This window comes from Chimaeribacter coloradensis, from assembly GCF_002858715.1.
In the GTDB taxonomy this organism is placed as follows: domain Bacteria; phylum Pseudomonadota; class Gammaproteobacteria; order Enterobacterales; family Enterobacteriaceae; genus Chimaeribacter; species Chimaeribacter coloradensis.
Genome location: NZ_PJZH01000015.1, coordinates 1 through 57,366 on the forward strand (window position 1 = coordinate 1; position 57,366 = coordinate 57,366).

At 59.0% G+C, this 57,366-nt stretch carries 51 protein-coding genes, 2 tRNA genes, 1 pseudogene and 1 other annotated feature (1 of these 55 only partly in view); of the genes and pseudogenes, 30 read left to right on the top strand and 24 right to left on the bottom strand.

Annotated features, from left to right (window positions below; translation table 11 throughout):
- Position 1: 1 nt before the first annotated feature.
- The 4 genes from CYR32_RS14215 to CYR32_RS14230 form a co-directional block, all read right to left on the bottom strand.
- A tRNA-Tyr gene (locus CYR32_RS14215) sits at positions 2–86 on the bottom strand.
- Between the two features lie 103 nt (positions 87–189).
- A tRNA-Tyr gene (locus tag CYR32_RS14220) sits at positions 190–274 on the bottom strand.
- 155 nt (positions 275–429) lie between these two features.
- On the bottom strand, positions 430–1,278 hold the full coding sequence (gene purU / locus CYR32_RS14225; protein ID WP_101825550.1) for a formyltetrahydrofolate deformylase: 849 nt from the start codon (positions 1,276–1,278) through the stop codon (positions 430–432).
- A gap of 63 nt (positions 1,279–1,341) precedes the next feature.
- Complete coding sequence (locus tag CYR32_RS14230; RefSeq protein WP_101825552.1) at positions 1,342–1,806, bottom strand: YchJ family protein; 465 nt, start codon at positions 1,804–1,806, stop codon at positions 1,342–1,344.
- A 379-nt stretch (positions 1,807–2,185) separates the two neighbouring features.
- Between CYR32_RS14230 and rssB the strand changes: the two genes are divergently transcribed.
- The 4 genes from rssB to CYR32_RS14250 all read left to right on the top strand — a co-directional run bounded on the left by rssB (position 2,186) and on the right by CYR32_RS14250 (position 6,746).
- Entirely contained in the window at positions 2,186–3,199 is a 1,014-nt protein-coding gene (rssB, locus tag CYR32_RS14235; protein WP_101825554.1) for a two-component system response regulator RssB, read from the top strand.
- A 213-nt stretch (positions 3,200–3,412) separates the two neighbouring features.
- Entirely contained in the window at positions 3,413–4,348 is a 936-nt protein-coding gene (gene galU / locus CYR32_RS14240; RefSeq protein ID WP_101825556.1) for a UTP--glucose-1-phosphate uridylyltransferase GalU, read from the top strand.
- Positions 4,349–4,388: 40 nt separating this feature from the next.
- A complete protein-coding gene (locus CYR32_RS14245) occupies positions 4,389–5,732 on the top strand; it encodes a UDP-glucose dehydrogenase family protein (RefSeq protein ID WP_101825558.1) in 1,344 nt (447 codons plus the stop codon).
- 9 nt (positions 5,733–5,741) lie between these two features.
- Positions 5,742–6,746, top strand: a complete 1,005-nt coding sequence (locus CYR32_RS14250; RefSeq protein ID WP_101825560.1) for an NAD-dependent epimerase — start codon at positions 5,742–5,744, stop codon at positions 6,744–6,746.
- A 161-nt stretch (positions 6,747–6,907) separates the two neighbouring features.
- Here CYR32_RS14250 and hns read toward each other — a convergent pair whose 3' ends face one another.
- Entirely contained in the window at positions 6,908–7,315 is a 408-nt protein-coding gene (hns, locus tag CYR32_RS14255; RefSeq protein ID WP_072930803.1) for a histone-like nucleoid-structuring protein H-NS, read from the bottom strand.
- 476 nt (positions 7,316–7,791) lie between these two features.
- On the opposite strand from hns, the gene CYR32_RS14260 reads away from it, so the two are divergent.
- Entirely contained in the window at positions 7,792–8,388 is a 597-nt protein-coding gene (locus CYR32_RS14260) for a thymidine kinase (RefSeq protein ID WP_101825562.1), read from the top strand.
- 98 nt (positions 8,389–8,486) lie between these two features.
- Here CYR32_RS14260 and adhE read toward each other — a convergent pair whose 3' ends face one another.
- On the bottom strand, positions 8,487–11,168 hold the full coding sequence (adhE, locus tag CYR32_RS14265) for a bifunctional acetaldehyde-CoA/alcohol dehydrogenase (protein WP_101825564.1): 2,682 nt from the start codon (positions 11,166–11,168) through the stop codon (positions 8,487–8,489).
- Positions 11,169–11,688: 520 nt separating this feature from the next.
- Here adhE and CYR32_RS14270 point away from each other — a divergent pair.
- The 7 genes from CYR32_RS14270 (at position 11,689) to oppF (ending at position 20,423) form a co-directional block, all read left to right on the top strand.
- A complete protein-coding gene (locus CYR32_RS14270; protein WP_072930797.1) occupies positions 11,689–12,333 on the top strand; it encodes a YchE family NAAT transporter in 645 nt (214 codons plus the stop codon).
- A 716-nt stretch (positions 12,334–13,049) separates the two neighbouring features.
- The gene (locus tag CYR32_RS14275) at positions 13,050–14,651 is read left to right on the top strand and encodes an ABC transporter substrate-binding protein (RefSeq protein ID WP_101825566.1); all 1,602 of its coding nucleotides are present in this window, start codon (positions 13,050–13,052) and stop codon (positions 14,649–14,651) included.
- A 166-nt stretch (positions 14,652–14,817) separates the two neighbouring features.
- Positions 14,818–16,464 (top strand): oligopeptide ABC transporter substrate-binding protein OppA, encoded by a 1,647-nt coding sequence (gene oppA, locus CYR32_RS14280; protein WP_101825568.1) that lies wholly within the window; start codon positions 14,818–14,820, stop codon positions 16,462–16,464.
- A 109-nt stretch (positions 16,465–16,573) separates the two neighbouring features.
- Complete coding sequence (oppB, locus tag CYR32_RS14285; protein ID WP_101825569.1) at positions 16,574–17,494, top strand: oligopeptide ABC transporter permease OppB; 921 nt, start codon at positions 16,574–16,576, stop codon at positions 17,492–17,494.
- 15 nt (positions 17,495–17,509) lie between these two features.
- Complete coding sequence (oppC, locus tag CYR32_RS14290) at positions 17,510–18,418, top strand: oligopeptide ABC transporter permease OppC (RefSeq protein ID WP_101825570.1); 909 nt, start codon at positions 17,510–17,512, stop codon at positions 18,416–18,418.
- Positions 18,419–18,429: 11 nt separating this feature from the next.
- Entirely contained in the window at positions 18,430–19,425 is a 996-nt protein-coding gene (gene oppD, locus CYR32_RS14295; RefSeq protein WP_101825572.1) for an ABC transporter ATP-binding protein, read from the top strand.
- The gene (gene oppF, locus CYR32_RS14300) at positions 19,422–20,423 is read left to right on the top strand and encodes a murein tripeptide/oligopeptide ABC transporter ATP binding protein OppF (protein ID WP_101825574.1); all 1,002 of its coding nucleotides are present in this window, start codon (positions 19,422–19,424) and stop codon (positions 20,421–20,423) included. The genes oppD and oppF overlap by 4 nt, the downstream gene beginning before the upstream one ends.
- A 336-nt stretch (positions 20,424–20,759) precedes the next feature.
- Here oppF and CYR32_RS14305 read toward each other — a convergent pair whose 3' ends face one another.
- Positions 20,760–21,089, bottom strand: coding sequence for an HI1450 family dsDNA-mimic protein (locus tag CYR32_RS14305; protein ID WP_206602461.1), 330 nt, complete (start codon positions 21,087–21,089; stop codon positions 20,760–20,762).
- Between the two features lie 128 nt (positions 21,090–21,217).
- On the bottom strand, positions 21,218–22,678 hold the full coding sequence (gene cls, locus CYR32_RS14310; protein WP_101825577.1) for a cardiolipin synthase: 1,461 nt from the start codon (positions 22,676–22,678) through the stop codon (positions 21,218–21,220).
- Positions 22,679–22,945: 267 nt separating this feature from the next.
- On the opposite strand from cls, the gene CYR32_RS21450 reads away from it, so the two are divergent.
- Entirely contained in the window at positions 22,946–23,119 is a 174-nt protein-coding gene (locus CYR32_RS21450) for a YciY family protein (RefSeq protein WP_146000703.1), read from the top strand.
- Between the two features lie 59 nt (positions 23,120–23,178).
- On the opposite strand, the gene CYR32_RS14315 is transcribed toward CYR32_RS21450, so the two are convergent.
- Positions 23,179–23,475 carry a YciI family protein gene (locus tag CYR32_RS14315; protein ID WP_101825579.1) on the bottom strand — a complete coding sequence of 99 codons (297 nt, stop codon included), beginning with the start codon at positions 23,473–23,475 and terminating at the stop codon, positions 23,179–23,181.
- A 282-nt stretch (positions 23,476–23,757) separates the two neighbouring features.
- Between CYR32_RS14315 and CYR32_RS14320 the strand changes: the two genes are divergently transcribed.
- On the top strand, positions 23,758–24,507 hold the full coding sequence (locus CYR32_RS14320) for an energy transducer TonB (protein ID WP_101825581.1): 750 nt from the start codon (positions 23,758–23,760) through the stop codon (positions 24,505–24,507).
- A gap of 59 nt (positions 24,508–24,566) precedes the next feature.
- On the opposite strand, the gene yciA is transcribed toward CYR32_RS14320, so the two are convergent.
- The 4 genes from yciA to CYR32_RS14340 all read right to left on the bottom strand — a co-directional run bounded on the left by yciA (position 24,567) and on the right by CYR32_RS14340 (position 26,946).
- Complete coding sequence (gene yciA, locus CYR32_RS14325; RefSeq protein WP_101825583.1) at positions 24,567–24,995, bottom strand: acyl-CoA thioester hydrolase YciA; 429 nt, start codon at positions 24,993–24,995, stop codon at positions 24,567–24,569.
- Positions 24,996–25,052: 57 nt separating this feature from the next.
- On the bottom strand, positions 25,053–25,610 hold the full coding sequence (locus tag CYR32_RS14330) for a septation protein A (RefSeq protein ID WP_101825584.1): 558 nt from the start codon (positions 25,608–25,610) through the stop codon (positions 25,053–25,055).
- 135 nt (positions 25,611–25,745) lie between these two features.
- Complete coding sequence (locus CYR32_RS14335; RefSeq protein ID WP_101825586.1) at positions 25,746–26,498, bottom strand: YciC family protein; 753 nt, start codon at positions 26,496–26,498, stop codon at positions 25,746–25,748.
- A gap of 52 nt (positions 26,499–26,550) precedes the next feature.
- Positions 26,551–26,946, bottom strand: coding sequence for a YkgJ family cysteine cluster protein (locus CYR32_RS14340; protein WP_101825588.1), 396 nt, complete (start codon positions 26,944–26,946; stop codon positions 26,551–26,553).
- A gap of 286 nt (positions 26,947–27,232) precedes the next feature.
- On the opposite strand from CYR32_RS14340, the gene ompW reads away from it, so the two are divergent.
- The gene (gene ompW, locus CYR32_RS14345) at positions 27,233–27,865 is read left to right on the top strand and encodes an outer membrane protein OmpW (protein WP_101825590.1); all 633 of its coding nucleotides are present in this window, start codon (positions 27,233–27,235) and stop codon (positions 27,863–27,865) included.
- Positions 27,866–27,925: 60 nt separating this feature from the next.
- On the opposite strand, the gene CYR32_RS14350 is transcribed toward ompW, so the two are convergent.
- From CYR32_RS14350 to CYR32_RS14380, 6 genes and pseudogenes are all read right to left on the bottom strand, one after another.
- Complete coding sequence (locus CYR32_RS14350) at positions 27,926–28,240, bottom strand: BON domain-containing protein (protein ID WP_101825592.1); 315 nt, start codon at positions 28,238–28,240, stop codon at positions 27,926–27,928.
- Positions 28,241–28,406: 166 nt separating this feature from the next.
- Positions 28,407–29,213 (bottom strand): tryptophan synthase subunit alpha, encoded by an 807-nt coding sequence (gene trpA, locus CYR32_RS14355; protein ID WP_101825594.1) that lies wholly within the window; start codon positions 29,211–29,213, stop codon positions 28,407–28,409.
- Positions 29,213–30,406 (bottom strand): tryptophan synthase subunit beta, encoded by a 1,194-nt coding sequence (trpB, locus tag CYR32_RS14360; RefSeq protein ID WP_165698249.1) that lies wholly within the window; start codon positions 30,404–30,406, stop codon positions 29,213–29,215. Before trpB ends, trpA begins: the two co-directional genes overlap by 1 nt.
- A gap of 38 nt (positions 30,407–30,444) precedes the next feature.
- A complete protein-coding gene (gene trpCF / locus CYR32_RS14365; RefSeq protein WP_101825598.1) occupies positions 30,445–31,803 on the bottom strand; it encodes a bifunctional indole-3-glycerol-phosphate synthase TrpC/phosphoribosylanthranilate isomerase TrpF in 1,359 nt (452 codons plus the stop codon).
- 3 nt (positions 31,804–31,806) lie between these two features.
- Positions 31,807–33,422 (bottom strand): annotated as a pseudogene (gene trpD / locus CYR32_RS21890) (bifunctional anthranilate synthase glutamate amidotransferase component TrpG/anthranilate phosphoribosyltransferase TrpD).
- Entirely contained in the window at positions 33,422–34,984 is a 1,563-nt protein-coding gene (locus tag CYR32_RS14380) for an anthranilate synthase component 1 (protein WP_101825678.1), read from the bottom strand. Before CYR32_RS14380 ends, trpD begins: the two are co-directional and overlap by 1 nt.
- Before the next feature lie 28 nt (positions 34,985–35,012).
- Positions 35,013–35,114: a sequence feature (Trp leader region), on the bottom strand.
- 219 nt (positions 35,115–35,333) lie between these two features.
- On the opposite strand from CYR32_RS14380, the gene rnm reads away from it, so the two are divergent.
- From rnm to cobT, 5 genes are all read left to right on the top strand, one after another.
- Positions 35,334–36,200 (top strand): RNase RNM, encoded by an 867-nt coding sequence (rnm, locus tag CYR32_RS14385; protein WP_146000704.1) that lies wholly within the window; start codon positions 35,334–35,336, stop codon positions 36,198–36,200.
- A gap of 52 nt (positions 36,201–36,252) precedes the next feature.
- Positions 36,253–36,873 carry an L-threonylcarbamoyladenylate synthase gene (locus CYR32_RS14390; RefSeq protein WP_101825605.1) on the top strand — a complete coding sequence of 207 codons (621 nt, stop codon included), beginning with the start codon at positions 36,253–36,255 and terminating at the stop codon, positions 36,871–36,873.
- A 663-nt stretch (positions 36,874–37,536) separates the two neighbouring features.
- Positions 37,537–38,409: a 23S rRNA pseudouridine(2605) synthase RluB gene (rluB, locus tag CYR32_RS14395; RefSeq protein WP_101825607.1), complete on the top strand. Its 873-nt coding sequence runs from the start codon at positions 37,537–37,539 to the stop codon at positions 38,407–38,409.
- A gap of 506 nt (positions 38,410–38,915) precedes the next feature.
- The gene (gene cobS, locus CYR32_RS14400) at positions 38,916–39,656 is read left to right on the top strand and encodes an adenosylcobinamide-GDP ribazoletransferase (protein WP_241523827.1); all 741 of its coding nucleotides are present in this window, start codon (positions 38,916–38,918) and stop codon (positions 39,654–39,656) included.
- 124 nt (positions 39,657–39,780) lie between these two features.
- Positions 39,781–40,827 (top strand): nicotinate-nucleotide--dimethylbenzimidazole phosphoribosyltransferase, encoded by a 1,047-nt coding sequence (cobT, locus tag CYR32_RS14405; protein WP_101825611.1) that lies wholly within the window; start codon positions 39,781–39,783, stop codon positions 40,825–40,827.
- Positions 40,828–40,844: 17 nt separating this feature from the next.
- On the opposite strand, the gene cobO is transcribed toward cobT, so the two are convergent.
- Together cobO and CYR32_RS14415 are read right to left on the bottom strand one after the other, a co-directional pair.
- Entirely contained in the window at positions 40,845–41,432 is a 588-nt protein-coding gene (cobO, locus tag CYR32_RS14410) for a cob(I)yrinic acid a,c-diamide adenosyltransferase (protein WP_101825613.1), read from the bottom strand.
- A 5-nt stretch (positions 41,433–41,437) separates the two neighbouring features.
- Positions 41,438–42,199, bottom strand: a complete 762-nt coding sequence (locus tag CYR32_RS14415; RefSeq protein ID WP_101825615.1) for a YciK family oxidoreductase — start codon at positions 42,197–42,199, stop codon at positions 41,438–41,440.
- A 339-nt stretch (positions 42,200–42,538) separates the two neighbouring features.
- Between CYR32_RS14415 and sohB the strand changes: the two genes are divergently transcribed.
- Complete coding sequence (sohB, locus tag CYR32_RS14420; RefSeq protein WP_101825617.1) at positions 42,539–43,585, top strand: protease SohB; 1,047 nt, start codon at positions 42,539–42,541, stop codon at positions 43,583–43,585.
- 57 nt (positions 43,586–43,642) lie between these two features.
- On the opposite strand, the gene CYR32_RS14425 is transcribed toward sohB, so the two are convergent.
- Entirely contained in the window at positions 43,643–43,894 is a 252-nt protein-coding gene (locus CYR32_RS14425) for a YciN family protein (RefSeq protein WP_101825619.1), read from the bottom strand.
- Between the two features lie 442 nt (positions 43,895–44,336).
- Between CYR32_RS14425 and topA the strand changes: the two genes are divergently transcribed.
- From topA to acnA, 3 genes are all read left to right on the top strand, one after another.
- Positions 44,337–46,934: a type I DNA topoisomerase gene (topA, locus tag CYR32_RS14430; protein ID WP_101825621.1), complete on the top strand. Its 2,598-nt coding sequence runs from the start codon at positions 44,337–44,339 to the stop codon at positions 46,932–46,934.
- Between the two features lie 335 nt (positions 46,935–47,269).
- Entirely contained in the window at positions 47,270–48,244 is a 975-nt protein-coding gene (gene cysB / locus CYR32_RS14435; protein WP_101825622.1) for an HTH-type transcriptional regulator CysB, read from the top strand.
- Between the two features lie 249 nt (positions 48,245–48,493).
- Complete coding sequence (gene acnA, locus CYR32_RS14440; RefSeq protein WP_101825624.1) at positions 48,494–51,166, top strand: aconitate hydratase AcnA; 2,673 nt, start codon at positions 48,494–48,496, stop codon at positions 51,164–51,166.
- Between the two features lie 80 nt (positions 51,167–51,246).
- Here acnA and ribA read toward each other — a convergent pair whose 3' ends face one another.
- Entirely contained in the window at positions 51,247–51,843 is a 597-nt protein-coding gene (gene ribA / locus CYR32_RS14445) for a GTP cyclohydrolase II (protein WP_101825680.1), read from the bottom strand.
- 319 nt (positions 51,844–52,162) lie between these two features.
- Here ribA and pgpB point away from each other — a divergent pair, with 319 nt between their 5' ends.
- From pgpB to yciH, 5 genes are all read left to right on the top strand, one after another.
- Entirely contained in the window at positions 52,163–52,984 is an 822-nt protein-coding gene (pgpB, locus tag CYR32_RS14450; RefSeq protein WP_101825683.1) for a phosphatidylglycerophosphatase B, read from the top strand.
- Positions 52,985–53,194: 210 nt separating this feature from the next.
- Entirely contained in the window at positions 53,195–53,503 is a 309-nt protein-coding gene (locus CYR32_RS14455; RefSeq protein WP_101825626.1) for a LapA family protein, read from the top strand.
- Positions 53,504–53,509: 6 nt separating this feature from the next.
- The gene (gene lapB, locus CYR32_RS14460; protein WP_101825628.1) at positions 53,510–54,679 is read left to right on the top strand and encodes a lipopolysaccharide assembly protein LapB; all 1,170 of its coding nucleotides are present in this window, start codon (positions 53,510–53,512) and stop codon (positions 54,677–54,679) included.
- 121 nt (positions 54,680–54,800) lie between these two features.
- Positions 54,801–55,529, top strand: coding sequence for an orotidine-5'-phosphate decarboxylase (gene pyrF / locus CYR32_RS14465; protein ID WP_101825630.1), 729 nt, complete (start codon positions 54,801–54,803; stop codon positions 55,527–55,529).
- A gap of 10 nt (positions 55,530–55,539) precedes the next feature.
- Positions 55,540–55,866 carry a stress response translation initiation inhibitor YciH gene (yciH, locus tag CYR32_RS14470; RefSeq protein ID WP_101825632.1) on the top strand — a complete coding sequence of 109 codons (327 nt, stop codon included), beginning with the start codon at positions 55,540–55,542 and terminating at the stop codon, positions 55,864–55,866.
- A gap of 286 nt (positions 55,867–56,152) precedes the next feature.
- Here the strand turns inward: yciH and osmB are convergent, their stop codons facing one another.
- Positions 56,153–56,371, bottom strand: a complete 219-nt coding sequence (gene osmB, locus CYR32_RS14475; RefSeq protein WP_072933019.1) for an osmotically-inducible lipoprotein OsmB — start codon at positions 56,369–56,371, stop codon at positions 56,153–56,155.
- A 451-nt stretch (positions 56,372–56,822) separates the two neighbouring features.
- Between osmB and araD the strand changes: the two genes are divergently transcribed.
- Positions 56,823–57,366, top strand: the 5' portion of a protein-coding gene (gene araD / locus CYR32_RS14480) for an L-ribulose-5-phosphate 4-epimerase (protein ID WP_101825634.1). It continues 152 nt past the right edge of the window; 544 of the gene's 696 nt are visible here — the first part of the coding sequence; the start codon lies at positions 56,823–56,825; its stop codon lies off the right edge, out of view.

Below are 57,366 nucleotides of genomic sequence, written 5' to 3' on the forward strand. Positions count from 1 at the left end.
ATGGTGGTGGGGGAAGGATTCGAACCTTCGAAGTCTGTGACGGCAGATTTACAGTCTGCTCCCTTTGGCCGCTCGGGAACCCCACCACGAAATTCGTGGATTTGCGAATTGTAAGAAGGATTTCTCCTTCACTCAAAACCGCCTGGCTAATCGGCTGCTCTGAGGGTGATACCCTGCGGTATCGAAAAATGGTGGTGGGGGAAGGATTCGAACCTTCGAAGTCTGTGACGGCAGATTTACAGTCTGCTCCCTTTGGCCGCTCGGGAACCCCACCACTGGCCTTGCTTGCTTCCGCTGTCGCGGTAAGTGGGGCGCATCATATCAAATGCGTCCGCGCTGTAAAGCCTTGAAATGCAGAAAAGGATCTGTTTGCCGATTTTTTACCCCGGGCGGTGCATTCTTCACCTTTTTCACCGCCCGGCGCCCCTGTTACAGGATAACCGTGCGGTTGCCGTACACAAAGACCCGCTGCGCCAGTACCCGGTAGAGGGCGCGGCTCAGCACATTCTTCTCCACATCCCGCCCGGCGCGCATCATGTCATCCGCCGTGTAGGTGTGATCGACGTGAATCACGTCCTGCATGATGATCGGGCCTTCGTCCAGGTTGTCATTCACGTAGTGCGCCGTGGCACCGATGATCTTCACACCGCGCTCATACGCCTGATGGTAAGGGCGCGCGCCGATAAAGGCCGGCAGGAAAGAGTGGTGGATATTGATCACCTGATTCGGGTAATGCTGCACAAATTGCGGCGTCAGGACGCGCATATACTTCGCCAGCACCACGTAGTCGGGCTGGTATTCGTCAATCTGTGCAATCAGCTGGGCATCATGCTGCTCACGCGTCAGCCCCTCATGGCTCACCAGATGGAACGGGATGTCAAAACGCTCTACCAGCGTCTGCAGGGTGTCGTGGTTGCCAATGACTGCCGCGATTTCCACATCAAGGCCGCCGTACGCGCTCTTCATCAGCAGATCGCCCAGGCAGTGGGCCTCTTTGGTCACCAGCACCACAATCCGGCGGCGGCCGGCGGCCTGCAGCTCACGCACAGAACCGGCGGGCAGGGCGCTGTCCAGATCGGCCAGCAACGTGTTGTCGTTGAAGATGCCTTCCAGCTCGGTGCGCATAAAAAACCGCCCGGTGCGGTGGTCCACATATTCGTTGTTCTGCACGATATTCAGCTCATGCTTGTAACAAATATTGGTGATCTTGGCGATCAGGCCTTTGGCATCAGGGCAGATGGTGCGCAGAATCTTTCGTTGTACGTGCTGATGTTGCATCGGGGGTAATCCTGTAGGCGTTGCGATGGTGTGAGTGTTTTTCTGTTTCGGAATGTTCCGGAATTACTGCCCGCAACATTTCTTATATTTTTTCCCGGACCCGCACGGGCAGGCATCATTACGGCCGCTTTGCAGGTGGGTTCCGTCCCTATAGTACCAGCGTTCATTTATGCGAAGAAAGCGTGAACGTTCATGCAGCAGATGCGGCCGGGGATCGTCGCCTTCGCTGAAACGGGCCGCGAACTCAACAAACCCTTCATCCGGATGGGATCCCGGTGCCTCATCAAGGATACGCAGGCCCAGCCAGCGCGTGTGCGCGGCGCTCTCCGCCAGGCTCTCCCGCCACTGATCAGCCCGGCAGTCCGGGTGCCAGCTGGCCAGCAGGTAGGGCACATCGTTCATGACATAAGCAGTATAGCGCGAACGCATCAGGGCCACCGGCGTCGGGGCGACAGCATCGCCCGTGTGGTAAGGCCGGCAGCAGAGACGATAGGGCTCGCCTGTGCCGCAAGGGCAGGTTTCAGACACAATGACTCCTGATTTAACAATAGGTTTGGCGCACCGGCGCACTTGAATCACATAGGCGGACTATGTTACCTAACAATATCGCCGGCTGACAATGCAGCCTGCACGTTGCACGTGTGTTTCAGCTGCCCGCCGTCCGTCGGCGCAGGGGCAGGGGCGAGCGCAAGCGTTTACCTGTACGCCAACATTGGGTACGATCGCCGTTTCTGGCTGTTTAATGCGCCAGGCCGCAAAATAAGTTCGGTTCTAAAAAACTTTGTTTCGTGAAAAAAGTGAGTCGGCAGGCGGGTTTCTCACCAGTTTGGTGCACTAACCCTATTTTCAGACATGCGAAAAACCGCTTTTTAGGCCACTATTAAAGAGGAGTGAGCAAGGGGGCCAGATGGATAAACCGTTAACAAGCAAGCATATCCTGATCGTGGAGGACGAAGCCGTCTTTCGCTCGGTGCTTGTCGGCTACCTGAAAACGCTGGGCGCAACCACCAGCGAAGCGGAGAATGGCCTGGAAGCGTTATCAGCTGTAGAAGAGGTGTCACCCGATCTGATCCTGTGCGATCTGGCGATGCCTGAGATGGGCGGCATTGAGTTCGTCGAGAATCTCCGCCTGCAGGGAAATAAAATTCCGGTACTGGTGATTTCCGCAACCGACAACATGAGCGATGTGGCACAAGTTTTGCGGCTGGGCGTCGAAGACGTGCTGTTGAAACCGCTGACCGATCTTAACCGGCTGCGCGAGGCGCTGCTGGCATGTCTGTATCCTCACCTGTTTACCTCACAGGCGATGGAAGGGAATGACCTGATCCAGGACTGGTCAGCACTCTGCCAGGACCCGGCACAGGCGGCCAAACTGCTGAAACAGCTTCAGCCGCCGGTGCAGCAGGTGCTGGCACACTGCCGTATTAATTACCGGCAGCTCACCATGGCGGAACACCCGGGGCTGGTGCTGGATGTGGCTGCCTTATCACCAAACGATCTGGCATTTTATTGCCTGGATGTGACGCGCGCAGGTGAAAATGGCGTATTAGCGGCGCTGCTGTTGCGGGCGATATTCAATGGGCTATTACGTGACCATTTAACCAATCAGCGCCAGCGTTTGCCGCAGATGTCCACTATTTTAAAGCAGGTTAACCAGTTATTAAAACAGGCCCATCTGGAGGGGCAATTCCCGCTGCTGTTGGGTTATTACCATGCTGAGTATAAGAATTTAATATTGGTCTCAGCAGGTTTACATGCCACAGTCAACACCGGTGAAAATCAGATCCAGCTCAGTAATGGGGTACCGCTCGGGACGCTGGGGGCCACCTATTCGAACCAGATTTCACAGCGTTGCGCAGCCTGGCAGTGCCAGGTGTGGGGCGCCGGTGGGCGGCTGCGTTTAATGTTGTCCTCAGATTAATCTGTAAAAAAGGAAGCGCTGCTTCCTTTTTATATTCCCTCTTTAACCTACTTCAATATATTGCAGACAAAGGCGGTTAGGTAATTATCTTAATTTTTCTCAAACCCCGATATGAAATAAGCGCGGCAGAATGAAGGTGGTATACTCGAAAGCGCTAATTTAGGGTAAACCCGCTAATGTTCATTAAATGAACGGGCAAGAGAGAGATAGTCAATGTCTGCACCAAATAGAAAAGTAAAAAAGGCTGTGATTCCTGTCGCGGGGCTTGGGACGCGTATGCTGCCTGCGACAAAGGCCATTCCTAAAGAGATGTTGCCGCTGGTGGACAAGCCACTGATTCAATACGTGGTCAACGAATGCATCGCCGCAGGCATCCAGGAGATCATCCTGGTGACCCACTCCTCTAAAAACTCCATCGAAAACCACTTCGATACCAGTTTCGAACTGGAAGCCATGCTGGAAAAACGCGTCAAGCGCCAGCTGCTCGAAGAAGTGCAGGCGATCTGCCCGAAACATGTCACCATCATGCAGGTGCGTCAGGGTGAGGCCAAAGGCCTCGGCCATGCGATCCTCTGCGCTCAGCCGCTGGTAGGGGATGAGCCGGTCGCCGTGGTGCTGCCGGATGTGATCCTGGATGAGTATTCCGCTGACCTGACCAAAGAAAACCTCGCTGAGATGATGGCCCGTTTCGAGCAGAGCGGCCACAGCCAGATCCTGGTGGAGCCGGTGCCGGAGAGCGACGTCTCCAATTATGGCGTGGCAGATTGCCAGGGCCGTGAACTGGCCGCGGGTGAAGGCGCCCCGATGGTCGGCATGGTGGAAAAACCGGCCGCGGGTACCGCGCCGTCTAATTTGGCGGTGGTTGGCCGTTACGTGCTCTCTGCGGAGATCTGGCCGCTGCTGGCGAAAACGGAGCCGGGTGCCGGTGACGAGATCCAGCTGACGGATGCCATCGCCATGCTGATGGATAACGAAACCGTTGAGGCGTATCACCTGCAGGGCGTCAGCCATGACTGCGGCAACAAAATGGGCTATATGCAGGCCTTTGTTGAGTATGGTATGCGCCATCCGGGGCTGGGCAACGCATTCAGTGACTGGGTAGCCGGTTTCGTCAAGCAACAGGACGAACGCACTGCCGGGCACGCGTAACACACTTTTTCTTTTCAATTTTAAAAACTAGGATTTTCCAATGAAAGTAACAGTTTTTGGTATTGGTTATGTCGGTTTGGTGCAAGCTGCCGTCCTAGCTGAAGTTGGCCATGATGTACTCTGTGTGGATGTGGATGAGCGCAAGGTCGAGAACCTGAAAAAAGGCATCATCCCGATTTATGAACCGGGCCTGACCCCGCTGGTCCAGCAAAACTACGAAGCCGGCCGCCTCCAGTTCACCACCAACGCCGAGCAGGGCGTGGCGCACGGTGTAATGCAGTTCATTGCCGTGGGCACCCCGCCGGATGAAGATGGCTCCGCTGACCTGAAATATGTCACCGCCGTGGCGCGCACCATCGCCCAGCACATGACCGATCGCAAAGTGGTGATCGACAAATCAACGGTGCCGGTTGGTACGGCTGACAAAGTGCGCGCCGTGATGGCCGACACCCTGAAACAGCGCGGCGCAGAGATCGCCTTCGATGTGGTCTCCAACCCGGAGTTCCTGAAAGAGGGGGCCGCGGTCGCTGACTGTATGCGCCCTGAGCGTATCGTTATCGGTACCGATAACCCGGCGGCCATTGAGCCGATCCGCGAGCTTTATGAGCCGTTCAACCGCAACCACGACCGCATGATCCTGATGGATGTGCGCAGTGCTGAGCTGACCAAGTACGCCGCTAACTGTATGCTGGCGACCAAAATCAGCTTTATGAATGAAATCGCTAACCTGGCAGAAATTCTGGGTGCGGATATTGAAAAAGTGCGCCAGGGGATCGGTTCTGACTCCCGTATCGGCTACCACTTTATCTACCCGGGCTGCGGTTACGGTGGTTCCTGCTTCCCGAAAGATGTGCAGGCGCTGATCCGTACCTCTGAGCAGATTGGCTACCAGCCGAAACTGCTGCAGGCGGTAGAGCACGTGAACTACCAGCAGAAATATAAGCTGACCCAGTTCATCAAACGTGAGTTCGGCGACAACCTGAAAGGCAAAACCTTCGCACTGTGGGGCCTCTCCTTCAAGCCAAACACCGACGATATGCGTGAAGCGTCCAGCCGTGTGCTGATGGAAACCCTGTGGGAAGCAGGTGCCCAGGTTCAGGCCTTTGACCCGGAAGCGATGGATGAAACCCAGCGCATTTATGGTCACCGTGACTCCCTGAAACTGATGGGGACCAAAGAAGCTGCTTTGCAAGGCGCTGATGCACTGGTAATTTGTACCGAATGGCAGAACTTCCGCGCGCCGGACTTTGATGTGATCAAGGCGTCGCTGAAGCAGCCGGTCATCTTCGATGGCCGTAACCTTTTCGATCCGGAGCGTCTGGCCAAACGTGGTTTCACGTACTATGCCATCGGCCGCGGCGCATCGGTGCAAGTGCACGATTAAGAGGTAGGTATGAATTTTCTGGTAACAGGCGCGGCCGGTTTTATTGGTTATCATGTCACTGAACGTCTGCTGGCTGCCGGCCATCAGGTGGTTGGGATCGATAACCTGAATGACTATTACGATGTCAATCTTAAGCTGGCGCGCCTGGCCAGGCTGGAACAGCCGGGTTTCACCTTCATCAAGCTGGACCTGGCTGACCGCGAAGGCATGGCGGCGCTGTTTGCCGCGCACTCGTTCCAGCGGGTCATCCATCTGGGGGCGCAGGCTGGGGTGCGGTATTCGCTGGAGAATCCGCTGGCGTATGCAGATGCCAACCTGATTGGTCACCTGAATGTGTTGGAAGGGTGCCGGCATAATAAGGTGGAGCATCTGCTCTACGCCTCCTCCAGCTCAGTCTACGGCCTGAACCAGAAAATGCCTTTCTCTACCGAAGACTCGGTCGATCACCCGGTGTCTCTGTATGCGGCGACCAAGAAAGCGAATGAGCTGATGTCACATACTTATTCGCATCTCTATAACCTGCCGACCACCGGGCTGCGCTTCTTTACCGTGTATGGCCCCTGGGGCCGCCCGGATATGGCGCTGTTTAAGTTTACCCGGGCGATGCTGGCCGGCGAGGCGATTGACGTTTATAACCGGGGTGAGATGCGCCGTGATTTCACCTACATCGATGATATTGCGGAAGCGATTCTCCGGTTACAGGCGGTTATTCCGCACGCTGACAGCACCTGGACAGTAGAGCAGGGCTCTGCCGCTACCAGTTCAGCCCCTTACCGGGTTTACAATATCGGCAATAGCCAGCCGGTGAAGCTGATGGCTTATATTGAGGCGCTGGAAACCGCGCTGGGGATTGAAGCGAAAAAGAACCTGCTGCCGATGCAGCCGGGGGATGTGCTTGAAACCAGTGCGGATACCCAGGCCCTCTACGACGCGATCGGCTTTAAGCCAGAAACCAGCGTGACGCAGGGTATTCAACGCTTTGTTGACTGGTATCGTGATTTTTACCAGCAATAAACCGGCGGGTGTGTAAAAAGGGATGCTTCGGCATCCTTTTTTTATTGAAGTCGCTCTATTGTTTTATTTTTGTGTTTGGAATGTAAAAGAAATGTATATAAAAATACTCCCCGTCGGGAGTATTGTTTTAGGCAGGTGAAATAGAATACCAGCGGACAAAATTACAGCAGAAAATCGTCCAGCGATTTACCTTCTTCATCAATAGCCTTTTTGATCACCGCAGGAGTGCGGCCCTGGCCAGTCCAGGTACGGGTTTCACCGTTTTCATCCTGATACTGGTATTTAGCCGGGCGTGCAGCACGCTTGGCTTTACCGGCAGGCTTGGCGGCAGCCAGCGTCTGCATTAACTCGTTTGGATCGATACCGTCAGCAATTAACATCTCACGGTATTGTTGCAGTTTGCGGGTACGTTCTTCTGTTTCCGCAGCCACGTGTTGTTCTTCTTCCCGGCGTTCGTTAACAACAACATCCAGCTTTTCCAGCATCTCTTCAAGCGTTTCAAGAGAACACTCTCTTGCCTGCGCCCGCAGCGTGCGGATGTTGTTCAGAATTTTCAAAGCTTCGCTCATTGTCCTACTCTCTAATTATCTTATGGGGTATTCGCGGTAATAATAGAGCTCAGGTTTAAATTCTGCAACAGCCAATATGCAGTGACTCAGGCACTTATTGTATAAACCGATTCTTTTTTCAATCATAAATAGCCTATAAACATAAGGGAGATAAAAAAGGCAGCAGATAAATAGGGCACTGACAGGTATTTGAATTCATTGCGTCAACGCGACTTTTTGATTATGAAAACCTGTTTTATTATTACCCTTTTCCTGCGCCGGCCGTTAATATCGCTATTTTGTAAGAAAATCGTAAGCAACAAGGTGGGGAAGCGATCAGAATGCTGGCTTCTTATTCACTTTATTGCACCCGCTTAAATTAATCAGCCTGCGCCTCGGCGTACCTCGCCGGGCGCGGAAACCGGCAGAAGATCTGCCTGAAGTGCTATGTTACACTCCCCGCAAATTTGATTTGGTGTGATAAGGAGCACTGGGCAATGGCTCAACTCTATTTTTATTATTCCGCGATGAACGCCGGAAAATCGACTGCGCTGCTGCAATCCTCCTATAACTACCAGGAGCGGGGTATGCGCACCCTAGTGTTTACTGCTGAAATTGATCGGCGTTTTGGGGTAGGCAAAGTCAGCTCCCGTATTGGGCTTTCCTCACAGGCCCAGCTCTATAATGCGGAAACAGATTTACAGGCGATGATTACCCAGGAGCACGTTCAGCAGCCGGTGCATTGTGTTTTATTGGACGAGAGCCAGTTTCTGACAAAAAGTCAGGTAAGCCAGTTATGCGACGTCGTCGACCAATTGGATATTCCGGTATTGTGTTATGGGCTCAGAACGGATTTTCTGGGTGAACTCTTTATCGGCAGCCAATATCTGTTGGCCTGGGCGGATAAACTGGTAGAGCTAAAGACCATTTGCCATTGTGGCCGTAAAGCTAACCGTGTACTGCGCCTCGATCAGGATGGTCGCCCGCTGCATGCAGGAGAGCAGGTCGTGATTGGGGGCAATGAACGTTATGTGTCGGTTTGCCGCAAACATTACCGGGATGCGCTGGCCGGCACCGGTCAGGACGCAGAATAAGCCTCTTCATTGTCTTCCCAATAAAAAACCCGCCGTTAAGGCGGGTTTTGCATTTGCCATATTGCGTGCCTGGTTAAAGGCAGCACAAGAGGGCAGGTTTATTTTTTCGCTTTTTTATCGGCTTTACCTGACTCAGTGACAGTAACCGCTTCCACAGCCGGTGCCTTCTCTTCTTCAGTGAATTTACGGCCGTAGTAGGTGTCCAGCAGAATCTGTTTCAGCTCAGCGATCAGTGGGTAGCGAGGGTTAGCCCCGGTACACTGGTCATCAAAGGCATCTTCAGAGAGCTTGTCCACTTTTGCCAGGAAGTCAGCTTCCTGCACGCCCGCTTCACGGATGGAGGTCGGAATACCGAGCTCGGTTTTAAGTTCATCCAGCCAGTTGAGCAGTTTTTCAATTTTCTGGGCAGTACGGTCGCCAGGAGCGCTCAGGCCAAGGTGATCGGCAATTTCAGCGTAACGACGGCGTGCCTGTGGGCGGTCATACTGGCTGAAGGCCGTTTGCTTGGTCGGGTTGTCGTTAGCGTTATAACGGATAACGTTAGCGATCAACATGGCGTTCGCCAGGCCGTGTGGGATATGGAACTCTGAACCCAGTTTGTGGGCGATAGAGTGGCAGACCCCCAGGAAGGCGTTGGCAAATGCGATGCCGGCGATGGTCGCGGCATTATGCACACGCTCACGGGCAACCGGGTTTTTCGCGCCGTCACGATAGCTTTGCGGCAGATTCTCTTTCAGCAGTTTCAGCGCTTGCAGCGCCTGGCCGTCAGAGTATTCGTTCGCCAGCACAGAGACGTAGGCTTCCAGCGCATGGGTAACCGCGTCCAGACCACCAAAGGCACACAGCGATTTCGGCATGTTCATGACCAGGTTGGCATCAACAATCGCCATGTCCGGCGTCAGCGCATAGTCAGCCAGAGGGTATTTCTGGCCGGTGGCGTCATCGGTCACGACCGCAAACGGCGTAACTTCTGAACCGGTACCGGACGTGGTGGTGATGGCGATCATTTTTGCTTTCACGCCCATTTTTGGGAATTTGTAGATGCGTTTACGGATATCCATAAAGCGCAGCGCCAGCTCCTCGAAATGGGTTTCCGGGTGCTCATACATTACCCACATAATTTTGGCGGCATCCATCGGGGAGCCGCCGCCCAGGGCGATGATGACATCCGGTTTGAAGGAGTTCATCAGCTCAGCCCCTTTACGCACAATGCTCAGGGTCGGGTCAGCTTCAACTTCAAAGAAGACTTCGGTTTCAATCCCGTGGGATTTCAGCACGCTGGTCACCTGATCGGCATACCCGTTGTTGAACAGGAAACGGTCAGTCACGATGAAGGCACGTTTAGCCCCGTCTGTTGCCACTTCTTCCAGCGCAATCGGCAGGGAGCCGCGGCGGAAATAGATAGATTTCGGAAGTTTATGCCACAACATGTTTTCTGCTCGTTTCGCGACGGTTTTCTTGTTGATCAGGTGTTTCGGCCCTACGTTCTCAGAGATGGAGTTACCGCCCCAGGAGCCGCAGCCCAGCGTCAGGGACGGGGCGAGCTTGAAGTTATACAGGTCACCGATACCGCCCTGTGAGGCCGGGGTGTTAATCAGAATACGGGCCGTTTTCATCTTGTCGCCAAAGTAATTGACGCGCTCCGGCTGGTTATCCTGGTCAGTGTAGAGGCAGGAGGTGTGGCCGATACCGCCCATCGCCACCAGTTTTTCCGCTTTGCTGACGGCATCCCGGAAGTCTGTGGCGCGGTACATGGCCAGCGTCGGTGAGAGTTTTTCATGCGCGAAAGGCTCAGACTCATCCACCATCGCGACTTCGCCAATCAATACTTTCGTGGACGCCGGTACCCGGATGCCCGCCATCTCAGCAATTTTAGAGGCTGGCTGGCCCACGATGGCGGCATTCAGGCCACCGTTTTTCAGAATAATATCCTGAACGGCTTTCAGTTCCTGGCCGCGCAGCAGGTAGCCGCCATGGCTGGCAAAACGTTCGCGGACGGCATCATAGACCGCATCGACAACAATCACAGACTGTTCAGAGGCGCAGATAACCCCGTTATCGAAGGTTTTGGACATCAGGATAGAGGCCACGACACGTTTGATGTCAGCGGTTTCATCCACCACCACCGGCGTGTTCCCGGCGCCCACACCGATAGCGGGTTTACCGGAGCTGTAGGCCGCTTTCACCATGCCCGGGCCGCCGGTCGCCAGAATCAGGTTCAGGTCCGGGTGGTGCATCAGCTGATTGGAAAGCTCAACAGAAGGCTCATCAATCCAGCCGATGATGTCTTTCGGTGCCCCGGCAGCAATGGCAGCCTGCAGCACAATATCAGCGGCCTTGTTGGTGGCATTTTTGGCGCGTGGGTGCGGGGAGAAGATGATGCCGTTACGGGTTTTCAGGCTGATGAGTGCTTTGAAAATGGCCGTTGAGGTCGGGTTGGTGGTGGGCACGATGCCGCAAATCAGGCCGATGGGTTCTGCAATGGTGATAGTCCCGAAGGTATCATCTTCTGACAGCACCCCACAGGTTTTTTCATCCTTGTAGGCGTTATAGATATATTCAGAAGCAAAGTGGTTTTTAATGACTTTATCTTCCACAATACCCATACCGGACTCCGCCACGGCCATTTTTGCCAGGGGAATACGGGCGTCGGCGGCAGCCAGGGCAGCGGCCCGGAAAATTTTGTCGACTTGCTCCTGAGTAAAGTTAGCATACTCACGCTGGGCTTCTTTGACACGGGCAACAAGCGCGTTCAGTTCAGCAACATTCGTTACAGCCATAATGCTCTCCTGATAAGGTTAAACTCTTTTAGTAAATGAGCTGTCATCGCACCAAGTATAGTTCTGACGAACTCCTCCGGTTTGGGGGTGGCCCGGCTCCCTGGGCAGAGTGCAATATCGCTTATTTACTGAAAGAGCTTGCCGGTGTGCGGCTCGGCGGCGTTTAAGGAGAAAGCGGCCGCTTATGATGATGTTGGATGGGATCTCGTGGTTTCTTAATATGAAGTGATCTTACTCCTCTTGAAGTGGCGTTATTTGATCTGGATCAAGAAAACCCCAAGCTGACACCATTCAGCATAGGATGAAATGAGAAACAGTCGCATAGATAAGGAAAGTTTTTTATTTTGGCGAAAAAGCAAAGGATTGAGAAAAAGAGAAGAGAGAAGGGTAGCGTTTTATTTCTTTACCTCTTCAAATATCGCTATTAAATGCTGAGGATGCCGATGGATTATGTCGGCTAATTCCATTACATTAGCGGCCTTCAAAATGTCACTCTTATGGCCTGTTGACGGAGTTCTGCGTGAGCCAGACACTACTGGATTTGTCGGGATATATTAAATTTTTTGTCGGACTTTTTGCGCTGGTCAACCCGATTGGGATCCTGCCGGTGTTTATCAGTATGACCAGCTACCAGGCCGCCGCCGGCAGGAATAAAACCAACCTGACGGCCAATCTGTCAGTGGCCATTATCCTGTGTACATCGCTGTTTCTGGGGGATGCCATTCTGCATCTTTTCGGTATCTCCATTGACTCGTTCAGGATTGCCGGCGGCATTCTGGTGGTGACTATTGCCATGTCGATGATCAGCGGTAAGTTAGGGGAAGATAAGCAAAATAAGCAGGAGAAGTCGGAGTCAGCCATCCGGGAAAGTGTGGGTGTGGTGCCGCTGGCATTGCCGCTGATGGCAGGCCCGGGGGCAATCAGTTCGACAATCGTGTGGAGCTCCCGTTATCACAGCTGGCAAAACCTGCTTGGGCTGACGCTGGCGATCGCCTTTTTCTCTTTCTGCTGCTGGCTCTTGTTCCGCGCCGCGCCGCTGGTGGTCAGGTTGCTGGGGCAGACAGGTATTAACGTGGTCACCCGTATTATGGGGCTGTTATTGATGGCGCTGGGTATCGAGTTTATTGTTACCGGTATCAAAACTATTTTCCCCGGCTTACTGTAAATTTATTTTTTCTCTATCACTTCGCTTTGTTTCCTTTTCCGGCCTGTAGCGGCTCTTCTCTCAGGCCGGACGGCAATAACGCTGTCACCTTTCCTGCCAGTTAACAGTGCAAAATATGCTGGGTAAAACAGCAATTGCACCAAAATGTTGCATTAAAACCCCGTAAATGAACGAATAGGGTTCAACCCATTATTTCTCTCACTTTTCTTAAACTTACTGCGGTAAAAAACCGGGGCGTTGTTCTCCTTGATGTTAATTTAGTCACATCATTCAGGGGGGCTTGTGAAGCATCATACGAGATGATATTAGTGTTTAATCAGGCCCGGACAGCGATTTATCCTTTACGCCAAAAGGATGTTAATGCATTGTTTTAGATTGTTGGGATACCACAGGTATCTGCGTCATAACATAGCGTTTTACAATGCTTAACCTGCTGTTTTTCATTGGATTAATGCGAAAAGATGCCGTGTTTTTTTCCGCTCTTTCCCGATGCGCCTGCCAACAAAAGAGAAATACTTAACATTTCTGTAAAATATATTGGCACAACATTTTAGCTTCTGATAATTTTTCGAACCCACCCTGCGTATGTGCCCTGAGGCCATAAAAACAGGCAGGCCTGAAATTTGCTGAGTAATACGTCTTATGTAATGACATTTAACCCGAGGGAGGAGAGTGTGGCAGTGACAGCAATATTGAATAAACCTGCTCGCGCGGCGATGTTGGCTGCCCTGACAGGCGTTTTGCCCGCCCCTGTGCTGTTTGCTGCACAAATACCTGCGTCAGTCACCCTGGCCAAACAGCAGACGATTGTGATTAATAACGGCTCAGAAGTCTCCTCGCTGGATCCGCAAAAAGTCGAAGGCGTACCCGAATCAAATATTATTCTTAACCTTCTGGAAGGGCTGGTCGAGACCGACTCCAACGGCAAACTGGTACCCGGTGTCGCAGAAGCGTGGGAAAACAGCGGTTATAAAGTCTGGACTTTCCATCTGCGTCAAAACAGCCGCTGGAGTGACGGCAGCCCGGTCACCGCCCAGGACTTTGTGTACAGCTGGCGGCGCCTGGTTGACCCGAAAACCGCGTCGCCCTACGGCAGTTATCTGCAATTCGGTAAAGTCGAGAATATTGACGCTATTCTGGCCGGTAAAAAGACGCCGGATGCACTCGGTATCAACGCCCTGGATGATCACACTTTGCAGATCACCCTGAGCGCGCCGGTGCCCTATTTTGCCTCCCTGCTGGCCAATACCGCCCTGAAGCCGGTAAAACAGTCGGTGGTGGAGAAGTTCGGCGAGCGCTGGACCCAGCCGGAAAACTATGTCGGCAACGGGGCGTTCCGCCTGAAAAAATGGGTAGTGAATGAGCGTATCGAACTTGAACGCAGCCCAACCTACTGGAACAACGCCAACACGGTCATTGAGCAGGCGACCTTCCTGCCGATTTCTTCAGAGGTCAGTGATGTTAACCGCTACCGCAGCGGTGATACAGACATCACCAACAGCGCCATTCCGCCGACGCTGTTCCCGATGGTGAAAAAGGAGCTGACCACACAACTGCACGTCAGCCCGTTGCTGTGTACGTTTTACTATGAGCTGAATAACCGCCGCCCGCCGTTGAATGATGTGCGCGTCCGTACCGCACTGAAAATGGGGCTGGACCGGCAGATCATCACAGAAAAAATCATGGGGCAGGGGCAGATCCCGGCCTACGGCCTGACGCCGCCCTATACCGCCGGTGCCGGGTTTACCGCGCCCGCCTGGGCCGGCTGGAGCCAGCAGCAGCGCAACGCCGAAGGGCGCAAATTGCTGGCGGAGGCGGGCTACGACGCCCAGCACCCGCTGAACTTGGCGTTGCTCTATAACACGTCCGATCAGAACAAACAGCAGGCGATCGCTGCTGCCTCTATGTGGACCAAAAACCTCGGCGCGCAGGTCACCCTGCAGAACCAGGAGTGGAAAACCATGCTGGAGACCCGGCGTCAGGGGAACTATGACATCGCCCGGGCGACCTGGTGCGCGGACTACAACGAGCCGTCAAGCTTCCTCACCCTGGCGCTCTCGGGCAGCAGCAACAACACCATGTTTTATCAAAGCGCCGCGTTCGATCGCCTGATGGCCGCGTCGCTGACCGCCCCGGATGATGCCGCCCGTCACGATCTGTACCAGCAGGCGGAAAACCAGCTGGACAGTGATTCCGCGCTGATCCCGGTCTACTACCGCGTCAGCGCCCGGCTGGTCAAACCCACGGTGGGCGGCTTTACCGGCAAAGACCCACAGGATCTCACCGATCTGAAAAATTACTACCGGACCACGCCCTGAGCGCGGCCACACAATAAAAATCAGGGGTAGTGCCCATTGAGGGCAGTACAAAGTGAGCCACTGCGGGGCGGCCTTCGTTCCGGCCAGCCTGCAGTCACTCTCCGTTCGCGGAGTACGCCTGCCGCCTAACGGCAGGTTCATAATAAAAAGTGGAGTTAAAAAGAGCATGACCAACATCACAAAGAAAACCGTTCTGGCTGCCGCGGTGATGGCAGCCACCAGCATGATGAGCGTGAGCAGCGCCTTTGCCGCAGAGGTGCCGGCAGGCGTTCAGCTGGCGGACAAGCAGGAGCTGGTGCGTAACAATGGTTCGGAAGTGCAATCCCTGGACCCGCACAAAGTGGAAGGGGTGCCGGAGTCCAACGTTATCCGCGACTTGCTGGAAGGGGTAGTGAACACCTCCGTCAAAGACGGCAGCGTGACGCCGGGCGTGGCAGAGAGCTGGGACAATAAAGACTTCAAAGTCTGGACATTCCATCTGCGCAAAGACGCGAAATGGTCAAACGGCGATCCGGTCACCGCAGACGATTTCGTGTTCAGCTGGCAGCGCCTGGCCGACCCGAAAACCGCGTCGCCGTATGAGAGCTACCTGCAATATGGCCATATCGCCAATATCGATGACATCATCTCCGGCAAAAAAAGCCCGGATACCCTGGGCGTGAAAGCGCTGGATGCGCACACCCTGGAAGTCACCCTGACCGAGCCGGTGCCTTACTTTGTTAAAATGCTCTCCCACACGGCGATGAAGCCGGTGAACAAAAAGGTCGTTGAGAAGTTTGGCGACAAGTGGACGCAGCCGGAAAACTACGTCAGCAACGGCGCTTATAAGCTGAAAAACTGGACGGTCAACGAACGCATCGTGCTGGAGCGCAACCCGCAATACTGGGATAACGCCCACACCGTAATCAACCAGGTCACCTACCTGCCGATCTCCTCTGAAGTCACGGACGTCAATCGCTACCGCAGCGGTGAAATCGACATGACTTATAACAACATGCCGATTGAGCTGTTCCAGAAGCTGAAGAAAGAGATCCCAACTGAAGTGCATGTTGACCCGTACCTCTGCACCTACTATTACGAAATCAACAACCAGAAAGCGCCGTTCAATGACGTGCGTGTGCGTACCGCGCTGAAACTGGGCCTGGATCGCGACATCATCGTCAATAAGGTGAAAAACCAAGGCGATCTGCCGGCTTACGGCTTTACCCCGCCGTACACCGACGGCACCGAAGGCAAGCTGACCAAGCCGGAGTGGTTCACCTGGACGCAGGAAAAACGCAACGAAGAGGCGAAAAAACTGCTGGCGGAAGCGGGTTATGGCCCGGGCAAGCCGCTGAGCTTTGACCTGCTCTACAACACCTCTGACCTGCACAAAAAACTGGCGATTGCCGCCGCGTCCATCTGGAAGAAAAACCTGGGCGTTAATGTGAAGCTGGAGAACCAGGAGTGGAAAACCTTCCTGGATACCCGCCACCAGGGCAATTTTGATGTGGCGCGCGCCGGCTGGTGTTCTGACTATAACGAGCCGACGTCATTCCTGAACATGTTGCTCTCCGACAGCAGCAACAATACCGCCCACTATAAAGGTGAGGAGTTTGACAAGCTGATCGCCCAGACCGTGACAGTGAAAACCGACGGCGAACGCGCTGACCTTTACCAGAAAGCCGAAGCGCAGCTGGATAAAGACTCGGTGCTTGTCCCGGTCTATTACTACGTCAATGCGCGTCTGGTGAAACCGTATATCGGTGGTTATACCGGTAAAGACCCGCAGGACAACGTCTACGTTAAAGACCTCTACATTATTAAACACTAAGTAAAACCCGGTGTTAACGGGCAGGCGCTGCGCCTGCCCGCTGATAATAATGAAGAGAGTGAGCTGTCGTTATAAAGCCGTGATTGCGGCTTAAAAACAGGTATGGGCAATGTTAAAGTTTATTTTCCGTCGCTGTCTGGAAGCGATTCCGACACTCTTTATCCTGATCACCATCTCGTTCTTTATGATGCGTCTTGCGCCGGGCAGCCCGTTTACCGGTGAGCGCAATCTGCCGCCTGAGGTGATGGCCAACATTGAGGCGAAATATCACCTCAATGACCCGATGTATAAGCAATACTTCAACTATCTGGAGCAGCTGGCCAAAGGTGATTTCGGCCCCTCCTTCAAATACAAAGACTATACCGTCAACGATCTGGTTGCGGCCTCCTTCCCGGTCTCTGCCAAGCTGGGGCTGGCGGCGTTCGTGCTGGCGGTGGTGCTGGGGGTTGCCGCCGGGGTCATTGCCGCGCTGAACCAGAACACCCGCTGGGACTATACCGTCATGGGGTTCGCGATGACCGGGGTGGTGATACCGAGCTTCGTGGTCGCGCCGTTGCTGGTGCTGATCTTCTCCATCACCCTGAAGTGGCTGCCGGGCGGTGGCTGGAACGGCGGGGCACCTAAATTTATCATCCTGCCGATGGTGGCGCTGTCGTTGGCCTATATCGCCAGTATCGCGCGTATTACCCGCGGGTCGATGATCGAGGTGCTGCACTCCAACTTTATCCGTACTGCCCGCGCCAAAGGGCTGCCGCTGCGCCGCATTATCCTGCGCCATGCGCTGAAGCCGGCGCTGCTGCCGGTGATGTCCTACATGGGCCCGGCGTTTGTCGGCATCATCACCGGGTCAATGGTGATTGAAACCATCTATGGCCTGCCGGGCATCGGCCAGCTGTTTGTGAACGGCGCCCTGAACCGCGACTATTCGCTGGTGCTGAGCCTGACCATTCTGGTCGGCGGGCTGACGATTCTGTTCAATGCGATTGTTGACGTGCTCTATGCCGTTATCGATCCGAAAATCCGTTATTAACGCTGGAGCACGCTCATGATTGTCAGTAAGAAAAACAGCGAAGCTCTGGAAAGTTTCACTGAAAAACTGGAAGTGGAAGGGCGCAGCCTGTGGCAGGATGCCCGCCGTCGTTTTATGCATAACCGCGCCGCGGTCACCAGCCTGGTGGTGCTCTGCCTGATTGCGCTGTTCGTGGCGCTGGCACCGCTGCTTGCCGCCTTTACCTATGATGATACCGACTGGAATATGATGTCCGCCGCGCCCGATATGGCCTCCGGCCACTATTTCGGTACCGACTCCTCCGGGCGTGACCTGCTGGTGCGCGTGGCGATCGGCGGCCGCATCTCCCTGATGGTCGGGGTGGCGGCAGCGCTGGTGGCAGTGGTTGTCGGCACGCTTTATGGTTCGCTCTCGGGTTACCTCGGCGGCAAAACCGACTCGGTGATGATGCGCCTGCTGGAGATCCTCAACTCCTTCCCGTTCATGTTTTTCGTCATCCTGCTGGTGACCTTCTTTGGTCAGAACATTTTGCTGATCTTTGTGGCGATCGGCATGGTGTCGTGGCTGGACATGGCGCGTATCGTGCGCGGCCAGACCCTGAGCCTGAAACGTAAAGAGTTTATTGAGGCCGCGCTGGTCGGCGGCGTCTCTACCCGCAACATCGTGCTGCGCCATATTGTGCCGAACGTGCTGGGCGTGGTGGTGGTGTACGCCTCACTGCTGGTGCCGAGCATGATCCTGTTTGAGTCCTTCCTGAGTTTCCTGGGGCTGGGCACGCAGGAGCCGCTGAGCAGCTGGGGTGCACTGTTAAGTGACGGCGCCAACTCGATGGAAGTTTCACCCTGGTTGCTGCTGTTCCCGGCAGGTTTCCTGGTTGTCACTCTGTTTTGTTTTAACTTTATCGGCGATGGCCTGCGTGATGCCCTCGACCCGAAAGATCGTTAAGGAGTGCAACCATGAGCACCATAACTGTCAATAATCCGGCGGCGAGCCTGCTGGATGTCAAAGACCTGCGCGTGACCTTCGGCACCCCTGACGGCGACGTCACTGCCGTCAACGATCTCAACTTCGACCTGCGCGCCGGGGAGACCCTCGGCATCGTGGGGGAGTCCGGCTCCGGCAAATCCCAGACGGCCTTTGCCCTGATGGGCCTGCTGGCCAGCAACGGCCGCATCGGCGGCTCGGCTAAACTCAATGGGCGGGAGATTCTTAACCTGCCGGAGGCGCAGCTCAACAAACTGCGCGCCGAAGAGATCGCCATGATCTTCCAGGATCCGATGACCTCGCTGAACCCCTACATGCGGGTGGGTGAGCAGCTGATGGAAGTGTTGCAGCTGCACAAAAAAATGAGCCGCCGCGATGCGTTCGATGCCTCGGTGCGGATGCTGGATGCGGTAAAAATGCCGGAAGCGCGCAAACGGATGACGATGTACCCGCATGAGTTCTCCGGCGGGATGCGTCAGCGGGTGATGATCGCCATGGCGCTGCTCTGCCAGCCCAAACTGCTGATTGCCGATGAGCCGACCACCGCGCTCGACGTCACGGTACAGGCGCAGATCATGACGCTGCTGAACGAACTGAAACGCGAATTCAACACCGCCATCATCATGATTACCCACGATCTGGGGGTAGTGGCCGGCATCTGTGACAAAGTGCTGGTGATGTATGCCGGCCGCACCATGGAGTACGGCAGCGCGCGTGACGTCTTCTACCAGCCGACGCACCCGTACTCCATCGGCCTGCTGAATGCGGTACCGCGCCTGGACGCAGAAGGCGAAACCCTGATGACCATTCCCGGCAACCCGCCCAACCTGCTGCGCCTGCCGAAAGGGTGCCCCTTCCAGCCGCGTTGCCCCTACGCGATGGAGATCTGTTCCACCGCACCGCCGTTGGAACGTTTTGGTGACGGGCGCCTGCGCGCCTGCTTTAAGCCGGTGGAGGAGTTAGTATGACCAGCGTCGCTGAAAAGAAAGTCCTGCTTGAAGTCGCCGATCTGAAGGTGCATTTCGATATCAAAGACGGCAAACAGTGGTTCTGGCAGCCGTCAAAAACCCTGAAAGCGGTCGATGGGGTAACCTTACGGCTGTTCGAAGGGGAGACTCTGGGCGTGGTAGGGGAGTCCGGCTGCGGCAAATCGACTTTCGCCCGCGCCATTATCGGCCTGGTAAAAGCCACCAGCGGCCGGGTGGCCTGGCTGGGCAAAGATCTGCTCAATATGAACGATGAGCAGTGGCGTGACACCCGCAGCGATATCCAGATGATTTTCCAGGACCCGCTGGCGTCGCTGAACCCACGCATGACTATCGGGGAGATCATCGCGGAACCGCTGCGCACCTACTACCCGAAGATGCCGCGTGCCGAGGTGAAAGAGAAAGTCAAAGCGATGATGATGAAGGTGGGGCTGCTGCCTAACCTGGTGAACCGCTACCCCCATGAGTTCTCCGGCGGCCAGTGCCAGCGCATCGGTATCGCGCGGGCGCTGATCCTGGAGCCGAAGCTGATTATCTGTGACGAGCCGGTCTCCGCGCTGGACGTCTCAATCCAGGCGCAGGTGGTGAACCTGTTACAGAAGCTGCAACGGGAAATGGGGCTGTCGTTAATCTTTATCGCGCACGATCTGGCGGTGGTGAAGCACATTTCAGACCGGGTGCTGGTGATGTACCTGGGCCATGCGGTGGAGCTGGGCACCTACGATGAGGTCTACCACAACCCGCAGCACCCCTATACCCGCGCGCTGATGTCCGCCGTGCCGATCCCGGACCCGGACAAAGAGAAGCTGAAAGTCATCCAGTTGCTGGAAGGGGATCTGCCGTCGCCGATCAACCCGCCATCCGGCTGCGTCTTCCGTACCCGCTGCCCGATTGCCGGGCCGGAGTGCGCACAGACCCGGCCGCTGCTGGAAGGGAGCTTCCGTCATGCGGTCTCCTGCCTGAAGGTGGACCCGCTGTAACTCTGACTGTGACCACAAACACCGTGCCCGGGCACGGTGTTTTTTTATGCCTGGCGGAGCAACAGGGGCATCCCCCGAAAATTTCCCATATAGTTACAACATACTTAGTTTTCTGTTTTTCGGTCACCTGAGCAGTACGGGCAAACTTAACGTAGCGCTGTCTTGCAGGCTATAAAAGAGGGGGCAGGCAGCGGGGGCTGAGGAAGCCTGTCGCGAGGTGTGGCGGCAGAAAGGTGCGGTCAGGGGCTGAAAAGGAGAGCGGGGCGCAAAGAAGTGGGGCAAACGCAGAGCGGGCAGGCGGCACCACCGCCTGCCCGCAGGAGAAGTCAGGCCGCGTTACTCTTTCCAGAGGATATGGCAGAACTTATGATCTTTTTCGCGGCAGATCAGTACCCGTGCAAACACGTCATTGATCGGTTCGCCATCCTCATCGGCCAGGCCAATCACCACCTCGGCAAAAAAGTCCGGGTTCAGATCGAGGTCAACGTGCTCGCTCCAGTCTTCGGCCGGGTCGTACAGCTCCGCGCCGCCGCGCTCTTCAAACTGAAGATTGAACAGCAGCACATCAGCAGGATCGAGATTGTCGGTCGCCAGCTCCAGAAAAATATCGTAAGCCTGTTCCAGCGTTTCATCTTCAGTCAGGCGGTTATTCAGATCCATATACAATCCCGTGAGTCAAAGGGGGGAATCAGCAGCATAGCATGGGCCGCCGCACTCTTTTTAAAACCTTTTCGCGTTAACACCGGGGCCGCCAAAGGCACATCCGCCCCCGGTCATCTCCGCCGCCCCGTTTTTTACAGCAGCGGGCTGAAAAAGTAAAACAGCCGCTCGACGATCCGGTGCCATAATGGCCGGTTCAGCCATTTTTTCCCATTTAACAGGGTAGAGCGCGCAATGTAATCCTCCTGCACCCGCGCCAGATCGGCCCCAAAGCCGTCATCATCAATCACCAGCGTAATCTCGAAATTCAGCCACAGGCTGCGCATATCGAGGTTCACGGTGCCGACCAGGCTGAGCTGCCCATCCACCAGCACACTTTTGGTGTGCAGCAGCCCTCCCTCAAACTGATAGATATTGACGCCCGCCTCCAGCAGTTCGTTGAAGAAGGCGCGGCTGGCCCAGTCCACCAGCAGGGAGTCATTTTTCCGCGGCACAATAATGCTGACTTCCACCCCCCGCTGCGCCGCCGTACAGATGGCATGCAGCAGGTCATCGCTGGGCACGAAGTAGGGCGTGGTCATGATCAGCTGTTCACGGGCGGAATAGGCCGCCGTCAGCAGCGCCTGGTGAATCATCTCCTCCGGGAACCCGGGGCCGGAGGCGATCACCTGAATCGTGTGGCCGCTCTCCTGCTCAAACGGCATGATGGTCGACTCCGGCTCCGGCGGCAGGATGCGCTTCCCGGTCTCGATCTCCCAGTCACAGGAGTAGACGATGCCCATGGTAGTCGCCACCGGCCCTTCCATGCGCGCCATCAGGTCAATCCACTGGCCGACGCCGGAATCTTGCTTGAAGTAGCGCGGGTCCACCATATTCATGCTGCCGGTATAGGCCACATAGTTGTCGATCAGCACCACTTTGCGGTGCTGGCGCAGGTCCATGCGGCGCAGGAACACGCGGAACAGGTTAACCTTCAGCGCTTCCACTACCTCAATGCCGGCGTTCCGCATCATCGCCGGGTAGGGGCTGCGGAAAAATTGCAGGCTGCCGGCGGAGTCGAGCATCAGCCGGCAGTGGATACCGCGCCGCGCCGCCGCCATCAGCGATTCCGCCACCTGATCGACCAGCCCGCCCGGCTGCCAGATGTAGAACACCATCTCTATATTATGGCGCGCCAGTTCAATATCGCGGATCAGCGACTTCAGGGTGTCATCACAGGTGGTCAGCAGTTGCAGCTGATTGCCCTTGACCCCCGGCACCCCCTGGCGGCGCTCACAGAGCTGGAACAGCGGCAAGGCGACCTCACTGTGCTCCGTGGCAAAAATATCCTTGGACTGCTTAAGCTCGCCCAGCCAGCGTGCGGTGGCGGGCCACATCGCCTTGGCGCGCTCCGCGCGGCGTTTGCCCAGGTGCAGCTCGCCAAACGAGAGGTAAGCCACAATCCCTACCAGCGGCAGAATGTAAATAATCAGCAGCCAAGCCATCGCCGACGGCACTGCCCGGCGTTTCATCAGAATCCGCAGGGTGACCCCGGCAATCAGTAACCAATAGCCAAATACCATCAGCCAACTGATCACTGTATAAAATGTTGTCATAAGGGCGAAAAATCCTGTTCGCGAGCCGTTTTACTGAGTTTACGCAGAGTTAACGAAAGGTGAAACCTTTTGTCCCAGATAAAGCAGAGGGAGTCAGCCAGGTAAAGTGATCAGACCTGTGACGTGGACAGGCCGGAGGCCGCGTATGCCGGGGGTTGCCGGAAAAGGCTGAGAGAAAGCAGGGATTTACCGCAGCATTTTTAGACTTGGCTCACAAAATGAAATGCCTATAATGCCCCCGTCACCCAAGAACTGAGAATTATTGCAATGAAACGCACCAGAAATGAAGTGGGACGCTGGCGGATGCTGCGTCAACAGCAACGCCGCCGCAGCCGTTGGCTGGAGGCCCAGTCGCGTCGCTACCGGCACATCTACCGGATCCGTGAGGTAAACCACCAACAGCTGCTGCGCCGTCTGGTTCTTAATGCGGTGAACTACTGAGAAAACAACAGTCCCTGACGGGACTGTTTTGCATTTTGGGAAACCCTGCTGCCGGTCACTCAAAAGGTGCGGCGGAACGGCTTCACCACCACCGATTTATAGATCCCGGCCGCCAGATAGGGCTCGGCATCCGCCCAGGCCTGGGCGTCGGCCAGCGACTCGAATTCGGCAATAATCGTCGACCCGGTGAAACCGGCGTCGCCGGGATCATTGCTGTCCACCGCCGGGTGTGGCCCGGCGACAACCAGACGCCCGGCATCATGCAGCGCCTGCAAACGAGCCAGATGTTCCGGGCGGGCGGCCTGGCGTTTGGCCAGGGTGTCAGGATGATCCTCGCAATAGAACAGATAGAGCATATTTCACCTTTTGAATCATTGGGCTGAACAGCGTTCTACCATAGCGGAAAACCAGCCGCGGCGGAAAGGGGATTAATGTGCCTTCTGCGGCGGCGGCCCCGGACTGAGCGTTAACAAAACGTAATTTCTGTAGGGTTAATTCTCTCTGCTTGTTAATAAGTTGCTGAAAAAGCATGTTTTAGCGATTTTTTTGGAGACCGGTTAACAAGAGTTGCCCGCTGCTTATTGAATATGATTGCTATTTGCATTTAAACTTGCGGCTTCAGAGGAAAACGAATCATTATGCCGCCAAAAACCTTCTCATTTGCCCGCAGGATATCGCTCCCGGTTGTGCTCTCGGTTGGATTGCATAGTGCCGTGGTGGGCGGTTTACTTTACGCCTCCTTTAATCAGGAGATCACCCTGCCGCCCAGGCAGGAAGCCCCCATCAGCGTGACCATGGTCAACCCGGCGGATTTTGCCCCGCCGAAAGCAGTGGAGCCGCCGCCGCCGGCTGAGCCGGAACCCGCGCCGCCGGAGCCGGAGGTGCAGCCGGAACCTGAGCCGGAGCCGCCACCGCCGCCCAAAGCGGTGACCATCGAGAAGCCGAAGCCGAAACCGGTGGAGAAAAAGGCCGAGAAGCCGAAACCGAAGCCGCGGCCCAAAGAGGTGGCGAAGCCGGCAGAGCGCCGGAAGCCGGACGCCTCACCGTTCAGCCAGACGGCCAACACCCCCGCCCCGGCGAAAGCGGCCCCGGCCGCCGCTGCCGCGCAGCCTGCCGCAGCCCAGGGGCCGCGCCCGTTGCAGCGCGGGCAGCCGACCTACCCGCAGCGCGCCTTTGCCCTGCGGCTGGAAGGGCGCGTCAAAGTGCAGTTTGATGTCGAGAGCGACGGCAGCGTCAGCAATGTGCGCATCCTCTCGGCGGAGCCGCGCAACATGTTTGAGCGGGAAGTCAAACAGGCGATGCGGAAATGGCGTTATGAGGCGAAAGCCGGCAAGGACCTGGTGGTGACCATTGTGTTTAAAATCAATGGCGGCAGCAGCATTCAGTAGATAAAAAAAGCCACGGCATCTGCCGTGGCTTTTTTCTGGTTACTGCCGCGCGGGGCGGGTCAGTCGTCGCTGCCGACGCGGAAGTTGTCTTTCCCGGCGGGCAAACGGCGGGATTTACCCTGGTCATCCACGGCCACGTAGGTGAATACCGCCTCGGTGGCGCGGTAGCGCTGGCCCAGCGGCTCAGACGACACCTTTTTCACCCAGACTTCCACATTGATGGTCATCGAGCTGCGCCCGGTACGGATGCAGCGTGCATAACAGCAGACCACATCCCCCACCGCGACCGGCTTCAGGAAGGTCATGCCGTCCACCCGCACCGTAACCACCCGCCCTTCGGCGATCTCTTTGGCCTGAATGGCACCGCCCATGTCCATCTGCGCCATCAGCCAGCCGCCGAAAATATCGCCGTTGGCATTGGTGTCCGCCGGCATCGCCAGCGTACGCAGCACCAGCTCGCCGTTGGGTAAACTCTGTTTTTCACTCATGGGATTGCTTCACAGTCAGAAAGTAATATCCCTGCCGGTACGGCAGGGGCAGGCCACTTATTTTTTTGGCTCTTGCGGGTTTTTTTGCTCATCCGGCATATGGCGGTAGATATAGAGGCCGCTCAGCAGGGTAAACACCAGCGTCAGTGCGGTCAGGCCGAAGACTTTGAAATTCACCCAGACGCTCTGCGGCAGCCAGAACGCCACATAGATGTTGGCCAGCCCGCACAGCAGGAAGAACAACGCCCAGGCGGTGTTGAGCCGGTTCCAGACGCCGTCCGGCAGCGTCAGCTCTTTGCCCAGCATCCGCTGGATCAGCGGGTTGCGCAGCATCCACTGGCTGACCAGCAGCGCCAGGGCGAACAGCACATAGATCACCGTGACTTTCCATTTGATGAACAGATCATCATGGAACACCAGCGTCAGCGTGCCGAATACCGCCACCATCGCGAAGGTGATCAGGGTCATCTTCTCGACTTTGCGGTACTTCACCCAGGTAAAGATCAGCGCCAGCGCGGTCGCCGCAATCAGCGCGCCCGACGCGGCGTAGATGTCATACAACTTGTACACCACAAAAAACACAACCAGCGGAAGAAAATCAAGAAACTGCTTCATACATGATTCCAAGTTAAACCCATCGTCCGACTATACCGGATTCAGCGGGGTGTGTGTACCACCGGCCCGCCGCGCCCTGGCCGGCAGGCGCGCAGAAAAAAGGGCACCCGCAGGTGCCCTTGCAACGCCCGGCCGTTACTTGCGCAACAGCATATAGAGGCGGAACAGGTAGATCAGCAGCATGGCGGAGACCACATTGCTCAGCGCCGTCAGCACCACCGTGGCGACGGTCGGCGTCAGGGCAGTGAGGTGGCTGACCAGGAACAGCAGCAGCAGTTTGGCGGCCAGCCACAGCATCATCGCCGGCACCACCAGGCGGATGTTGGCGTACGCCAGCCGTGCGCTGAGGCGCAGCGCGCCCATCACGCCGACGCGCTCAGTGGCGGTAATCACCGGGGCCAGCGCCACGGCAATCGCAATCAGCACCCCCGGCAGGACGAACAGCATCAGGCCGAGCTGGATCAGCAGGGTGCAGATGAACATCAGCACCAGCATCCGCGGCAGGATCGGGGCAGACGCCCCGATGGACCGCAGCGCGCTGGTCGGCTGGCGCTCAGAGACCAGCCGGATCAGCGTCAGCATCCCGCCCGCCAGCAGCACATTGCCCACCAGCGCGGAGAAAGTGGCCGCAGCGGACACCTTCAGCAGCACCATCTGCTGCTCCGGCGTCATCTGCTGGATGATCTCCTGCAGACCCATCCCGGCCGTCGAGGTCAGGTCACTCTCCGCGTTGGCCAGGATATTGAGCTGGTCAGCGTCCGGGACAAAGGCCTGGTTCAGCAGCACGGTAATAAATGCGGTCAGCAGCGCCAGCAACAGGATGCTGGTCAGCTGGTTACGCATAAAGTTAAAACTGTCACGGTACAACGTACTGGCCGTGATGGGCATGGAAACTCCTTGGCAACAATCAAAATCATAATAAGGCACTGATTGTAACCTGTTACGCCCCGGTGTGGCACCCCGCATCCGGCATTGACACCGGCAACAGGTTCACCGGCGCCACCGGCAGCGGCGGCAGGCCGTAACGCGCCCGCGCCCGGTCACACGCCTCATTGGCGATGCCGTTTTCACCCGACTGGTCAAACTCCCGGCACGGGGTCGGCCGGTTCAGGTAGATGGAACAGGAAACCGCCCGGCCTATCTCGCCCTCAAGGGCGGTGCAGCGCGGGGATTTACTGTTGGTGCCTTGCATGCAGCGGAGAAACGGGGTGACCGGCTCGGTGCGATCGACCGGCACCGGCCCGCCGCCGTCTTCAGCTTCAGCCCAATAAAACGAGACGCGGAAATAGGCGCAGCAAGCGCCACAGCTAATGCAGGGATTATGTGATTCGCTCATCTTGATTACCCACCGACTCCTTACGGTTTCGAACCAAAAACACGGGGAAAGAGCACGTTACTCACGGCGGTTTTTTTTGGCAACTGAAATTTCGGGGCGAAAAAAAGCCTGGTTAAAACCGTTGTTTTTGATCTGGATCAATTCATTGCTTTTTAATGTATTGAGTCAAATTGATCGGGATGGAATCCGTGTCTTTTCAATGCAAAGATGCGCGCCTATACAAAATGTGAATGCGAAAACCATAAGCATTTCTGACGGAAATATATTCAGGCAAAAGGAGAAGGGAATGAACAAGGCGTCTTGGGTTTTGCTGGTGGCGGCCGCGCTGCCGGCGGTGGCATCAGCACACCAGGCCGGGGATTTCATCGTGCGCGCCGGCACGGCCACCGTCCGCCCCACGGAAGGGTCAGACAATGTGCTGGGGCTCGGCCCTTTCAACGTGGATAACAATACCCAGCTGGGGCTGACTTTCAGCTACCTGGTCACGGACAATATCGGCGTAGAGCTGTTGGCCGCCACGCCGTTCAAACACAAAATCGGCCTGCAAGCCACCGGCACCCTTGCCGAAGTGAAGCAGCTGCCGCCGACGCTGATGGCGCAATACTATTTCGGCAGCAAACAGGATGCGCTGCGCCCCTATCTGGGCGTCGGGGTGAACTACACCACCTTCTTTGATGAAAAATTCAACGACACCGGGAAAGCCGCAGGCCTGAGCGATCTCAGCCTGAAAGACTCCTGGGGCATCGCCGGGCAGGCGGGGCTGGATTACAACCTCAACGAGCACTGGCTGCTGAACATGTCGGTGTGGTGGATGAATATTGAAACCAAGGCGCGCTTCAACGCCGGGGGTGCCCACCAGAGCATCGACACCCGCCTCGACCCGTGGGTCTTTATGTTCGGGGCCGGTTACCGCTTCTGACCGGCAGGCAGGAAAAAGGCGCACCGGGGTGCGCCTTTTCTGTCTCTGTGCGGCGATCTTTTACTTAATCTGCATCGCATTCTCAACCGAGCGCACACCGGTGATTTTGCGCGTCACCTGCACGGCGCGGTTGGCATCCGCCATTGAGCTGACGAAGCCGCTCAACTGCACCCGGCCTTTAAAGGTTTCGACGTTAATCTCACGCGATTTCAGCGTTTCATCGGCCAGCAGGGCTGATTTCACTTTGGTGGTCACCACGGTGTCATCCAGATAACCGCCGGTGCCTTCCGATTTTGCGGTCGGTGCACAGGCTGACAGGGTCAGCGCCACCATCAGCGCCATACATAATGCAGATAAGGCTTTGACTAATTTCATGTCCATTCTCCATGCCAAATAGGGGTATCGTCCTTTGCCACGGCTGGTGAGCCGTTACGGGCGCAGGTTCAATCAGTTTGGTGCATGGATTGGCGTTAGACAAATTCACCAGGGAAATAAGCAGCACAAATAACGCCTTACCGCACGAAACGGTAAGGCGGGGGGATCAGGCGCGGGTGGCGGCTTTCATCTCCGTGACGAACGCGGCCAGGCGGCGCAGCATCTCTTCCGGCTCCGCATGGTACTGTTCGATAATCCGCACGATGGCGGAGCCGGAGATCGCCCCGGCGGCCCCGGCCTTGAGCGCTTCACGCACCTGCGACGGCTCCGAGATGCCGAAGCCCTGCAACGGCGGCGCGGCCTGGTATTCTGTCAGCTTGTCGATCAGGTGGCCGAGCGGCAGCTGGGCGCGCTGCTCGGTGCCGGTCACCCCGGCGCGGGAGAGCAGGTATGTGTAGCCGCGCCCCTGGGCCGCCACTTCACGCAGCAGCGCCTCGTCGGCATTCGGCGGGCAGATAAAGATCGGCGCGATATTGTGGCGCAGGGCGGCCGCGCGGAACGGCGCGGACTCCTCCACCGGCACGTCCGCCACCAGCACCGAATCCACGCCCACCTCGGCGCAGCGCTGGTAGAAGGCGTCAATCCCCTTGTGGAATACCAGGTTGGCGTACATCAGCAGGCCAATCGGAATGTCCGGGTGTTTCGCGCGGATTGCCGCCAGCATCTCGAAACAGCGGGTTGGCGTGACGCCGGCGGCAAAGGCGCGCAGGGTCGCATTCTGGATGGTCGGGCCGTCGGCCAGCGGGTCGGAGAAGGGGATGCCCAGCTCCAGCGCGTCGGCCCCGGCTTCGACCAGCGTGTCGACAATCGCCAGCGAGAGCTCCGGGTCCGGGTCGCCAAGGGTCACGAAAGGCACAAACGCGCCTTCGCGGCGGGCGGCCAGCGCCGTAAAACAGTGCTGATAGCGTTCCATCAAATCTCTCCCCGTGTTTTCAGAATGTCATGGACCGTGAAAATATCCTTGTCGCCGCGGCCGGAGAGGTTCACCACCAGCAGCTGCTCTTTCTCCGGGTTCTCTTTTATCATCTTCAGCGCGTGGGCCAGCGCATGGGAGGACTCCAGCGCCGGGATAATCCCCTCACTGCGGGAGAGCGCCTTAAAGGCCTCCAGCGCCTCTTCATCGGTGATGGAGACATACTCAGCGCGGCCGATGCTGTTGAGGTAGGCGTGCTGCGGGCCGACGGACGGGAAATCCAGCCCGGCAGAGATAGAGTAGGACTCCTCAATCTGCCCCTCGTCGGTCTGCATCATCGGTGCTTTCATGCCGAAATAGATGCCGACATGGCCATGTTTGAGCGGTGCGCCGTGCTGGCCGGACTCAATGCCCAGCCCGCCCGGCTCCACGCCGATCAGCGCCACCGACTCCTCTTCGATGAAGTCCGCAAACATGCCGATGGCGTTGGAACCGCCGCCGACGCAGGCCAGCACCGCGTCCGGCAGGCGGCCCTCTTTCTCCAGCACCTGCGCTTTGGTCTCTTCGCCGATCATCCGCTGGAACTCACGCACAATGGTCGGGTAGGGGTGCGGCCCGGCGGCGGTGCCGAGCATATAGTGGGCGGTCTCATAGCTGCCGGACCAGTCGCGCAGCGCCTCATTACAGGCATCTTTCAGGGTGGAGGAGCCGCTGTGCACCGGGATCACCTCTGCGCCCATCAGCCGCATACGGAACACGTTCGGCGACTGGCGGGCAATGTCTTTCGCGCCCATATAGATGCGGCACTTCAGGCCGAGCAGGGCGGAGGCCAGCGCCGACGCCACGCCGTGCTGCCCGGCACCGGTTTCGGCGATGATTTCGGTTTTGCCCATGCGTTTCGCCAGCAGTGCCTGGCCCAGCACCTGGTTGGTTTTGTGCGCGCCGCCGTGCAGCAGATCCTCGCGCTTCAGGTAGAGTTTGGTGCGGGTGCCGGCCGTGAGGTTGCGGCACAGCGTCAGGGCAGTGGGGCGGCCGGCGTAATTTTTCAGCAGGTCAAAAAACTCGGCCTGGAAACCGGGGTCGCGCTGGGCGCTGACGAACGCCTCTTCCAGCTGTTTCAGCGCGGGCATCAGAATCTGCGGCACATACATGCCGCCGAATTCACCAAAGTAAGGGTTGAGTAATGTCATTATTCGCTGTCCTGTCTGTGAAAACGGTCTGACGGCGCGGCTCAGTAGGCGCGCAGCGTCTGAAATACGGCGGTAATTTTCTCAGCATCCTTGATGCCGGGGGCGGATTCCACCCCAGAGTTAAAGTCCAGCCCGGCGCAGCCGAGTTGCGCAGCCTGCACGCAGTTGTCCGCCCCCAGGCCGCCGGCCAGCAGCACATTGTCCAGTGGCTGCCCCGCCAGCACCCGCCAGTCAAAGGGCTGGCCGCTGCCGCCGTTGCCGTTGTCCAGCACATAGCGGTCAACGTGGTTCAGGTCGCGGGCGGGCATCTGGTCACGCACGCTCAGCGCTTTCCAGATGCGGCAGGCTGGCGGCAGTGCGGCGCGCAGGTGGTCTATATAGGCCTGATCCTCCTGCCCGTGCAGCTGCACCGCGTGCAGGCCGAGGGCCGCGGCAGTCTCCGCGACGTCCGCCACCGGCTGGTCACTGAACACGCCGACATACTTCAGCGGCGCGCCTGCCATCACCTGCCGCGCCTGTTCCGGCGTGAGGCAGCGCGGTGAGCGGGCGGCGAAAATCAGCCCGCCGAACGCCGCCCCGGCCTGGTACGCCGCCTGGGCATCCTGCGGCCGGGTCAGGCCGCAGACTTTGTTTTCACCGAGGATCACCCGGCGCACGGCGGCGGCCAGATCCGGCTCCGCCATCAGGGCGCTGCCGATCAGGAAGCCGTTGGCGAAGCGGCTCAGTTCGCGGATCTGGCCGTAGGTGTTAATGCCTGACTCGCTGATCACCGTCACGCCCGGCAGCCGCGGCGCGAGGCGGCGGGTGCGGTCGAGGTCGATGCTCAGGTCGCGCAGGTCGCGGTTGTTAATACCCACCACCTTCGCTCCCAGCCGCAGCGCCCGTTCAGCCTCCTCTTCGCTGATCACTTCCGTCAGCACGCCCATGTTCAGGCTGTGGGCCACCGCCGCCAGCTGGCGGTACTGCTCATCCTCCAGCACGGAGAGCATCAGCAGCACGGCATCGGCCTGATAGTGGCGCGCCAGGTAGATCTGGTACGGGTCGATGATGAAATCTTTGCACAGCACCGGCTGCGGCACGGCGGCACTCACCTGCGGCAGGAAATCGAAACTGCCCTGGAAATATTTCTCGTCAGTCAGCACCGAAATGGCGGAGGCGTAGGCGCTGTAGATCCCCGCAATCGCTGCCGGGTCAAAATCTTCCCGGATCAGCCCCTTGGAAGGCGAAGCCTTTTTGCATTCCAGGATAAAGGCGGTACGGGCGCCCTGCAGGGCGTGGTAAAAGCTGCGCTGGCTGGGGCCAAGCAGGTGTTCAAAATCGGCCAGCGGCTGCTGTTCTTTACGCGCCGCGACCCAAACTGCCTTGTCACGAACGATCCGGTGGAGCACGGTTTCCTGCATCACTTATCCTCTTGCTGCCAATGCGCTGACACGCTGGTAAGCGTCGCCGCTGCGGATCACCGCGAGCGCCTGTTGCGCATTCTGTTTTAGGTCTTCTTGCCCGAAAAGCTTCAGTAAAAGCGCGACATTAGCGGCCACCGCCGCCTCATGGGCAGGCTCGCCTTTACCTTGTAACAAGCGTGCCAGAATGTCACGGTTTTCTTCCGGCGTACCGCCCAGCAGCGCCTCCACCGGGTAGCCGCGCAGGCCGAAGTCAGCAGGCGTGAGCTGGTAGCTGGTGATGGCCCCGTGGTTCAGCTCTGCCACCTGGGTCGGCGCGTGGATCGCCACCTCGTCCATGCCGCCGCCGTGTACCACTGCGGCGCGCTGGTAGCCCAGTGTGCGCAGGGTTTCGGCAATCGGCAGTACCAGCTCCGGGCTGTAGACGCCAATCAGCGCCAGCGGCGGGCGGGCCGGGTTGATCAGCGGCCCCAGCACGTTAAACAGCGTGCGGGTTTTCAGCTGCTGGCGCACCGGCATCGCGTGGCGGAACCCGGTGTGGTACTGCGGCGCAAACAGGAAACAGATACCGAGGTCATCCAGCGCCTGACGTGCCTCGTCAGCCGGTAAATCGAGGCGGATGCCGAACGCCGCCAGCAGATCGGAAGAACCGGAGCGGCTCGACACGCTGCGGTTGCCGTGTTTGGCGACCCGCACCCCGCACGCCGCGGCCACAAAGGCGCTGGCGGTGGAGATGTTAATGCTGTTGCTGCCGTCGCCGCCGGTGCCGACGATGTCGGCAAACGGGTAGTCCGGCCGCGGGAAGGGCTGGGCATCGGCCAGCAGCGCCTGCGCCGCCCCGGCGATCTCTTCCGGGCGCTCGCCGCGCACTTTCATGCTGATCAGCGCTGCCGCCAGCTGGGACGGCTCCAGCCCGCCCTGGATAATGGTGCTGAACAGGGCACGGCTCTGCGCCTGGCTCATCGGCTCTGCGCGGTAGAGCTGCTCAAGGATCGCGGCGTGGCTTTCATGTGATAGGGTCATGGTTCTCTCTCCTTGTGTTATGCCAGCGCCCAGGCCAGGGTCTGCTCCAGCAGACGCGCGCCCTGTGAGGTCAGAATTGATTCCGGGTGGAACTGGAAGCCGCAGACGCGGTCAGCGTCGTGGCGGACGGCCATCACCATGCCGCCGAACCGGGCATTGACCACCAGCCCGGCCGGGAGGTCGCTGCCCACCAGCGAGTGGTAACGCGCCACCGGCAGCGGGTTCGGCAGCCCGGCGAACATGCCGGTACCGTCATGCTCGACCAGCGAGGCCTTGCCGTGCAGGATCTCGCCCGCCTGGCCGACCCGGCCGCCGTAGGCTTCCACAATCGCCTGGTGGCCGAGGCAGATGCCGATCACCGGCAACTGGCCGCGCAGCCGTTGCAGCAGGGCGGGCATGCAGCCCGCCTCCGCCGGGGTGCCGGGGCCGGGGGAGAGCATCAGGATCGGCTGCTCCATCTCTTTCAGCTTGCTGATGATGGTCTCAGCCGGAATCTGGTTGCGGTAGATCACTACCCGGTGGCCGAAGGTGCGCAGCTGATCCACCAGGTTGTAGGTAAAGGAGTCGATATTATCGAGCAGCAGGATGTCAGCCATCAGAACACCTCCCGGGCGTGATGTGCGGTAGCAATGGCGCGCAGCACGGCGCGGGCTTTGTTGCGGGTTTCGTCCGCTTCCGCCTGCGGGACGGAGTCCAGCACCACCCCGGCCCCGGCCTGTACGGTGGCGATGCCGTCTTCGACATAGGCGGAGCGGATCACGATGCAGGTGTCGAGGTCGCCGTGGGCGGTGAGGTAGCCCACCGCACCGCCGTAGCTGCCGCGGCGGCTCCCTTCTGAGGCGGCGATCAGCTGCATGGCGCGGACTTTCGGCGCGCCGCTCAGCGTGCCCATGTTCATGCAGGCCTGGTAGGCGTGCAGCACATCAAGATCGTGGCGCAGGGTGCCCACCACGCGGGAGACCAGGTGCATCACAAAGGAGTAGCGGTCGACTTTGGTGAGGTCGGCGACGTAGCGGCTGCCCGGCTCGCAGATGCGCGCCAGATCGTTGCGCGCCAGATCCACCAGCATCAGGTGCTCGGCCAGCTCTTTATGGTCAGTGCGCATCTCCAGCTCAATCCGGCTGTCGAGATCGCGGTCCAGCGAGCCGTCGGCATGGCGGCCGCGCGGGCGGGTGCCGGCAATCGGGTAGATCTCAATCTGGCGGCTGTCGGCATCATATTTCAGGGCGCTCTCCGGCGACGCGCCGAACAGCTGGAAATCATTGTCCTGCATGAAAAACATGTAGGGGCTGGGGTTGTTCTCTTTCAGCGTCTGGTAGGCGGCCAGCGGCGACGGGCAGGGCAGGGAGAAGCGGCGTGACGGCACCACCTGGAAAATCTCCCCGGCGCGGATCGCCTGTTGCAGGCCGCTTACCACGGCCCCGTACTCCGCGTCGCTCTGGTTGCAGCTCAGCGCCATCTCCTGCACCAACTGGCGCGGGATGGGGTGCGCAGGCTGCTGCAACTGGCGCTGTAACTGTTCCAGGCGCTGTTGCAGGCGCTGTTTCTCCGCCGCGGACGGCGTAAACACACTGGCCTGTAAACGGCTGGTGCGGTGCTGGTGGTCGAGCACCAGCAGCGTCTCCGCCAGGTAGAAGCAGAAATCCGGGCAGTGCTGGTCAGCGCGCAGCGCCGGCAGATCCTCAAACCCGGCCACCAGGTCGTAGGCAAACAGGCCGCCGAGGAACATCGCCTCACGCTCCTCCGCCGGGCTGTTCACCAGCGTCAGCAGGGTACGCAGCGCGTCAAACACCGACAGCGAACAGAGGCGCGCGTCCTCATCCTGCATCGGGTCGATGGCCGGGAACGTCAGCTCGCGGCCGTTGGGGCGCACCTGGTTGCTGACTTCCGGCGGCAGCGCCGCATCCAGCAGCGGCAGCAGCGACGCGCCGTTGGCGGTCAGCGCCTGAAGGGTGACGGTGCGGCCCAGCGCGGTGATGCGCAGGGCGCTGTCCACGATCAGCAGGCTTTTCAGGTTCTGTTTGCTGGTGATCTCCGCGGACTCCAGCAGCAGCGTGGCCGGGCGTGCGCCGCACAGCTGGTTAAAGATGGCGGTGGGGTCGTCCCGGTAGCAACCGGTCACGCTCAGCAGGTCCAGGGTAGGTTGAGTTGTGTTCATGTTTGCTTCCACGTCGTTATTTTTATCCACAAAAAAGCCCGCACGGGGCGGGCCTTTGGGTATCTGCAAGGTCTGATGACCGTACGCGTGATTACACCGCCCGCCAAAGAGAGGGTCGCCACCAGCGAACAAAGAGGGTAATCAGCAACGTTTTCATCATCAGCACCAGGTTGTCGTGAACTTGTGTACTAGTTAACGGGTTCGCCGGCGGAAAGTCAACCCTCATTTCTGCGGGTTAGCGTGAAATGATAAAAATGATGAATATGACATAGGGCTGGCATCCGGTTGCCACAATGGGGTAACGTGCCGCCACTGCCCCACCGGGGATTCACGTTTTTGCAGGATGACCATGTTGACTGAAGCCACTTCCACCGCCTTTACCCTGTTCGACCTCCACAGCCACACCACCGCCTCCGACGGGCTGTTAACGCCCGCGGCGCTGGTGGCACGCGCCGTGGAGATGCGCGTCGGGGTATTGGCGATCACAGACCATGACTCAGTTGACGGCCTGGCGGCGGCGGCAGAGGCGATCGCGGCGCAACAACTGCCGCTGCGCCTGGTCAACGGGGTGGAGATCTCCACCCTCTGGGAGAACCACGAGATCCACATTGTCGGGTTGAACATCGACCCGCAGCACCCAATGATGCAGGCGCTGCTGGCGCAGCAGCGCGACTACCGCCGGCAGCGGGCGGAGGAGATGGCGCGCCGCCTGGAGAAAGCGCACATCCCCGGCGCACTGGAGGGCGCATTACGCCTGGCAGACGGCGGGGCGGTGACGCGCGGCCACTTCGCCCGTTACCTGATTGAGGCGGGCAAAGCGGAGAACGTGGCCCAGGTGTTTAAGAAATACCTGGCCAAGGGGAAAACCGGCTACGTTCCGCCCCAGTGGTGTACAATAGAACAGGCTATTGATGTTATTCATCAATCTGGCGGTCAGGCGGTGGTGGCTCACCCCGGCCGTTACGATCTCTCAGCAAAATGGCTCAAGCGGTTGCTGGCCTTTTTTGCTGAGCACGGGGGCGACGCGATGGAAGTGGCCCAGTGCCAGCAGGCCCCCAATGAACGCACACAACTGGCGCAGTATGCGCAACAGTTCCGGTTGCTGGCCTCGCAGGGCTCGGACTTTCACCAGCCCTGTTCATGGATCGAGCTGGGCCGCAAACTCTGGCTGCCGGGCGGCGTAGAGCCGGTCTGGCGTGACTGGACGGTTGCCTGACGCGCCGGATGCCCGGCATGACGCCGGGATCACAACGAAAAAGAGGTCCCTGATGAGTCAGTTTTTCTATATTCACCCCGAAAACCCGCAACTGCGCCTGATTAACCAGACGGTGGACGTGCTGCGCAAAGGCGGGGTGATTGTCTACCCGACCGACTCCGGTTACGCGCTTGGCTGCCGGCTGGAGGAGAAGGCGGCGATGGAGCGCATCTGCCGCATCCGCCAGCTGGACAGCAACCACAACTTTACGCTGGTCTGCCGCGATCTCAGCGAGCTGGCCACCTATGCCTACGTGGATAACACCGCCTTCCGGCTGATTAAAAACAATACGCCGGGCAACTACACTTTCATCCTGAAAGCCACCAAAGAGGTGCCGCGCCGGTTGATGAGTGAGAAGCGCAAAACCATCGGCCTGCGGGTGCCCTCCAACCCCATCACCGTGGCGCTGCTGGATGCGCTGAACGAGCCGCTGATGTCGACGACCCTGATGCTGCCGGGCAACGATTTTGCCGAGTCCGACCCCGATGAGATCAAAGATACCCTGGGCAAACAGGTGGATCTGATTATTCACGGCGGCTCCCTGGGCCAGCAGCCCACCACGGTCGTGGATCTCACCGACACCACGCCGGAAGTGATCCGCGAAGGGGCGGGCGACCCGGCCCCGTTCCGCTGATCGCCGCTGCCCGGCAACCTCCGCGGTTGCCGGGCGCACACCTCTTGCCATTACGCCTTCCTGTCACGCCCTATTATATTTGGCGTGCCCCGCTATTTTCTTTTCTGTTCAGGGATAATTTGGCTTAAGTTTCTTTATTAATTTGACTTAAGTGGAATGACTATTCCCTGGCGCAACATGAATTAAGGGTTCCTGTAATTCATTCATTTGTCATGATTAATCCCGGCTATTACCTTTCCGTTATTAAACGGTGCAAACGATTATCCGCGCTTAACTGTTCACAATAAGATTAGCCTTATTTATTAATGAGAATAATTATGCGTGCACAGAAAAAAGGAGCTGACGATCATCGCTTGCGCCGCCGGGTATGCTGATGATACTGGCAGGGTGCCTGCTGTTCTGGGCGCTGTTGTTCGGCTGGCTGTTTGGCTGACGCGCCCCCTGGCGGGCACTGGCGCGGCGGGGGCAGAGCCGCCCGATCCTTTCCCCTCTGCGGGCTATAATAGGGAATACAAAGCGAGCGTAACTGTGTATAATAGTCGGCTAAACTTTTTATAAGTGATTGATTTATATCAATATTGCTTATAAGCCCCATTCCTGAGCCGCAGAAATCTCTTTTGCGGTTTATCTGACGCCTGTGAAGGCGACAACAGAGGTTGCTCAATGAGCGAGAAATTACAGAAAGTTCTGGCGCGGGCCGGCCACGGTTCCCGCCGCGAAATCGAAGCCATTATCCAGGCCGGCCGCGTCAGCGTAGACGGCAAAGTGGCGACCCTCGGCGACCGTGTCGAGGTCACCGCCGGCATGAAAATCCGTATGGACGGCCACGTGGTCTCGATTACGGAATCCACCGAAGCGGTATGCCGCGTACTGGCCTACTACAAACCGGAAGGCGAACTCTGCACCCGTAATGACCCGGAAGGCCGCCCGACGGTGTTCGACCGCCTGCCGAAGCTGCGCGGCGCGCGCTGGGTAGCGGTGGGGCGTCTTGACGTCAACACCTCCGGCCTGCTGCTGTTCACCACCGACGGTGAGCTGGCAAACCGGCTGATGCACCCAAGCCGTGAAGTGGAGCGTGAGTATGCGGTGCGCGTCTTCGGCCAGGTGGATGATGAAAAAATCAAACAGCTCAGCCGCGGCGTGCAGCTGGAAGATGGCCCGGCCGCCTTCCGCACCATCACTTATCAGGGTGGTGAAGGGCTGAACCAGTGGTACAACGTGACCCTCACCGAGGGCCGTAACCGTGAAGTCCGCCGCCTGTGGGAAGCAGTGGGCGTGCAGGTGAGCCGCCTGATCCGCGTGCGCTATGGCGATCTGACGCTGCCGAAAGGGCTGCCGCGCGGCGGCTGGACGGAGCTGGATCTGCCGCAGATCAACTACCTGCGTGAGCTGGTGGAGCTGGACCCGGAAACCGTCAGCAAAATGCCGGTGGAAAAAGACCGCCGCCGGGTAAAAGCGAACCAGATCCGCCGGGCAGTGAAACGCCACAGCCAGGTGGCCCCGGGCCGCCGCAGCGCAACCAATAAGCGCGGCTAATCTATTTCAGGCATCATCTCTCTCTAAACCGCAGCTCAGGCTGCGGTTTTTTTTTGAATTTTCTGATTTTTCAGTGATGAAATTATATAAAAGTAATTTTATTTCAGTAAGATATTCAGCTCTGAAATAAAAATGAATCTTATTTCAATCAATTACAATTAACCCGTGGTAAGGCCTGTGATATTAATAACCGCCATTGCCTCTGGAAAATGCGCCGCGGCAGGCACATTGTGCGCCTGCCATACCGCCACGCACGCAGGCGTGGGCGGATAAGCCACCAGAAAAGAGTGGTGGCGCGTTTCCCGGCAACGGCGGACAGGATTGCCGCATAAACAGCGTGTGAGCAGTGCCCGGCCGCGGGGTTCCCCGGCCTGGGTAAAGAAAGGAGACCGTCACGGCCCGCCTGCGTAGCCCGGACGCACCCTAAGGCGGTTTTGCGGGTCTCCGGCATGAGTACAACATTAAAGGCTAGGATTAACATCAATGGACAGATGCTCGCTATGAAAGTGTTTTTGGCAACCTTACAATTTTTAACCCGCCTGCCGGTACCGGCCAACGCCTCCGCGCGCATGAGCGTGGCAGACTATCCCCGTGGGGTTTACTGGTTCCCGGTCATCGGGCTCATCGTCGGGATGTGCTGCACCATCATCTATATGCTGACGGCCAGCGCCCTGGGGCCGCTGATGGCGGCGATGCTGGCGGTGACCACCAATGTGCTGGCCACCGGGGCATTCCACCTCAACGGCCTGGCTGACAGCTGTGACGGGCTCTTCTCCCGCGCGGGCCGGGAGCGGGCGCTGGAGATCATGCGTGACAGCCGCATCGGCACCTATGGTGCCACGGCGGTGGTGCTGTCGTTGCTGATCCGCGTCGGGGCGATCTACCAGATGAGCGTCAGCGGCTATGCGATGCTGCCGGTGCTGCTTGCCACCCCGCTGCTGGCCCGCGGCATGATGCTGGTACTGATGTTCCGCCAGAACTATGCGCGGCGGGAAGAGGGGCTGGGCAACCTCTATATCGGCAAGATCTGCCCGCGCCGCTTTGTGATTACGCTGCTGATCACCGTGCTCGGCGTGGTGCTGCTGTGCGGTGTCATGAGCCTGATCGCGGTGGCGGTGACGCTGTTTGCGGCGCTGATGTTCCGCAGTGCAGTGCAGGAGAAGATTGGCGGCCAGACCGGCGACACGCTGGGGGCAGGCAACGAGCTGTTTGAGCTGGTGTTCCTGCTGGCGCTGATGTGGCACTGATCTCCCCCCGGCACCCGCGGTGACGGGGCGGCCCCCTCGCCGGGCGGCGTGCGCCCGGCCCTTTTTCCCCTCAGGCTTTTACGGCAGCGGCATGGCTGCCGCTGCATCACATGGAGAGTAAAACATGAAATCGGTCAACGACATCCCTGACGCCATCGCCCCGCTGGACAGCGCGGCCATGGCCCGCGCCCAGCAACGGCTGGATTCGCTGGTGAAGCCGCCCGGCAGCATGGGCCGCCTGGAGAGCCTGGCGGTGCAGCTGGCCGGCATCCGCGGCAGTGAACGCGCCCTGGCGTTGCCGCAGAAAGAGATTGTGGTCATGGCCGCCGATCACGGCGTCTGGGAGGAGGGGGTCACCCCGTCACCGCAGGTTGTCACGGCGATTCAGGCGAACAATATCCTGCGCGGCGTCGCGGGGGTCAACGCGATGGCGAAAACCGCCGGGGCCCGCGTGACGCTGGTGGATACCGGCATCATCGGCGGCCCGGTGGCCGGGGCGGTGAATGGCCATCAGGGGCAGGGCAGCGGCAACATCGCCCGCGGCCCGGCGATGTCGCGGGCGCAGGCGGAGCAGATTATCCTGTGGAGCGCCCGCTGGGTGGCGGAGCAGGCCGCCAACGGGCTGGATCTGCTCGGCGTGGGGGAGCTGGGCATGGGCAATACCACCCCGGCCGCGGCGGTGATCTGCGCCATTACCGGCCAGCCGCCGGAAGAGGTGGTCGGGTTCGGCGCGAACCTGCCGCCGGAACAGCTGGCGCATAAAGTGGCGGTGGTGCGCCGCGCCCTGGCGACCAACGCGCCGGACGCGCAGGACGGCCTCGGCGTGCTGGCTGCGGTCGGCGGCTTTGACCTGGCGGCGATGAGCGGGGCGATCCTCGGCGCGGCAGCGGCCGGGATCCCGGTGGTGCTGGACGGCTACCTCTCCTACGCTTCCGCGCTGGCGGCCTGCCTGATCGCCCCGGCGGCGCGCGACTACCTGATCCCGTCCCACACCTCGGCGGAACGCGGCAGCCAGATCGCGCTGGCCCACCTGCAACTGCAACCTTACCTCGATCTGGCCATGCGCCTCGGTGAGGGCAGCGGGGCCGCACTGGCCTTTACGCTGGTTGACGCCGCCTGCGCCATGCACAATGAGATGGCAACGCTGGCGGAGTGTAATATTCAGCTTTAACGGCCCGCCGCAGCCGGCTACCAGTCAATGCCTTTCTGCGCCATGATCCCGGCGTCAAAGGCATGTTTCACCGGGCGCATCTCGCTCACCGTATCGGCCCGTTCCAGCAGCTCACGGTGGCAGCCGCGCCCGGTGATAATCACCGTCTGGTGCGCCGGGCGGGCGTCCAGCGCGGCCATCAGCTCTGCCAGATCCAGGTAGCCGTAACTCACCATGTAGGTCAGCTCATCGAGCAGTACCAGGTCGAGCGCGTCATCGGCCAGCATCCGCTTGCCGTGCTGCCACACTGCCTGGCAGGCCGCGGTGTCGGTGTCGCGGTTCTGCGTCTCCCAGGTAAAGCCGGTGGCCATCACCTGAAACTCCACGCCGTGCGGCTCCAGTAAATTGCGCTCGCCGTTCGGCCACTCCCCCTTGATGAACTGAATCACGCCGGCGCGCAGCCCATGCCCCACGGCGCGGGTCACGGTGCCGAACGCGGCGGTGGTTTTGCCTTTGCCGTTGCCGGTAAACACCATCAGCAGGCCGCGCGCCTCGCGGGCGGCACTGATGCGGGCATCCACCTGTTCTTTGAGTTTTTGCTGGCGCTGCTGGTGGCGGTCGCTCATCGCCGTCACTCCGCCGGGCCGGGCTTGCGGCCCGGTTGGGCATCGAAACTGATGCCGGTTTTGCGGCGGCTGTCATCACCCATCAGGTAAAGGTAGAGCGGCATAATGTCCGCCGGGGTTTTCAGCTTGTTGGCGTCTTCCTGCGGGAAGGCTGAGGCGCGCATCGCGGTGCGGGTGCCGCCGGGGTTGATGCAGTTCACCCGCAGGGTGGAGTGTTTATACTCCTCGGCCAGCACCTGCATCATGCCTTCGGTGGCGAACTTGGAGACGGAATACGCGCCCCAGCCCGCGCGCCCCTCACGGCCGACGCTGGACGTGGTGAAGACCAGCGATCCGCCGGAGGATTTCAGCAGCAGCGGCAACAGCGCCTGGGTCAGCATAAAGGTGGCATTGACGTTGACCTGCATCACCTGGTGCCACTGGGTGATGTCCTGCTGCGCCATCGGCACGATGTCACCCAGCAGCCCGGCATTGTGCAGCACGCCGTCAAGGCGCGGCAGCTGCTGCGCCAGGGTGTCAGCCACGGCGCGGCAATCCTCCGGGGTGGCGGTGAGCAGGTCAAAGGTGACCACCTGCGCCGCTTTCAGCCCGGCCTGGGCGATCTGCTGCTGAACGGCCAGCAGCTTGCTTTCGGTACGGCCCAGCAGGATGACCTGCGCGCCGAAACGGGCGTAGGTGAGGGCGGCTTCACGGCCGATGCCGTCGCCGGCACCGGTGACCAGAATCAGGCGGTTTTTAAGCAGGTCATACTTTGGATGATAGTGCACGGGGGTGTCCTCTCGCGGTGGCTTGGGTGCCGGCGGCGCGGGCCGGTCACAGAGACCAGGGGCACGGCGGGAGCAGGCTCAACCGTCAACGCAACCCTGGCGCGAATCGTGGGTGTTTTCAGGATATTGCACGTTATATGCCTTAAATGGATCGACATTTCAACGAATAACCGCGCTTTCATCCTATTCTTTGTAACAAAACAGGAACATGCGTGGCGGTACAGGGGACACCGTGCCACACTCTCAGCCCCGGCCGGGTAGCGTACCGCGAGACGCTGCGGCCGGAAATGTTTACACTACTCACCTGGACGTTGACTGACAGGAAAAAGGCGGGCATCCGTGGCGTTATTTCTCTCTCTGTATGGGCTGTTTCTGGCCAAAGTCGTCACCCTGGTGGTGGCAATCGGCGCACTGGTGGTGCTGATCTTCAGCCTGCGGGCGCGCAAAACGCAGCGCCCCGGCGAACTGCAACTCACTGACCTCTCGGAGCAGTACCGGGATATGCAGCAGGCGATGCGCGATGCGCGGATGGATGAGCCGGCGCGTAAAGCCCGCGCCAGGGCGCTGAAAAAAGAGCGCAAGGCCGAGGCGAAGCAGGCGAAACACAACGCGAAACAAGGCGTCACCGGCAGCAAACCCTGCCTCTATGTGCTGGATTTCCGCGGCAGCATCGATGCCCACGAAGTGGCGTCGCTGCGCGAGGAGATCACGGCGGTGCTGGCGGTGGCCACGCCGCAGGATGAGGTGCTGCTGCGCCTCGAAAGCCCGGGCGGGGTGGTGCACGGTTACGGGCTGGCCGCCTCGCAGCTGACCCGCCTGCGCCAGGCGGGCATCCGGCTGACGGTGGCCGTGGACAAAGTGGCCGCCAGCGGCGGCTACATGATGGCCTGCGTGGCGGACCGCATCATCGCTGCGCCGTTCGCCATCATCGGTTCTATCGGCGTGGTCGCCCAGATCCCTAACTTCAACCGGCTGCTGAAGAAAAACGACATTGACGTCGAGCTGCACACCGCCGGGGAGTTCAAGCGCACCCTGACGCTGTTTGGTGAAAACAGCGAGCAGGGGCGCGAGAAGTTCCGTGAGGATCTCAACGAAACCCATCAGCTGTTCAAGGCGTTCGTCAAGCAGCAGCGCCCGTCACTGGACATCGACAGCGTCGCCACCGGCGAGCACTGGTTCGGGCTTCAGGCGCGTGAAAAAGGGCTGATTGACGCCATCGGCACCAGTGACGATCTGCTGATCGCCGAGATGGAAAACCATGAGGTGGTCAGCGTCCGTTACACCCGCCGCAAGCGCATGATGGACCGCTTCACCCACAGCGCGGCCGAAAGTGCCGACCGCCTGCTGTTGCGCTGGTGGCAGCGCGGCCAGAAGCCGCTGCTATAAATAAAACCGGCGGTTATTAACAAGAAAAAGGGGCGTCAGCCCCTTTTAACCGAATGGTTAATTTTCCAGATAATATTTATCTGATAGCTGATGCGCCAGGTGTTTAAACATATTAAATACCGCGGTACTTTTCGCCGTCGGCAACCCTTGCTGATCAAGGAAAAACTCCCCGCTGAAAACCAGCACGTCGCCATTTTGCCGCACATCGGTGGCAACCATGCCGTGCAAATAATCTTCATGTGTTTTGATAATATTATTGGCGAGATCCAGTAACGCGTTTTTGTCGATCGCCGTTCTATTTTTGTTCATCCTGATGACTCCGCAACTGATTATCCGCCGCCAGTGTAGTGCGCCAAAGGAAAACCCGCAAATCCCCTAAGGGCATTGCGGCAAAAGAGACCATTGGCGAAAACAGCGGATCCATGCTAATTAGGTTGCGTGGCGTTATTTATCAGGTAGAGTGTGGCGTTTCGCCGGGTAAGTGGAAGATTTACTTTACGCTTCAGACTTTTCTGGGTGCCGGCCGGCGGTCAGGCACAGGGAAAAGCAGTTGCAGTCGGCAGGTACCGGGGCGTTCCCCGCGGGCGGAGCGGGCTGAATTGTGTCAGTGATGAGCAATCAGGAACCGGATGATGAAAAATGCCTTGATCTCCTGCTTCACTGCCGCAATATAAAAAAGAGAGTCATACTGCTGCGGCATAACGAGATAAAAATTTCTTTTTCGGAAGAATTAATTTAGGTAAAGATAAATATGGGAAAAGCTCTCGTAATAGTTGAGTCCCCGGCAAAAGCCAAAACGATTAATAAATATTTAGGCAATGACTACGTGGTGAAGTCCAGCGTCGGTCATATCCGCGATTTACCCACCAGCGGGTCAGCCAGTAAAAAAAGCGCCGAATCTTCCGAAGAAAAACCAAAGAAAAAAGTCAAAAAGGATGAGAAAGCGGCGCTGGTAAACCGGATGGGGGTTGACCCTTACCACGGCTGGCAGGCGCAGTATGAAATCCTGCCGGGCAAAGAGAAGGTGGTGGCGGAGCTGAAATCCCTGGCGGAAAATGCCGACCACATCTACCTCGCGACCGACCTTGACCGCGAAGGGGAAGCCATTGCCTGGCACCTGCGGGAAGTGATCGGCGGCGACGACAGCCGCTTCAGCCGCGTGGTGTTTAACGAAATCACCAAAAATGCCATCAAACAGGCGTTTAACCAGCCGGGCGAGCTGAATATCGACCGGGTCAACGCCCAGCAGGCGCGCCGTTTCATGGACCGCGTGGTGGGCTACATGGTCTCCCCGCTGCTGTGGAAAAAGATCGCCCGCGGCCTCTCGGCAGGCCGGGTGCAGTCCGTGGCGGTGCGGCTGGTGGTGGAGCGCGAGCGCGAAATCAAGGCATTTGTGCCGGAAGAGTACTGGGAGCTGCATGCGCAGCTGAACACCCAGGATGAGGCCGTGCTGAACATGGAGGTGACCCACCACCATGACAAGCCGTTCAAGCCGGTCAACCGCGAGCAGACCCACGCCGCCGTGGCCCTGCTGGAGAAAGCGCGTTACACGGTGCTCGACCGTGAAGACAAGCCGACCAGCAGCCGCCCGGGCGCGCCGTTCATCACCTCCACGCTGCAACAGGCGGCCAGTACCCGCCTCGGCTTCGGCGTGAAAAAAACCATGATGATGGCGCAGCGCCTGTATGAAGCGGGCCACATCACCTATATGCGTACCGACTCCACCAACCTGAGCCAGGACGCCCTGACCATGGTGCGTGGCTACATCGGCACGGAATTCGGCGATAAGTACCTGCCGAAAGAGCCGAATACCTACAGCAGCAAAGAGAACTCCCAGGAAGCGCACGAAGCGATCCGTCCGTCGGACGTGCAGGTAGTGGCTGAGCAGCTGAAAGACATGGAAGCGGACGCCCAGAAACTCTACCAGCTGATCTGGCGGCAGTTCGTGGCCTGCCAGATGACGCCGGCCAAGTATGACTCCACCACCCTGACGGTGCAGGCGGCAGACTATCAGCTGCGCGCCAAAGGGCGCATCCTGCGCTTTGACGGCTGGACGCGCGTGATGCCGGCCCTGCGCAAAAATGACGAAGACCGCACGCTGCCGAACGTGGCGATCGGCACCGAACTGACGTTGCAGCAGCTGCTGCCGAGCCAGCACTTCACCAAGCCGCCGGCGCGCTTCAGCGAAGCCTCGCTGGTGAAAGAGCTGGAAAAACGCGGCATCGGCCGCCCGTCGACCTATGCGTCGATCATCTCCACCATCCAGGACCGCGGTTACGTGCGGGTGGAAAACCGCCGTTTCTACGCCGAGAAGATGGGTGAGATTGTCACCGACCGCCTGGAAGAGAACTTCCGTGACCTGATGAACTATGACTTCACGGCGCGCATGGAAAATGACCTCGACCAGGTGGCGAACAACCAGGCTGAGTGGAAAGCGGTGCTGGACGGCTTCTTCAGCGACTTCAGCGACCAGCTGGGCAAAGCGGAGCAGGACCCGGAAGAGGGCGGCATGCGCCCGAACCAGATGGTGCTGACCAGCATCGACTGCCCGACCTGCGGCCGCAAGATGGGCATCCGTACCGCCAGCACCGGCGTGTTCCTCGGCTGCTCCGGCTATGCGCTGTCGCCGAAAGAGCGCTGCAAAACCACCATTAACCTGGTGCCGGAAAACGAAGTGCTCAACGTGCTGGAAGGCGAAGACGCCGAAACCAACGCGCTGCGCGCCCGCCGCCGCTGCCCGAAATGCGGCACGGCGATGGACAGTTACCTGATTGATAACCAGCGCAAGCTGCACGTCTGCGGGAATAACCCGGCCTGTGAAGGGTATGAGATTGAGCAGGGCGAATTCCGCCTGAAAGGCTACGACGGCCCGGTGGTGGAGTGCGAGAAGTGCGGCTCAGAGATGCACCTGAAAATGGGGCGTTTCGGCAAGTACATGGGCTGTACCAACGACGAGTGTAAAAACACCCGTAAGATCCTGCGTAACGGCGAAGTCGCGCCACCGAAGGAAGACCCGGTACCGCTGCCGGAGCTGCCGTGTGAGAAGTCGGACGCCTATTTTGTGCTGCGTGACGGCGCGGCCGGGGTCTTCCTGGCGGCCAACACCTTCCCGAAATCGCGCGAGACCCGTGCGCCGCTGGTCGAAGAGCTGGCCCGCTTCCGTGACCGCCTGCCGGAGAAGCTGCGCTACCTGGCCGACGCGCCGGTCACCGACCCGGAAGGCAATAAAACCCTGGTACGTTACAGCCGCAAAACCAAGCAGCAGTATGTCTCCTCCGAGAAAGAGGGCAAGGCCACCGGCTGGTCAGCGTTCTTTGTCGACGGCAAATGGGTTGAAAGCAAAAAATAAGCGTCTCTGAGAAAGTGATCGCCTGAGCACGTCTTAAAAAACCAGCGTATAAACGCTGGTTTTTTTATAGCAGGTGGATTTATCATCATGCATGCGTATGATTTTAACCGCATTGATTAGCTTAAATGAATAGCAGGCATGGCGAAGCGCTATACAGCCCCGTTCCGGTTGGTATAATCGTTATATAAAATCTTTTTTTATGTTTAATTGTCATTAGCTGACCGATCTTCTTTCGCCCCGGTGCCGTGCTTCCGGCGAGGCACCGGGCGGCGATGCGCCTGTCACCTTTTGTCTGGCTGCCTGCGGGGCAGTGCTTAACCTAGGACGGTAAAGATATGAAATTGCAGCAGCTTCGTTACATTGTGGAAGTTGTCAATCACAACCTTAACGTCTCCTCGACGGCAGAAGGGCTTTACACCTCACAACCGGGTATCAGCAAGCAGGTGCGGATGCTGGAGGATGAGCTGGGCATTCAGATCTTCGCGCGCAGCGGCAAACACCTTACGCAAGTCACCCCGGCGGGGCAGGAGATCATCCGCATCGCGCGGGAGGTGCTCTCCAAAGTCGACGCCATCAAAGCGGTGGCCGGCGAGCACACCTACCCGGACAAAGGCTCGCTCTATGTCGCGACCACCCACACCCAGGCGCGTTACGCCCTGCCGCAGGTGATTAAAGGCTTTATTGAGCGCTACCCGCGCGTGTCGCTGCATATGCATCAGGGCTCCCCGACCCAGATCGCCGAGGCGGTCTCCAAAGGCACCGCTGATTTCGCCATCGCCACTGAGGCGCTGCACCTCTATGACGATCTGGTGATGCTGCCGTGTTACCACTGGAACCGTGCGGTGGTGGTGCAGCCTGACCACCCGCTGGCAGGGAAGGCGCATGTCACCATTGAAGAGCTGGCGACCTACCCGATCGTCACTTACACCTTTGGCTTTACCGGCCGCTCGGAGCTGGATACCGCCTTTAACCGCGCCGGGCTGACGCCGCGCATCGTGTTTACTGCCACCGATGCCGACGTGATCAAAACCTACGTGCGGCTGGGGCTGGGGGTCGGGGTGATCGCCAGCATGGCGATTGACCCGGTGCAGGACCCTGACCTGGTCACGGTGGATGCGCGGGACATCTTCACCTACAGCACCACCAAAATCGGTTTCCGCCGCAGCACCTTCCTGCGCAGTTACATGTATGACTTCATCCACCGTTTCGCCCCGCACCTGACGCGTGACGTGGTGGACAGCGCCGTCTCGCTGCGCTCGAATGAAGAGATCGAGGCGATGTTCAAAGACATTACCCTGCCGGTCAAATAACCCTGCCTGCCGGGCGCTGCCCGGCTGCTTCCTGCCGCCGTTCTCCTTCCTGCCTCCGGTTTCATCAATTTTCCCCTGCCATTAAGGGGTTGCGCCGATCGCCTTGATCAAAAGGTGTTGTTATCAAAACGTTACGCTATGTTTGTGTTATCTTTAAATTAAGACGCACAACCTGACCGGGTATTGGCGGCATGCCGCTCAGCCGCCAGGCGTTGTGCGACATGAACAGGTCAAACTGGGAGGAGCGCCATGTCATCCGATCTTCGTGAGCAAAGTCAGAAAAAGCTGGACGCGCTGAATCACGAGTACCATTACTACAGCCTGGCCACGGTGTCAGAACAGCTGGGGGACATCGCCCGGCTGCCGAAATCGATGAAAGTCTTGCTGGAGAATCTGCTGCGCCATATCGATGGCGACACCGTCACCGAAGAGGATCTGCGGGCGATGGTCGCCTGGCAGAAAACCGGCCACGCCAACCGTGAAATTGCCTACCGCCCGGCGCGCGTGCTGATGCAGGACTTTACCGGCGTCCCGGCGGTGGTGGATCTGGCGGCGATGCGTGAGGCGGTGAAGCGGCTGGGCGGGGCGGTTGACCAGGTCAACCCGCTGTCACCGGTCGATCTGGTGATCGACCATTCGGTCACCGTGGATGAGTACGGTACCACTGACGCCTTTGATGAGAACGTGCGGCTGGAGATGGAGCGCAACCATGAGCGCTACCAGTTCCTGCGCTGGGGGCAGCAGGCGTTCAACCGCTTCCGCGTGGTGCCGCCGGGCACCGGCATCTGCCACCAGGTCAACCTCGAATACCTCGGCCAGACGGTCTGGCATGAGGAACAGGACGGCAGACAGGTCGCCTACCCGGATACGCTGGTGGGCACTGACTCCCACACCACCATGATCAACGGCCTCGGGGTACTGGGCTGGGGCGTGGGCGGCATCGAGGCGGAAGCGGCGATGCTTGGGCAGCCGGTGTCGATGCTGATCCCGGATGTGGTGGGCTTTAAACTCACCGGCAAACTGCGGGAAGGCATCACCGCCACCGACCTGGTGCTGACCGTGACCCAGATGCTGCGCAAACATGGCGTGGTCGGCAAGTTTGTTGAGTTCTACGGCGACGGGCTGGCCGACCTGCCGCTGGCGGACCGCTCCACCATCGCCAACATGGCACCGGAATATGGCGCAACCTGCGGCTTCTTCCCGGTGGATGAGGTCACGCTCAGCTACATGAAACTCACCGGCCGCAGCGATGAGCAGATCGCACTGGTGGAAAAATATACCCGCGAACAGGGGCTGTGGCGGCATGAGGGCGATGAGCCGATTTTCACCAGTACCCTGTCGCTGGACATGGGCACCGTGGAGTCCAGCGTCTCCGGGCCGAAACGCCCGCAGGATCGCGTGGCGCTGCCCGGCGTGCCGCAGGCGTTTAACGCCGCGACTGAACTGGACGTCAACGCCCGCGCCGGCAGCGAAGCGGAACCCATCACGCTGCGTGGCGAAGAACTGAAGCTGGAGAACGGCGCGGTGGTGATCGCCGCCATTACCTCCTGCACCAACACCTCTAACCCCAGCATTCTGATGGCCGCCGGGCTGGTGGCGAAAAAAGCGGTAGAGCGCGGGCTGAAAAGCAAGCCGTGGGTGAAAACCTCGCTGGCACCCGGCTCGATGGTGGTGACCAACTACCTCGCCAAAGCGGGGCTGATGGGCTACCTCGACAGCCTTGGCTTTAACCTGGTGGGCTACGGCTGTACCACCTGCATCGGTAACTCCGGCCCGCTGCTCGGCCCGATTGAGGAGGCGATCAAAGCAGGGGATTTGACCGTGGGCGCGGTGCTCTCCGGTAACCGTAACTTTGAGGGGCGCATCCACCCGCTGATCAAAACCAACTGGCTTGCCTCGCCGCCGCTGGTGGTGGCCTATGCGCTGGCAGGTAACCTCAAGGTTAACCTCAGCACCGACCCGCTCGGCACCGACAAAGCGGGCAACCCGGTCTACCTGCATGACATCTGGCCGACCGCCAATGAGATCGCCGAGGCGGTGGAGCAGGTGCGTACCGAGATGTTCCTCAAAGAGTATTCCGAGGTGTTCAACGGCGATGAAAACTGGCAGGCGATCCAGGTAAAAGGCTCGCCGACCTACAGCTGGCAGGATGACTCCACCTACATCCGCCACTCGCCGTTCTTCGATGACATGGAAGCGGAGCCGAAAACGGTACAGGACATCGAAGGCGCGCGCATCCTGCTGATGCTGGGCGACTCCGTGACCACCGACCACATCTCACCGGCGGGCAGCATCAAGGCAGACAGCCCGGCCGGGCGCTACCTGCGTGATCACGGCGTGGAGCGGGGCGATTTCAACTCCTACGGCTCCCGCCGCGGTAACTACGAGGTGATGGTGCGCGGCACCTTTGCCAACGTGCGTATCCGCAATGAGCTGGTGCCGGGCGTGGAGGGCGGGGTGACGCGCCACCTGCCGTCCCAGGCGCAGATGGCGGTGTATGACGCGGCGATGCGTTACCAGCAGGAGAAGGTGCCGCTGGCGGTGATTGCCGGCAAAGAGTACGGCTCCGGCTCCAGCCGTGACTGGGCGGCGAAAGGGCCGCGTTTGCTGGGCATCCGCGTGGTGATCGCCGAGTCGTTCGAGCGCATCCACCGTTCTAACCTGATCGGGATGGGCATTCTGCCGCTGGAGTTCCCGGAAGGGGTGACGCGCAAAACCCTGGGCCTGACCGGCGAGGAGCAGATCAGCATCCACGGCCTGCAAACCCTCTCACCGGGGCAGACCGTGAAAGTGACGCTGACCTATGCCGACGGCCATACTGCGGAGATCGACGCCCGCTGCCGCATCGACACCAGCAACGAACTGACCTACTTCAACAATGACGGTATCCTGCACTATATGATCCGCAAAATGCTGGCATAACCGGCCTTCTTCCGGGAAACCGGTTGGGCAGCGAATAAAAAAGGGCACCCGCAGGTGCCCTTTTTATTGCCGGTAACGGCCTATTTTTTCGGGTCCAGCAGGTGGCCCATTTTGGCTGCCTTGGTCGCCAGATAGTGCTCGTTTTTCGGGTTGCGCCCGACGATCAACGGCACCCGTTCGGTGATGTTGATGCCCGCTTCGGTCAGGATCGCCACTTTTTTCGGGTTGTTGGTCAGCAGGCGCACCGCGTCTACCCCCAGCAGCTTGAACATGTCAGCGCACAGGGTGAAATCACGCTCGTCGGCGGCAAAGCCGAGCTGGTGGTTGGCCTCCACGGTGTCGGCCCCTTTGTCCTGTAACGCATAGGCGCGGATCTTGTTCAGCAGCCCGATGTTGCGCCCTTCCTGACGGTGGTACAGCAGGACGCCGCGCCCCTCTTCGGCAATCTGCGTCAGGGCGGCTTCAAGCTGGAAACCGCAGTCACAGCGCAGGCTGAACAGGGCATCACCGGTGAGGCACTCTGAATGCACGCGCGACAGCACCGGCTCGCTGCCGGAGACGTCACCGAATACCAGCGCCAGGTGATCCTGACCGGTAGCCAACTCTTCAAAGCCCACCATGAGGAAATCCCCCCACGGCGTGGGCAGTTTCGCCTCGGCGACCCGTTTAAGCTGCATGTTACTCTCCAAAAAACTGATATTTGACATTATTCTTGTTGCGCATCCTACGTTCTGCGGCGCGCCTTGACCAGCACAAAACCGTGGCCGGGCGGCTCACCAGGCGGCGGCGTGGTCAGCAAAAAGAGCACGCCGGGGCGCGGCACACCCGCAGATTATGCTGGTTCGCCCGCCAAAAGGGATGATGACCTGTTGACGCAGCGGCAAATTTCCGGCCGTTCACATACTAGCGCAGTTTGTCAGCGGGGAAATGGATTTATTGTGTCAAGCTTATGACACCCTGGTTAAATTCACGCTCATTTTTTACAAGGACGGCACCATGCTTGCAAACGGCTCCAAGTCCGGCAACGACACCACGTCTGATAAGGACACCGCGTTCGCCATCGTCAAACGCACCACCCTGGGGGCATTGCTCCTGCTGCTGATGCCCCTGGCAGTCTGGGCCTCCGGCTGGCAGTGGCAGCCGGGGGAGGGCAACGCCTTTCTCCGCACCCTCTACTGGATAACCCAGACCGTGACCCGCCCGTGGGGCATCCTCACCAGCGCGCTGCTGATCGCCTGGTTCCTCTGGTGCCTGCGCTTCCAGTTGCGCGGGGCGATCGGGCTGGCGCTGCTGCTGGCGGCCGCCATCCTCATCGGGCAGCAGCTGAAAAGCCTGGTCAAGGATCACGTCCAGGCGCCGCGGCCCTTTGTGGTCTGGATGGAGCAGCAGTACCAGGTCGATAACCAGGCCTTCTACCAGCTCAAGCGGGCGGACCGCGGCGCGCTGGTTGAGGAACAGCTGCGGGACAACAGGGTAGTGCCGCCCTGGCTGAAGGCGCACTGGCAGTTTGAGACCGGCTTCTCCTTCCCCTCCGGCCACACCCTGTTTGCCGCCAGCTGGGCGCTGCTCGGCATCGGCCTGCTGTGGCCGCGCCGCCGCTATAAAACCATCGCGCTGCTGGTGGTCTGGGCCGTCGCGGTGATGGGCAGCCGCCTGATGCTCGGGATGCACTGGCCGCGCGATCTGGTGATGGCGACGGTGATGAGCTGGGTGCTGGTAACGCTGGCCTGCTGCGTGGTGCAGCGTTTTATCGGCCCGCTGAACGTGGAACGCGACGAGCACCAGGAGATCGCCGCGCGCGAAAACAGCAAGAAATAGCCGGTGGGGGCCTCCGGCGTTTGCGCCGGCGCGCCGGCGGCCCCCTGTCTTCTTCCGGCCATTGGGCACACAGTGTGCAAATAGCGCCGGTCTGCGGCTTTATCATGGCGCAGGGTTTCCCAGCCGCAATGGGAAGTGCTAACTTAATAGGTCAGGACGCCACAATGTTGGCTTAATTCATCCGGTTAACCCGGCATCACAGGAATAAATGTGAAATATCTGCTCATTTTTTTGGTCTTGCTGGTGATCATCGTGATTTCCATCACGTTAGGCGCCCATAACGATCAGGTTGTCACCTTTAACTATCTTCTCGCCCAGGGCGATTACCGCGTTTCCACGCTGCTGGCCACGCTGTTCGGCACCGGCTTTATCCTCGGCTGGGTAATTTGCGGCCTGTTCTATCTGCGCGTCCGCCTGTCACTTTCCCGTGCGCAGCGTAAAATCAAGCGCCTGGAGCAGCAGATTGCACCGGCCGGTGAGAGCGTGCCTGCGGCGCAGACCTCTCTCAGCAAGGAATAACCCCCTATGTTAGAGCTGCTGTTTCTGTTGTTGCCTGTGGCGGCCGCCTACGGCTGGTACATGGGGCACAGAAGTGCTCAACAGAACAAGCAACAGGAGGCGAACCGCCTGTCACGCGAGTATGTGGCGGGGGTGAACTTCCTGCTCTCCAACCAGCAGGACAAAGCGGTGGACCTGTTCCTCGATATGCTGAAAGAGGACAGCAATACCGTGGAGGCCCACCTGACGCTGGGCAACCTGTTCCGTTCACGCGGCGAAGTTGACCGCGCCATCCGCATCCACCAGGCGTTGATGGAGAGTGCCTCACTGAGCTTTGAGCAGCGGTTGCTGGCGGTGCAGCAGCTGGGCCGTGACTATATGGCCGCCGGGTTTTACGACCGCGCGGAGGAGATGTTCACCCAGTTAATCAAAGAAGAGGATTTCCAGCACTCGGCGCTGCAACAGCTGCTGGTGATCCACCAGGCCACCAGCGACTGGCAGAAAGCGATCGACGTGGCGGAGAAACTGACCCGGCTCGGCAAAGAGGACAAACGGGCGGACATCGCGCACTTCTACTGTGAGCTGGCCCTGCTGGCGATGGGCAGTGACGACCAGGAGAAGGCGATGTCGCTGCTGAAAAAAGCCTCGGCGGCGGATCGTAACTGCGCGCGCGTCTCCATTATGCAGGGGCGGATCCTGATGGCCCAGCAGGCGTGGGCGAAAGCCGCCGCCGCACTGGAGCAGGTGCTGGAGCAGGACAAGGAGATGGTCAGCGAAACCCTGCCGATGCTGCATGAGTGCTTTACCCACCTGCAACAGCCCACCGAGTGGACGGAGTTCCTCAAACGCTGTGTCGAAAGCAACACCGGGGCGATTGCCGAACTCTACCTGGCGGAGATCCTGGAGCAGGAGCAGGGGCGTGATGTGGCGCAGGTCTACATCAACCGGCAGCTCCAGCGCCACCCGACCATGCGCGTCTTCTACCGGCTGATGGACTACCACCTGGCGGACGCCGAAGAAGGGCGCGCCAAAGAGAGCCTGCAACTGCTGCGGGACATGGTGGGCGAGCAGATCCGCACCAAACCGCGCTACCGCTGCCACAAATGCGGCTTCACCGCCCACTCCCTCTACTGGCACTGCCCCTCCTGCCGGGCCTGGGCCTCCGTCAAACCGATCCGCGGCCTCGACGGCCAGTAAGCGCGGCGCTTCCCCTGCCGCGCGGCCCGGCGCACGCTGGGCTTTCCCGCCGCGGTTAGGTAGAATGCGGGCGGTAAAAAATGGCGAACCCTGCCCAACCCCCGCGTATAAGGATGATGAAATGGCGTCTGTTCTCACCCCCACCTCCGGTGGCCCGGTCTCCTCACCGGTTGTTGTCGCGCTGGACTATGCTGATCAGGCGGCCGCGCTGGCCTTTGCTGACCAGATTGACCCGCGTGACTGCCGCCTGAAAATCGGCAAGGAGATGTTCACCCTGTTTGGGCCGCAACTGGTGCGCGACCTGCACAGCCGGGGTTTTGACGTCTTTCTCGATCTGAAATTCCACGACATCCCCAACACCGTGGCGAAAGCGGTGGCCGCGGCCGCGGAACTGGGCGTCTGGATGGTGAACGTACACGCCGGCGGCGGCCGCCGGATGATGACGGCTGCCCGCGAGGCGCTGTTGCCGTTTGGGGCGGACGCCCCGCTGCTGATCGCCGTGACCGTGCTTACCAGCATGGAGCAGGCGGATCTGGCCGAGGTCGGCATTACCCTCTCACCGGCGGACCATGCCGAGCGGCTGGCGAGGCTGACCCGCGACTGCGGGCTGGACGGCGTGGTCTGCTCGGCGCAGGAAGCGGTGCGCCTCAAGCAGGCGTGCGGCCGCGATTTCCGGCTGGTGACCCCCGGCATCCGCCCGGCAGGCAGTGAGGCGGGCGACCAGCGCCGCATCATGACCCCGCAGCAGGCGCAGGCCGCAGGCGTGGACTATATGGTCATCGGCCGCCCGGTGACGCAGGCCGCCGACCCGGCTGCCGCCCTGCGCACCATTCTGGCTGACCTGGCCTGAGGAGAAAAACATGGCACGTGATGATAACCCCCTGGTCTACTCCACCGGCACCGGCCGGATTACGGCCCCGGAGATCAAACCGGTGCGGCCGAAAGGTGACGGCATCGTGCGCATCCAGCGGCAGACCAGCGGCCGCAAAGGCAAAGGCGTCTGCGTGATTACCGGCATCGATCTGGACGACGCAGCGCTGGAGAAACTGGCGGCAGAGCTGAAGAAAAAGTGCGGCTGCGGCGGCGCGGTGAAAGAGGGCGTGATTGAAATTCAGGGCGACAAGCGTGAACTGCTCCAGCAACTGCTGGAAGCGAAAGGCATGAAAGTGAAACTGGCCGGTGGCTGATGCCTGGCCTGATAAAACTGCGGGCGCGGTGTGCGCCCGCAGGGAACAACGTTGAGGTTGCTGAGCGAGAATAAATCAAAAGCGGGCAGGAGAGCGTTTTTATCCGGCATCCCGGCGGAGATCCCGCGCTTTTCCTGATGCTTGTGCCGTAAGGCACTTTTTTTATTATCAGACCTGACGAGTTATGACCGGCGTCCTGCCTTATTTTTAAAGAGAGCCTTTGCCGGGGAGTAATTTAAACCGGGCAGACACTTCTTTACCTTTCTTTTATTTCCAGCCGCCGTAATTAACGGTCAACCTGATGGCCGATAATACCGCCGATAGCGGCACCGCCCAGGGTCCCCAGAGTGCTGCCGTCAGTCAGGACAGCGCCGCCCAGCGCACCGGCACCGGCACCAATCGCCGTGTTGCGGCCGCGGTGAGACATATTCGAGCAGGCCGACAGGGACAGGGCCAGGGTCGTCACCAGCACAACGGTGGTCAGACGTTTATTTACTTTCATCATTTTTACTTCTCCTTGCAGGGGAATACGCCATATTCTGACTTAAGTGAAATTAATCAACTTAAGCGGGTACTGCTGTATTCATTATAGGCAACAACGCCCATCTTATCGTCTCTGGGCAGAATTCTGCACAGCAGATTATCGGGAACAACAGAATAATCATTGGCATTCCCGTGGAATGGACCGGCTTTTTCAGCGTTCTGTTTTACCGTGCTACAGCGCGGCAAACAAAATGCAGCAAAAAATGCACACCGGACAGGGCGTATTCTATTTATTGCCGGCGCAGCGCCAAGGTAAATATTCTTAATTTATTCAGCCCGGAATTGTCGCCGCACAAAAAGACACAGACGGTGACACAGCAGGTTTCTACGCACTCTTCAGCGATTTCACCCATACCGGGCCGGGGGCGGCGCTTCCAGAATAGGGCATCTGCGCAGTAACCAAGGACAAGAAGATGCTTAACGAATTGAAACAGCAGGTGCTGGAGGCCAATCTGGCGCTGCCGCGCCACAATCTGGTGACCTTTACCTGGGGAAATGTCAGCGCCGTTGACCGGCAGCAGGGGCTGATGGTGATCAAGCCCTCGGGCGTTGAGTATGCGCATATGACGGCAGAGGATATGGTGGTGGTGGAGCTGGAGAGTGGCCGGGTGGTGGAGGGCAGCAAAAAACCCTCTTCTGACACCGATACCCACCGGGTGCTCTACCTCAACTTTGCACAGGCGGGCGGCATTGTGCATACCCATTCGCGCCACGCCACCATCTGGGCGCAGGCGGGGCAGGATATCCCAGCCTGGGGCACCACCCACGCGGACTACTTCTACGGCCCGATCCCCTGCACCCGCATGATGAATGAGGCGGAGATCGGCGGGCGCTATGAGTGGGAAACCGGTGAAGTGATCGTGGAGACCTTCCGGGAGCGCGGCATCGACCCGCAGGCCGTGCCGGCGGTGCTGGTGCACTCTCACGGCCCCTTTGCCTGGGGCAGTGATGCCGACA

Coding starts and splice junctions, on each gene's coding strand:
- rnm (WP_146000704.1), top strand. CDS start 35,334: ATGTTGACTGAAGCCACTTCCACCGCCTTTACCCTGTTCGACCTCCAC.
- rluB (WP_101825607.1), top strand. CDS start 37,537: ATGAGCGAGAAATTACAGAAAGTTCTGGCGCGGGCCGGCCACGGTTCC.
- topA (WP_101825621.1), top strand. CDS start 44,337: ATGGGAAAAGCTCTCGTAATAGTTGAGTCCCCGGCAAAAGCCAAAACG.
- CYR32_RS14330 (WP_101825584.1), bottom strand. CDS start 25,610: ATGAAGCAGTTTCTTGATTTTCTTCCGCTGGTTGTGTTTTTTGTGGTG.
- oppD (WP_101825572.1), top strand. CDS start 18,430: ATGAGCACCATAACTGTCAATAATCCGGCGGCGAGCCTGCTGGATGTC.
- oppB (WP_101825569.1), top strand. CDS start 16,574: ATGTTAAAGTTTATTTTCCGTCGCTGTCTGGAAGCGATTCCGACACTC.
- oppC (WP_101825570.1), top strand. CDS start 17,510: ATGATTGTCAGTAAGAAAAACAGCGAAGCTCTGGAAAGTTTCACTGAA.
- osmB (WP_072933019.1), bottom strand. CDS start 56,371: ATGATGAAAGTAAATAAACGTCTGACCACCGTTGTGCTGGTGACGACC.
- lapB (WP_101825628.1), top strand. CDS start 53,510: ATGTTAGAGCTGCTGTTTCTGTTGTTGCCTGTGGCGGCCGCCTACGGC.
- yciH (WP_101825632.1), top strand. CDS start 55,540: ATGGCACGTGATGATAACCCCCTGGTCTACTCCACCGGCACCGGCCGG.
- CYR32_RS14335 (WP_101825586.1), bottom strand. CDS start 26,498: ATGCCCATCACGGCCAGTACGTTGTACCGTGACAGTTTTAACTTTATG.
- CYR32_RS14320 (WP_101825581.1), top strand. CDS start 23,758: ATGCCGCCAAAAACCTTCTCATTTGCCCGCAGGATATCGCTCCCGGTT.
- oppF (WP_101825574.1), top strand. CDS start 19,422: ATGACCAGCGTCGCTGAAAAGAAAGTCCTGCTTGAAGTCGCCGATCTG.
- pyrF (WP_101825630.1), top strand. CDS start 54,801: ATGGCGTCTGTTCTCACCCCCACCTCCGGTGGCCCGGTCTCCTCACCG.
- yciA (WP_101825583.1), bottom strand. CDS start 24,995: ATGAGTGAAAAACAGAGTTTACCCAACGGCGAGCTGGTGCTGCGTACG.
- CYR32_RS14390 (WP_101825605.1), top strand. CDS start 36,253: ATGAGTCAGTTTTTCTATATTCACCCCGAAAACCCGCAACTGCGCCTG.
- cysB (WP_101825622.1), top strand. CDS start 47,270: ATGAAATTGCAGCAGCTTCGTTACATTGTGGAAGTTGTCAATCACAAC.
- hns (WP_072930803.1), bottom strand. CDS start 7,315: ATGAGCGAAGCTTTGAAAATTCTGAACAACATCCGCACGCTGCGGGCG.
- ompW (WP_101825590.1), top strand. CDS start 27,233: ATGAACAAGGCGTCTTGGGTTTTGCTGGTGGCGGCCGCGCTGCCGGCG.
- CYR32_RS14260 (WP_101825562.1), top strand. CDS start 7,792: ATGGCTCAACTCTATTTTTATTATTCCGCGATGAACGCCGGAAAATCG.
- CYR32_RS14250 (WP_101825560.1), top strand. CDS start 5,742: ATGAATTTTCTGGTAACAGGCGCGGCCGGTTTTATTGGTTATCATGTC.
- CYR32_RS14380 (WP_101825678.1), bottom strand. CDS start 34,984: ATGAACACAACTCAACCTACCCTGGACCTGCTGAGCGTGACCGGTTGC.
- adhE (WP_101825564.1), bottom strand. CDS start 11,168: ATGGCTGTAACGAATGTTGCTGAACTGAACGCGCTTGTTGCCCGTGTC.
- CYR32_RS14245 (WP_101825558.1), top strand. CDS start 4,389: ATGAAAGTAACAGTTTTTGGTATTGGTTATGTCGGTTTGGTGCAAGCT.
- CYR32_RS14425 (WP_101825619.1), bottom strand. CDS start 43,894: ATGAACAAAAATAGAACGGCGATCGACAAAAACGCGTTACTGGATCTC.
- CYR32_RS14340 (WP_101825588.1), bottom strand. CDS start 26,946: ATGAGCGAATCACATAATCCCTGCATTAGCTGTGGCGCTTGCTGCGCC.
- trpCF (WP_101825598.1), bottom strand. CDS start 31,803: ATGCAGGAAACCGTGCTCCACCGGATCGTTCGTGACAAGGCAGTTTGG.
- CYR32_RS14350 (WP_101825592.1), bottom strand. CDS start 28,240: ATGAAATTAGTCAAAGCCTTATCTGCATTATGTATGGCGCTGATGGTG.
- cobT (WP_101825611.1), top strand. CDS start 39,781: ATGAAATCGGTCAACGACATCCCTGACGCCATCGCCCCGCTGGACAGC.
- trpA (WP_101825594.1), bottom strand. CDS start 29,213: ATGGAACGCTATCAGCACTGTTTTACGGCGCTGGCCGCCCGCCGCGAA.
- oppA (WP_101825568.1), top strand. CDS start 14,818: ATGACCAACATCACAAAGAAAACCGTTCTGGCTGCCGCGGTGATGGCA.
- rssB (WP_101825554.1), top strand. CDS start 2,186: ATGGATAAACCGTTAACAAGCAAGCATATCCTGATCGTGGAGGACGAA.
- cobO (WP_101825613.1), bottom strand. CDS start 41,432: ATGAGCGACCGCCACCAGCAGCGCCAGCAAAAACTCAAAGAACAGGTG.
- pgpB (WP_101825683.1), top strand. CDS start 52,163: ATGCTTGCAAACGGCTCCAAGTCCGGCAACGACACCACGTCTGATAAG.
- cls (WP_101825577.1), bottom strand. CDS start 22,678: ATGACAACATTTTATACAGTGATCAGTTGGCTGATGGTATTTGGCTAT.
- CYR32_RS14315 (WP_101825579.1), bottom strand. CDS start 23,475: ATGCTCTATCTGTTCTATTGCGAGGATCATCCTGACACCCTGGCCAAA.
- ribA (WP_101825680.1), bottom strand. CDS start 51,843: ATGCAGCTTAAACGGGTCGCCGAGGCGAAACTGCCCACGCCGTGGGGG.
- purU (WP_101825550.1), bottom strand. CDS start 1,278: ATGCAACATCAGCACGTACAACGAAAGATTCTGCGCACCATCTGCCCT.
- CYR32_RS21450 (WP_146000703.1), top strand. CDS start 22,946: ATGAAACGCACCAGAAATGAAGTGGGACGCTGGCGGATGCTGCGTCAA.
- CYR32_RS14275 (WP_101825566.1), top strand. CDS start 13,050: ATGTTGGCTGCCCTGACAGGCGTTTTGCCCGCCCCTGTGCTGTTTGCT.
- acnA (WP_101825624.1), top strand. CDS start 48,494: ATGTCATCCGATCTTCGTGAGCAAAGTCAGAAAAAGCTGGACGCGCTG.
- galU (WP_101825556.1), top strand. CDS start 3,413: ATGTCTGCACCAAATAGAAAAGTAAAAAAGGCTGTGATTCCTGTCGCG.